Source organism: Nocardioidaceae bacterium SCSIO 66511 (assembly GCA_023100825.1).
GTDB lineage: Bacteria > Actinomycetota > Actinomycetes > Propionibacteriales > Nocardioidaceae > Solicola.
Window position 1 is genome coordinate 1,494,119 of the sequence record CP095846.1, and the last position, 56,160, is coordinate 1,550,278.

General features: G+C 67.3%; 57 protein-coding genes and 2 tRNA genes (2 of these 59 only partly in view). 40 read left to right on the forward strand and 19 right to left on the reverse strand.

The window, feature by feature from the left end; genetic code table 11:
* Window positions 1–344: the 3' end of an energy-dependent translational throttle protein EttA gene (gene ettA, locus MU582_06995; GenBank protein UPK76375.1), read on the forward strand. Its footprint begins 1,339 nt before the window's first position; the window shows 344 of its 1,683 coding nt (coding positions 1,340–1,683); its start codon lies beyond the left edge, outside the window; the stop codon is at window positions 342–344.
* A 29-nt stretch (window positions 345–373) separates the two neighbouring features.
* On the opposite strand, the gene MU582_07000 is transcribed toward ettA, so the two are convergent.
* On the reverse strand, window positions 374–856 hold the full coding sequence (locus tag MU582_07000; protein ID UPK76376.1) for a MarR family transcriptional regulator: 483 nt from the start codon (window positions 854–856) through the stop codon (window positions 374–376).
* A 95-nt stretch (window positions 857–951) separates the two neighbouring features.
* Between MU582_07000 and MU582_07005 the strand changes: the two genes are divergently transcribed.
* A complete protein-coding gene (locus MU582_07005; protein UPK76377.1) occupies window positions 952–1,485 on the forward strand; it encodes a YceI family protein in 534 nt (177 codons plus the stop codon).
* 1 nt (window position 1,486) lies between these two features.
* Here MU582_07005 and MU582_07010 read toward each other — a convergent pair whose 3' ends face one another.
* Window positions 1,487–2,071: a TetR/AcrR family transcriptional regulator gene (locus MU582_07010; GenBank protein ID UPK76378.1), complete on the reverse strand. Its 585-nt coding sequence runs from the start codon at window positions 2,069–2,071 to the stop codon at window positions 1,487–1,489.
* Between the two features lie 93 nt (window positions 2,072–2,164).
* Here MU582_07010 and MU582_07015 point away from each other — a divergent pair, with 93 nt between their 5' ends.
* From MU582_07015 to MU582_07035, 5 genes are all read left to right on the forward strand, one after another.
* Window positions 2,165–3,310 (forward strand): acyl-CoA dehydrogenase family protein, encoded by a 1,146-nt coding sequence (locus MU582_07015; GenBank protein UPK76379.1) that lies wholly within the window; start codon window positions 2,165–2,167, stop codon window positions 3,308–3,310.
* A 36-nt stretch (window positions 3,311–3,346) separates the two neighbouring features.
* Complete coding sequence (locus MU582_07020; protein UPK76380.1) at window positions 3,347–4,570, forward strand: acetyl-CoA C-acetyltransferase; 1,224 nt, start codon at window positions 3,347–3,349, stop codon at window positions 4,568–4,570.
* Window positions 4,567–5,340: an SDR family oxidoreductase gene (locus tag MU582_07025; GenBank protein UPK76381.1), complete on the forward strand. Its 774-nt coding sequence runs from the start codon at window positions 4,567–4,569 to the stop codon at window positions 5,338–5,340. The genes MU582_07020 and MU582_07025 overlap by 4 nt, the downstream gene beginning before the upstream one ends.
* A gap of 176 nt (window positions 5,341–5,516) precedes the next feature.
* The gene (locus MU582_07030; GenBank protein ID UPK76382.1) at window positions 5,517–6,116 is read left to right on the forward strand and encodes a GNAT family N-acetyltransferase; all 600 of its coding nucleotides are present in this window, start codon (window positions 5,517–5,519) and stop codon (window positions 6,114–6,116) included.
* Window positions 6,117–6,125: 9 nt separating this feature from the next.
* Entirely contained in the window at window positions 6,126–6,509 is a 384-nt protein-coding gene (locus MU582_07035; protein ID UPK76383.1) for a VOC family protein, read from the forward strand.
* 7 nt (window positions 6,510–6,516) lie between these two features.
* Here the strand turns inward: MU582_07035 and MU582_07040 are convergent, their stop codons facing one another.
* A complete protein-coding gene (locus MU582_07040; protein ID UPK76384.1) occupies window positions 6,517–7,332 on the reverse strand; it encodes a beta-lactamase family protein in 816 nt (271 codons plus the stop codon).
* An 83-nt stretch (window positions 7,333–7,415) separates the two neighbouring features.
* Between MU582_07040 and MU582_07045 the strand changes: the two genes are divergently transcribed.
* A complete protein-coding gene (locus MU582_07045) occupies window positions 7,416–7,847 on the forward strand; it encodes an acyl-CoA thioesterase (GenBank protein UPK76385.1) in 432 nt (143 codons plus the stop codon).
* The gene (locus MU582_07050; protein UPK76386.1) at window positions 7,840–8,253 is read left to right on the forward strand and encodes an acyl-CoA thioesterase; all 414 of its coding nucleotides are present in this window, start codon (window positions 7,840–7,842) and stop codon (window positions 8,251–8,253) included. Before MU582_07045 ends, MU582_07050 begins: the two co-directional genes overlap by 8 nt.
* On the opposite strand, the gene MU582_07055 is transcribed toward MU582_07050, so the two are convergent.
* From MU582_07055 to MU582_07080, 6 genes are all read right to left on the reverse strand, one after another.
* A complete protein-coding gene (locus MU582_07055; GenBank protein ID UPK76387.1) occupies window positions 8,228–8,632 on the reverse strand; it encodes a globin in 405 nt (134 codons plus the stop codon). The two genes, MU582_07050 and MU582_07055, sit on opposite strands and share 26 nt — an antisense overlap.
* 55 nt (window positions 8,633–8,687) lie before the next feature.
* On the reverse strand, window positions 8,688–9,548 hold the full coding sequence (locus MU582_07060) for a hypothetical protein (GenBank protein ID UPK76388.1): 861 nt from the start codon (window positions 9,546–9,548) through the stop codon (window positions 8,688–8,690).
* Window positions 9,549–9,664: 116 nt separating this feature from the next.
* A complete protein-coding gene (locus MU582_07065) occupies window positions 9,665–10,666 on the reverse strand; it encodes a hypothetical protein (GenBank protein UPK76389.1) in 1,002 nt (333 codons plus the stop codon).
* Between the two features lie 121 nt (window positions 10,667–10,787).
* Window positions 10,788–11,807, reverse strand: a complete 1,020-nt coding sequence (locus tag MU582_07070) for a mechanosensitive ion channel family protein (GenBank protein UPK76390.1) — start codon at window positions 11,805–11,807, stop codon at window positions 10,788–10,790.
* Between the two features lie 27 nt (window positions 11,808–11,834).
* Window positions 11,835–12,410, reverse strand: a complete 576-nt coding sequence (locus MU582_07075; protein ID UPK76391.1) for a GNAT family N-acetyltransferase — start codon at window positions 12,408–12,410, stop codon at window positions 11,835–11,837.
* The gene (locus MU582_07080) at window positions 12,407–13,846 is read right to left on the reverse strand and encodes an amidase (protein ID UPK76392.1); all 1,440 of its coding nucleotides are present in this window, start codon (window positions 13,844–13,846) and stop codon (window positions 12,407–12,409) included. Before MU582_07080 ends, MU582_07075 begins: the two co-directional genes overlap by 4 nt.
* Window positions 13,847–13,998: 152 nt before the next feature.
* Between MU582_07080 and MU582_07085 the strand changes: the two genes are divergently transcribed.
* The gene (locus tag MU582_07085) at window positions 13,999–14,313 is read left to right on the forward strand and encodes a hypothetical protein (GenBank protein UPK76393.1); all 315 of its coding nucleotides are present in this window, start codon (window positions 13,999–14,001) and stop codon (window positions 14,311–14,313) included.
* A 154-nt stretch (window positions 14,314–14,467) separates the two neighbouring features.
* Here MU582_07085 and pepN read toward each other — a convergent pair whose 3' ends face one another.
* Window positions 14,468–17,011 carry an aminopeptidase N gene (gene pepN, locus MU582_07090; protein UPK76394.1) on the reverse strand — a complete coding sequence of 848 codons (2,544 nt, stop codon included), beginning with the start codon at window positions 17,009–17,011 and terminating at the stop codon, window positions 14,468–14,470.
* Between the two features lie 85 nt (window positions 17,012–17,096).
* On the opposite strand from pepN, the gene MU582_07095 reads away from it, so the two are divergent.
* The 6 genes from MU582_07095 (at window position 17,097) to MU582_07120 (ending at window position 22,447) form a co-directional block, all read left to right on the forward strand.
* Window positions 17,097–18,254: a glutamate--cysteine ligase gene (locus MU582_07095; GenBank protein ID UPK76395.1), complete on the forward strand. Its 1,158-nt coding sequence runs from the start codon at window positions 17,097–17,099 to the stop codon at window positions 18,252–18,254.
* A 148-nt stretch (window positions 18,255–18,402) separates the two neighbouring features.
* A complete protein-coding gene (locus tag MU582_07100) occupies window positions 18,403–18,957 on the forward strand; it encodes a disulfide bond formation protein DsbA (GenBank protein UPK77127.1) in 555 nt (184 codons plus the stop codon).
* Between the two features lie 9 nt (window positions 18,958–18,966).
* Window positions 18,967–19,860: an alpha/beta hydrolase gene (locus MU582_07105; protein ID UPK76396.1), complete on the forward strand. Its 894-nt coding sequence runs from the start codon at window positions 18,967–18,969 to the stop codon at window positions 19,858–19,860.
* A gap of 67 nt (window positions 19,861–19,927) precedes the next feature.
* Window positions 19,928–20,377: a ribose-5-phosphate isomerase gene (locus tag MU582_07110; protein UPK77128.1), complete on the forward strand. Its 450-nt coding sequence runs from the start codon at window positions 19,928–19,930 to the stop codon at window positions 20,375–20,377.
* A gap of 3 nt (window positions 20,378–20,380) precedes the next feature.
* The gene (locus MU582_07115; protein UPK76397.1) at window positions 20,381–21,220 is read left to right on the forward strand and encodes an Fpg/Nei family DNA glycosylase; all 840 of its coding nucleotides are present in this window, start codon (window positions 20,381–20,383) and stop codon (window positions 21,218–21,220) included.
* 126 nt (window positions 21,221–21,346) lie between these two features.
* Window positions 21,347–22,447 (forward strand): serine/threonine-protein phosphatase, encoded by a 1,101-nt coding sequence (locus MU582_07120; protein UPK76398.1) that lies wholly within the window; start codon window positions 21,347–21,349, stop codon window positions 22,445–22,447.
* A 20-nt stretch (window positions 22,448–22,467) separates the two neighbouring features.
* On the opposite strand, the gene MU582_07125 is transcribed toward MU582_07120, so the two are convergent.
* A complete protein-coding gene (locus MU582_07125; GenBank protein ID UPK76399.1) occupies window positions 22,468–22,710 on the reverse strand; it encodes a hypothetical protein in 243 nt (80 codons plus the stop codon).
* Window positions 22,711–22,853: 143 nt separating this feature from the next.
* Between MU582_07125 and MU582_07130 the strand changes: the two genes are divergently transcribed.
* The 4 genes from MU582_07130 to MU582_07145 all read left to right on the forward strand — a co-directional run bounded on the left by MU582_07130 (window position 22,854) and on the right by MU582_07145 (window position 25,951).
* Window positions 22,854–23,294 carry a hypothetical protein gene (locus MU582_07130; protein ID UPK76400.1) on the forward strand — a complete coding sequence of 147 codons (441 nt, stop codon included), beginning with the start codon at window positions 22,854–22,856 and terminating at the stop codon, window positions 23,292–23,294.
* Between the two features lie 187 nt (window positions 23,295–23,481).
* Complete coding sequence (locus tag MU582_07135; GenBank protein UPK76401.1) at window positions 23,482–24,465, forward strand: TerC family protein; 984 nt, start codon at window positions 23,482–23,484, stop codon at window positions 24,463–24,465.
* 31 nt (window positions 24,466–24,496) lie between these two features.
* Window positions 24,497–25,057, forward strand: coding sequence for a TetR/AcrR family transcriptional regulator (locus MU582_07140; GenBank protein ID UPK76402.1), 561 nt, complete (start codon window positions 24,497–24,499; stop codon window positions 25,055–25,057).
* A 207-nt stretch (window positions 25,058–25,264) separates the two neighbouring features.
* Window positions 25,265–25,951 carry a hypothetical protein gene (locus MU582_07145; GenBank protein UPK76403.1) on the forward strand — a complete coding sequence of 229 codons (687 nt, stop codon included), beginning with the start codon at window positions 25,265–25,267 and terminating at the stop codon, window positions 25,949–25,951.
* Window positions 25,952–26,584: 633 nt separating this feature from the next.
* On the opposite strand, the gene MU582_07150 is transcribed toward MU582_07145, so the two are convergent.
* The 3 genes from MU582_07150 to MU582_07160 are packed head-to-tail and all read right to left on the reverse strand — an operon-like array spanning window position 26,585 to window position 28,766.
* Complete coding sequence (locus MU582_07150; protein ID UPK76404.1) at window positions 26,585–27,424, reverse strand: inositol monophosphatase; 840 nt, start codon at window positions 27,422–27,424, stop codon at window positions 26,585–26,587.
* Window positions 27,421–28,272 carry a DUF5919 domain-containing protein gene (locus tag MU582_07155; GenBank protein UPK76405.1) on the reverse strand — a complete coding sequence of 284 codons (852 nt, stop codon included), beginning with the start codon at window positions 28,270–28,272 and terminating at the stop codon, window positions 27,421–27,423. Before MU582_07155 ends, MU582_07150 begins: the two co-directional genes overlap by 4 nt.
* Window positions 28,269–28,766 (reverse strand): GntR family transcriptional regulator, encoded by a 498-nt coding sequence (locus tag MU582_07160; GenBank protein ID UPK76406.1) that lies wholly within the window; start codon window positions 28,764–28,766, stop codon window positions 28,269–28,271. Before MU582_07160 ends, MU582_07155 begins: the two co-directional genes overlap by 4 nt.
* A gap of 136 nt (window positions 28,767–28,902) precedes the next feature.
* Here MU582_07160 and MU582_07165 point away from each other — a divergent pair, with 136 nt between their 5' ends.
* The 7 genes from MU582_07165 to MU582_07195 all read left to right on the forward strand — a co-directional run bounded on the left by MU582_07165 (window position 28,903) and on the right by MU582_07195 (window position 34,678).
* A complete protein-coding gene (locus tag MU582_07165) occupies window positions 28,903–29,301 on the forward strand; it encodes a hypothetical protein (protein ID UPK76407.1) in 399 nt (132 codons plus the stop codon).
* Window positions 29,301–29,501, forward strand: coding sequence for a hypothetical protein (locus tag MU582_07170; protein ID UPK76408.1), 201 nt, complete (start codon window positions 29,301–29,303; stop codon window positions 29,499–29,501). The genes MU582_07165 and MU582_07170 overlap by 1 nt, the downstream gene beginning before the upstream one ends.
* Window positions 29,502–29,806: 305 nt before the next feature.
* Entirely contained in the window at window positions 29,807–31,333 is a 1,527-nt protein-coding gene (locus tag MU582_07175) for a hypothetical protein (GenBank protein ID UPK76409.1), read from the forward strand.
* Complete coding sequence (locus MU582_07180; GenBank protein UPK76410.1) at window positions 31,330–31,710, forward strand: WhiB family transcriptional regulator; 381 nt, start codon at window positions 31,330–31,332, stop codon at window positions 31,708–31,710. Before MU582_07175 ends, MU582_07180 begins: the two co-directional genes overlap by 4 nt.
* Window positions 31,707–33,284, forward strand: coding sequence for a replication initiation protein (locus tag MU582_07185; protein UPK76411.1), 1,578 nt, complete (start codon window positions 31,707–31,709; stop codon window positions 33,282–33,284). Before MU582_07180 ends, MU582_07185 begins: the two co-directional genes overlap by 4 nt.
* 15 nt (window positions 33,285–33,299) lie before the next feature.
* Window positions 33,300–33,509: an excisionase family DNA-binding protein gene (locus MU582_07190; GenBank protein ID UPK76412.1), complete on the forward strand. Its 210-nt coding sequence runs from the start codon at window positions 33,300–33,302 to the stop codon at window positions 33,507–33,509.
* Window positions 33,509–34,678, forward strand: coding sequence for a site-specific integrase (locus tag MU582_07195; GenBank protein ID UPK76413.1), 1,170 nt, complete (start codon window positions 33,509–33,511; stop codon window positions 34,676–34,678). The genes MU582_07190 and MU582_07195 overlap by 1 nt, the downstream gene beginning before the upstream one ends.
* A gap of 81 nt (window positions 34,679–34,759) precedes the next feature.
* Here the strand turns inward: MU582_07195 and MU582_07200 are convergent.
* Together MU582_07200 and MU582_07205 are read right to left on the reverse strand one after the other, a co-directional pair.
* A tRNA-Gly gene (locus MU582_07200) sits at window positions 34,760–34,833 on the reverse strand.
* Between the two features lie 63 nt (window positions 34,834–34,896).
* Window positions 34,897–35,700 carry a helix-turn-helix domain-containing protein gene (locus tag MU582_07205; protein ID UPK76414.1) on the reverse strand — a complete coding sequence of 268 codons (804 nt, stop codon included), beginning with the start codon at window positions 35,698–35,700 and terminating at the stop codon, window positions 34,897–34,899.
* A gap of 74 nt (window positions 35,701–35,774) precedes the next feature.
* Between MU582_07205 and MU582_07210 the strand changes: the two genes are divergently transcribed.
* Window positions 35,775–36,212: a DUF3224 domain-containing protein gene (locus MU582_07210; GenBank protein UPK76415.1), complete on the forward strand. Its 438-nt coding sequence runs from the start codon at window positions 35,775–35,777 to the stop codon at window positions 36,210–36,212.
* A gap of 10 nt (window positions 36,213–36,222) precedes the next feature.
* Here the strand turns inward: MU582_07210 and MU582_07215 are convergent, their stop codons facing one another.
* The gene (locus MU582_07215; GenBank protein UPK76416.1) at window positions 36,223–36,732 is read right to left on the reverse strand and encodes a hypothetical protein; all 510 of its coding nucleotides are present in this window, start codon (window positions 36,730–36,732) and stop codon (window positions 36,223–36,225) included.
* A gap of 85 nt (window positions 36,733–36,817) precedes the next feature.
* Between MU582_07215 and MU582_07220 the strand changes: the two genes are divergently transcribed.
* Window positions 36,818–37,384, forward strand: a complete 567-nt coding sequence (locus tag MU582_07220; protein UPK76417.1) for a TetR/AcrR family transcriptional regulator — start codon at window positions 36,818–36,820, stop codon at window positions 37,382–37,384.
* A gap of 1 nt (window position 37,385) precedes the next feature.
* Here MU582_07220 and MU582_07225 read toward each other — a convergent pair whose 3' ends face one another.
* Complete coding sequence (locus MU582_07225; GenBank protein UPK76418.1) at window positions 37,386–37,991, reverse strand: 4-amino-4-deoxy-L-arabinose transferase; 606 nt, start codon at window positions 37,989–37,991, stop codon at window positions 37,386–37,388.
* 186 nt (window positions 37,992–38,177) lie between these two features.
* On the opposite strand from MU582_07225, the gene MU582_07230 reads away from it, so the two are divergent.
* From MU582_07230 to MU582_07270, 9 genes are all read left to right on the forward strand, one after another.
* A tRNA-Pro gene (locus tag MU582_07230) sits at window positions 38,178–38,251 on the forward strand.
* Between the two features lie 36 nt (window positions 38,252–38,287).
* The gene (gene tig, locus MU582_07235; GenBank protein UPK76419.1) at window positions 38,288–39,682 is read left to right on the forward strand and encodes a trigger factor; all 1,395 of its coding nucleotides are present in this window, start codon (window positions 38,288–38,290) and stop codon (window positions 39,680–39,682) included.
* 170 nt (window positions 39,683–39,852) lie between these two features.
* On the forward strand, window positions 39,853–40,320 hold the full coding sequence (locus MU582_07240) for an SRPBCC family protein (protein UPK76420.1): 468 nt from the start codon (window positions 39,853–39,855) through the stop codon (window positions 40,318–40,320).
* Between the two features lie 67 nt (window positions 40,321–40,387).
* Window positions 40,388–42,139 (forward strand): pyruvate dehydrogenase, encoded by a 1,752-nt coding sequence (locus MU582_07245; protein ID UPK76421.1) that lies wholly within the window; start codon window positions 40,388–40,390, stop codon window positions 42,137–42,139.
* Window positions 42,140–42,259: 120 nt separating this feature from the next.
* Window positions 42,260–42,853, forward strand: coding sequence for an ATP-dependent Clp protease proteolytic subunit (locus MU582_07250; protein ID UPK77129.1), 594 nt, complete (start codon window positions 42,260–42,262; stop codon window positions 42,851–42,853).
* An 86-nt stretch (window positions 42,854–42,939) separates the two neighbouring features.
* Window positions 42,940–43,542, forward strand: coding sequence for an ATP-dependent Clp protease proteolytic subunit (locus MU582_07255; GenBank protein ID UPK77130.1), 603 nt, complete (start codon window positions 42,940–42,942; stop codon window positions 43,540–43,542).
* A 157-nt stretch (window positions 43,543–43,699) separates the two neighbouring features.
* A complete protein-coding gene (gene clpX / locus MU582_07260) occupies window positions 43,700–44,977 on the forward strand; it encodes an ATP-dependent Clp protease ATP-binding subunit ClpX (GenBank protein ID UPK76422.1) in 1,278 nt (425 codons plus the stop codon).
* A 36-nt stretch (window positions 44,978–45,013) separates the two neighbouring features.
* Complete coding sequence (locus MU582_07265) at window positions 45,014–46,153, forward strand: saccharopine dehydrogenase NADP-binding domain-containing protein (GenBank protein UPK76423.1); 1,140 nt, start codon at window positions 45,014–45,016, stop codon at window positions 46,151–46,153.
* Window positions 46,154–46,811: 658 nt separating this feature from the next.
* Window positions 46,812–49,778, forward strand: a complete 2,967-nt coding sequence (locus tag MU582_07270; GenBank protein UPK76424.1) for a S8 family serine peptidase — start codon at window positions 46,812–46,814, stop codon at window positions 49,776–49,778.
* A 103-nt stretch (window positions 49,779–49,881) separates the two neighbouring features.
* Here MU582_07270 and valS read toward each other — a convergent pair whose 3' ends face one another.
* Window positions 49,882–52,452: a valine--tRNA ligase gene (gene valS / locus MU582_07275; protein UPK76425.1), complete on the reverse strand. Its 2,571-nt coding sequence runs from the start codon at window positions 52,450–52,452 to the stop codon at window positions 49,882–49,884.
* Window positions 52,453–52,602: 150 nt separating this feature from the next.
* Between valS and MU582_07280 the strand changes: the two genes are divergently transcribed.
* Both MU582_07280 and MU582_07285 read left to right on the forward strand, forming a co-directional pair.
* Window positions 52,603–55,533, forward strand: coding sequence for an AAA family ATPase (locus tag MU582_07280; GenBank protein UPK76426.1), 2,931 nt, complete (start codon window positions 52,603–52,605; stop codon window positions 55,531–55,533).
* A gap of 59 nt (window positions 55,534–55,592) precedes the next feature.
* Window positions 55,593–56,160, forward strand: the 5' portion of a protein-coding gene (locus MU582_07285; GenBank protein UPK76427.1) for a bifunctional folylpolyglutamate synthase/dihydrofolate synthase. Its footprint extends 746 nt past the window's final position; only the first 568 of its 1,314 coding nucleotides appear in the window; its start codon is at window positions 55,593–55,595; the stop codon falls past the right edge of the window.

Below are 56,160 nucleotides of genomic sequence, written 5' to 3' on the forward strand. Positions count from 1 at the left end.
GCGGCGAGCGTAACCGGCTCAACCTCGCGTTGACCCTCAAGATGGGCGGCAACCTGCTGCTGCTCGATGAGCCGACCAACGACCTGGACGTCGAGACCCTGCAGTCGCTCGAGGATGCTCTGCTCGAGTTCCCGGGCTGTGCTGTGGTCGTCTCACACGACCGGTGGTTCCTCGATCGCGTAGCAACGCACATCCTCGCGTGGGAAGGCACCGACGAGGATCCTGCACAGTGGTTCTGGTACGAAGGCAACTTCGCCGACTACGAGCAGAACAAGGTCGAGCGCCTCGGCGCCGAGGCGGCGCGTCCGCACCGGGTCACCCACCGCCGACTCACCCGACCCTGATCAACCCACGGCCGCGAGCAGTCTCGCGGTCAGAACGGTTTGCCACCTAGCTCCCGGCGAACCGCGTCGAAGGCTTTGCCGATAGCGGTGAACTCGTCACCGGTGACGGCATCCAGCAGGTACGCCCGTACGCCGCGTACGTGCGTGTGTGCTGCCTCCTCGAGCCTCCTGAGCCCCGTGGCGGTGAGCAGCGCGAGCACACCGCGACCGTCGTCGGGGCTCGCCTCGCGGGCTACCAGTCCGGCGTTCTGCAGCCGGGCGATCGTGTGAGTCGTCCGGCTGCGCGACTGTGCCACCGACTGGGCGAGCTCGGCCATCCGCATCCGGCGGTCGGGTGCCTCGGACAGCCGGACCAGGATCTCGTACTCCGGCATCGACAGGTTGTGCTTCTCGCGCAAATCTCGATCGAGGCGCTCGAACAGGATCGTCGTACCTCCGAGGAAGGCACGCCAGTGGCGCTGCTGCTCGTCGTCGAGCCACTGCGTCTCGGAGTTACTCAATGCCTGTGTCATAGGACACAGCGTACCGCTAGTTGACGTCTCAACTAGTGGCCGCTACATTAGAAACTGTTGAAGCAACAACTAATCCGAGGCGAGGAGCCGACAGCATGGCTGAGTACACCGCAGGAACCTGGCAGATCGACACCACCCACTCGGAGGTGGGGTTCACGGTTCGTCACCTGATGAGCAAGGTGCGCGGCAAGTTCGAGAAGTTCGAGGGCGAGATCGTCACCGACAGCACTGGTCTCGGTTCGGTCGCCACCGCGACGATCGATCTCTCGTCGGTCAACACCGGCACGGAGGACCGCGACAACCACCTGCGCTCCAGCGACTTCTTCTCCGTCGAGGAGACCCCCGAGATGACCTTCCGGTCGACCGGTGTGCGCGACAAGGGTGACAAGTACGTCGCGTTGGGCGACCTGACGATTCGCGGCGTCACGAAGCCGGTCGAGCTCGATGTCGAGGTACTCGGCGAGGGCCCGGACCCGTGGGGCGGCACCCGTATCGGCCTCGAGGCCACCACCGAGATCAGCCGCAAGGAGTTCGGCATCGACTTCAACATCCCGGTGTCGGGCGACAAGCTGATGATCGGCGACAAGGTGACGATCCAGCTGACCGTCGAGGCCGTTCTGCAGGCCTGACCTACTCACGCGCTCCGGCAATACGGAGCGCGAGAGCGGCGTAGCGCTCGGCTATTTCGGGGGCCGAGCGTGATCCGTCGTCGCGGTACCAGCGCGACACATCGATTCCCAGGGACAGCAAGGCGATTGCCGTCCCTGGGATTTCGTCTTCGGTGAGGTCGAAGACCTGCTCACGTACGCCGTCGACGAGCACGGCGCGCAGCACGTCCTCGATCTCTCGACGCATTGCCACGACCACCTCGTAATGCGCGGGTGCGAGCGAGTCGAGCTCGTACTGCACGATCCTGGCGCGCGTGTGGTTCTCCGCATGCCACCACGTGAACGCGCGTACGTACGCGGCGAGCCGCTCGGCAGGCCTGTCGACCTCGGCGACGGCGTCGCGTACGGCAGCCAGGGTGCGCTCGTGACCGAGTTTGCTGACCTCGAAGAGCACGTCCTCCTTCGACGCGTGATGCACATACAGGGCCGCCGGGCTCATCCCGGCGCGGGCGGCGATGTCCCGGGTCGTGGTCGCATGGAACCCGCGCTCGGCGAATGCCTCGACCGCCGCGTCGATGAGTCGGTCGCGCGACGTGCTCCTCTTCATCTGCGCTCCACCCTGATCTCGCCGCGCGTTGACACGTACTGCTCGGACGTTAGATGCTGAGCAAGCGCTTAGTCAATGAATTGAGGGCAGGTCATGAAGCGGTACATCTACAACGACGATCACGAGGCCTTTCGAGCATCCTGCCGGGAGTTCCTCGACCGGCACGCCCGGCCGTACGTCGAGGAGCACCTGGAAGCGCGGGCGATCCCGCGCGAGTTCTGGCTGGAGGCCGGTAAGCAGGGCTTCCTCGGGCTCGAGGTCCCCGAGGAGTACGGCGGTTCGGGCGCCGAGGACTATCGCTTCAACGCCGTGTGGGCCGAGGAGCTCAGCAAGGTCAACGCGGCGCTGTCGTCCTGCGTCGGTATCCACGCCGACATCGTCGCGCCGTACCTCGTCGATCTCTGCACCGAGGAGCAGAAGCAGCGCTGGCTACCGGGAGTCTGCTCGGGCGAGATCCTCACCGCCATCGCGATGACCGAGCCGTCCGGCGGCTCCGACCTCGCCGCGCTGAAGACCACGGCGGTGCGCGACGGCGACGGCTGGCTCATCAACGGCTCCAAGACGTTCATCACCAACGGCTACTCCGCCGACCTGATCGTCGTCGCCGCGCGTACCAGCCCGGAGAAGAAGGCCAAGGGCATCACGTTGTTCGCGATCGAGGCCGGCATGAGCGGCTTCTCCCGCGGACGCAAGCTCGACAAGGTCGGCCAGACCGAGTCCGACACCGCAGAGCTGTTCTTCGAGGACGTACGCGTCGGCCCGGAACAGGTCGTCGGCGAGGTCGACCGCGGGTTCATCTACATGATGGAGCGCCTTCCGCAGGAGCGCCTCGGTGCCGGCGTCTCGAACATCGCGCACGCCGCGCAGATCCTCGACGAGACGATTGAGTACGCGAAGGACCGCAAGGCGTTCGGCCAGTCGATCGGCGCCTTCCAGCACAATAAGTTCCTCCTTGCCGAGCTCGTCACCAAGATCGAGGTGGCACAGGCGTTCATCGACCAGTGCGTCGAGGCGCATCGCCGCGGCGACCTGACCGCGACCGATGCGGCGAAGGCCAAGTGGTGGGCCGCCGAGGTGCAGAACGCCGTCCTCGACGACTGTGTGCAGCTGCACGGGGGCTACGGGTTCATGAACGAATATCGCGTGGCACGTGCCTGGCGAGATGCCCGCGTGACCAAGATCTGGGCCGGTTCGAACGAGATCATGAAGGAGCTCATCGGTCGCGAGATCGGCTTCTGAGCCGCCGACGAAGCCCCACGACGGAAGGAACCCCGCATGCCCGAAGCAGTCATCGTCTCCGCTGCTCGCTCGCCGATCGGTCGCGCGAACAAGGGATCACTGAAGGACCTGCGTCCCGACGACCTCGCCGCGGCGATGGTCAAGGCGGCGCTCGACAAGGTCCCACAACTCGATCCGCATGAGATCGAGGACCTCATGCTGGGCTGTGGGCTCCCAGGGGGCGAACAGGGCTTCAACATGGCGCGCATCGTCGCCGTGCTGCTCGGCCTCGACGACGTACCGGGCACGACGATCACCCGGTACTGCTCGTCGAGCCTGCAGACGACGCGGATGGCCTACCACGCGATCAAGGCGGGGGAGGGAGACGTGTTCATCTCCGCCGGAGTCGAGGCGGTGAGCCGATTCGCCAAGGGCAACAGCGACTACATCCCCGGCCAGGACATCAAGAACCCGTTGTTGGCCGACGCCATGGCGCGTACCGAACGCTTTGCTGCCGGCGGACAGACCTGGGTCGATCCGCGCGAGAACGCCGACCTTCCCGACGCGTACATCGCGATGGGGCAGACCGCAGAGAATCTCGCCCAGCTCGAGGGCATCACGCGTGCGGAGCAGGACGAGTTCGGCGTACGAAGCCAGAACCTCGCCGAGAAGGCGATCGCCGACGGGTTCTGGCAGCGCGACATCACACCGGTGACGACTCCCGACGGCACGGTCGTCACGGCAGACGACGGGCCGCGGGCCGGCGTCACGCTGGAGAAGGTCTCCGAGCTCAAGCCGGTGTTCCGTCCCGACGGCACCGTCACCGCGGGCAACTGCTGTCCGTTGAACGACGGTGCGGCGGCACTCGTCGTGATGAGCGATACGCGCGCTGCCGAGCTCGGGATCACCCCACTCGCCCGGATCGTGTCGACGGGTGTGACGGCATTGTCGCCGGAGATCATGGGTTTCGGCCCGGTCGAGGCGTCCAAGCAGGCTCTTGCCCGCGCGGGGATGACCATCGACGACATCGACCTGGTCGAGATCAACGAGGCGTTCGCGGCGCAGGTGATTCCCTCGGCCCGGGCCCTCGATATCGACCTGGACAAGCTCAACGTCAACGGCGGCGCGATCGCGGTCGGGCATCCGTTCGGGATGACCGGAGCCCGGATCACCAGCACGCTGATCAATTCGCTTGCGTTCCACGATAAGCAGTTCGGCCTCGAGACCATGTGCGTCGGCGGGGGCCAGGGGATGGCGATGGTGCTGGAGCGCCTGTCTTGAGCGAAGAGACACGTTCGGCAGCGCGCTTTGCGGGCCGAGTGGCGCTGGTGACGGGTGCGAGCCGGGGCATCGGGCTCGCGATCGCTCACCGTCTCGTCGACGAAGGCGCACGGGTGTGCATCACTGCGCGCAAACCTGGTCCGCTTGCGGAGGCGGTCGAGTCGCTCGGCGGCGCCGACCACGCGATGGGCATCGCCGGCAAGGCCGACGACCCGACGCATCAACAGCAGGTCGTCGAGGAGGTCGTCGCCACGTACGGGCGGCTCGACCACCTCGTCAACAACACGGGTATCAACCCTGCGTACGGTCCGATGATCGACGTCGATCTCGGCGCGGTCGCGAAGATCTTCCAGGTCAATGTCGTCGCGGCCCTCGCCTGGACGCAACGTGCGTACGCCGTCTGGATGCGCGAGCACGGCGGCTCCGTCGTCAACGTCGCATCGGTTGCGGGGATCAAGCCCGCACCGGGTATGGGTGCGTACGGTGCGTCCAAGCGTGCCTTGATGCACGTGACCGAGGAGCTTGGGTTGGAACTCGCCCCGCGCGTACGAGTCAACTCGGTCGCACCCGCGGTCGTGAAAACCGACTTCGCCAAGCTGTTGTACGAGGGCAAGGAAACCGACGTCGTCGACGGATACCCGATGGGTCGACTCGGTGCACCTACCGACATCGCGTCGGCCGTGGCCTTCCTGCTGTCCGACGAGGCGTCCTGGGTGACCGGTCAGAACATCGTCCTCGATGGCGGTATGACGCTGACGGGCGGCGTCTGAGCCTCCGCACCCGCGCTGAGCCGCACCCCACCCCGCTGGCCCGCACCCCCGGCCCCGCTGGGCCGCACGTTTCAGCCCCGATTCTCGCGATTCAGGGGCAGAAACGTGCGGGCCAGCGGGCCGGGTGGGCGGAAAATGGCTCGCGGAAGTGGTCCGGGTACGCCATCGTCACCCTCATGCCTCAACCGACCCTGCGCACCGAGCGACTGCTTCTCGTACCTCTCGCCGACCGCCACCTGGAGCTCGAGGTCGAGCTCGACTCCGACGCCGAGGTGCTTCGCTACCTCTTCGGACGTGCGCGTTCTCGCGACGAGGTGGTCACGTCGCATGCACGCCGGATGGCGCATGGGCGTGAAGCCGACGGGCTCGGGTTCTGGATCGCATACCGCGGCGACGATCGGGCACCCGCGAACGAAGGCCTGGGGGAGTTCATCGGCCTGATGATGCTGCCGCGTGCGCACGGGCCCGACCAGCCGGACGACCCGACTGTCGCGGATCTCGGCTACCGCATCGCCCGCAGGCACTGGCGTCAGGGATTCGCTCGCGAGGCGTCGACGGTGCTGCTGCGACACGCCTTCGAGACCGTCGGGATGAACCGCGTGATCGCGCAGACGATGGCCGTCAACGCCGGATCCCGAGGCGTCATGCGCAGTCTCGGCATGCGCTACGTGCGTACATACCACCCGACGTGGGACGAGCCACTGCCCGGCGCGGACCAGGGCGAGGTCGAGTACGAGCTGACGCGAGCTGATTGGCAGGCACTGAGATCGGCGTAACCTGAGGCCATGGGCACCGTGACGGTCCGCTACATCGTGCACGACGTCGACGAGGCGATCGCGTTCTACCGCGATCGGCTCGGGTTCGCGGAGGTCATGCATCCCGCACCGTCGTTCGCGATGCTCGCGTACGACGACCTGCGCCTCGCCTTGAGCTCGCCGAGCGGGCGTGGCGGCGGGGGCCAGGCGATGTCCGACGGCACGGTTCCCGAGCCCGGCGGCTGGAACAGATTCTCGCTTCCCGTGGACGATCTGGACCGGATGGTCTCGCAGTTGGACGCGGCGGGAGTACGCCGGCGCAGCGAGATCATCGAAGGTGTGGCCGGTAGGCAGGTGCTCGTGAACGACCCGAGCGGGAACCCGGTCGAGCTGTTCGAGGCGAACGAGTCCTGACCGCTGCTCAGCCGTGCAGCTCGGCGAGGATCGCGTCGGTCAGGACCGGCCAGGCTTCTGCGGCCCATGGTCCGAAGTCGCGGTCGGTGAGTACGACACAGGCCGCACCGGCACGGGGATCCACCCACAGGAAGGTTCCCGACTGGCCGAAGTGGCCGAAGGTCTCCGGTGAGCTCGATCCTCCCGTCCAGTGCGGGTTCTTGCCGTCGCGGAGCTCGAACCCGAGGCCCCAGTCGTTGGGGCGCTGTCGACCGAAGCCGGGGAGCACGCCGTCGAGCCCGGGGAACTCCACTCGGGTCGCGGCAGCGAGCGTACTGGGGTCGAGCAGTGTCGGCCGTTGCAGCTCGGCGGCGAATCGTGCGAGGTCGGCGAGGCTCGATCGAGCGCCCGCGCCCGCGGACCCCTCGAGCGCCGACGAGGTCATCCCCAACGGGGCGAGCACGGCCTCGTGCAGATAGTCCGCGAACTCGATCTCGGAGCGCCGGGTGAGCGTCCGAGCGAGCACAGCGAAGCCGGTGTTGGAGTAGATTCTGCGATCGCCCGGTGCCGCGCGTACCTCGTCGGAGTCGAAGTCGAGCCCGGACGCGTGCGCCAGCAGATGTCGTACCGTCGAACCGCTCGGACCGGCTGCGTCGTCCAGTTCGAAGGCGCCCTCCTCGATCGCGATGTGCACCGCGTACGCGGTGAGCAGCTTCGTCACCGAGGCCAACGGATACACCCGGCCGATATCGCCGTGGGTACCCAGCACCTCGCCGTCGCGAGCAACGATGGCCGCGGACGCGTTGTCGACGGGCCACTGGTCGATCTGCTGCAGGCTCTTCACAGGTTCAGCCTATTGCCCTGTCGTCGGACCGAATGTGGCGGCGCTCGCATCCACGAGGTCGATTGTCTGGAAGGATCGTCCTCGTGCGACATCTCTATCGCTGTCCGTTGCGTTGGGCCGACATGGATGCACTCGGACATGTCAACAACGTCCGTTACGTCGACTACCTGCAAGAGGCTCGCGTCGACCTGCTGCGGTTGCACGGCAGGTCCGCTCTCGGGGAAGAGCTTGCCGAGGGGATCGTCGTCGTGCAGCACGACATCGAGTTCCTTGCCCCGCTTTCGTACCGGCCCGAGCCGGTGTCCATCGAGTCGTGGGTGACGCGGATCAGCGCGGCGACCTTCACTCTCGCGTACGAGATCTTCGACGAGCACGACGGCGAGCGACGCGTGTATGCGAGAGCGACCACGCTCCTCTCGCCGTTCGTGTTCGCGGCCGAACGCCCACGCCGCCTGACGCCCGACGAGAAGCAGCTGCTCGGGCGGTTCCTGGAGGAGGAGGTCGCCGATGCCTGACGCACGACCTGAACCGCACCGCTACGAGTGCTGGGTGCGTTGGTCCGACGTCGATGCGTACGGACACGTGAACAACGTCATGTACTTCGAGTACTTCCAAGAGGCCCGGATCATGGCGATGGCCGAGGCAGCATCCGCCGACGAGGTGTTGGGTTTCGTGGTCGCCCGGACCGTCGTCGACTACCGGCGGCCGGTGATGTTCCGCGCGGAGCCGTACGTGATCGAGACCCGGGCGACCCGCATCGGTACGTCGTCGTTCGACCTCGAAGCCGTGATCACCGATGGCGCGGAATCACTTGCGCGCTCGCGGACGACCGTGGTCGCCTTCGACGCGGCCGCGCAGCGCTCGCGGCCGCTACGCGACGTCGAGCGCGCGGGGGTCACGAGGATTCTGGAGCAGCGTTGACCATGAACATCGCCGCGTGGTTCACGTACTCCCAGAACTGCGCGTCGAGGTCCGGTGGCAGCGCGACCTCGTCGAGGCCGGCGCGGAAGTGAACCAGCCAGCGGTCCTTCGCCTCGGGCGTCACCGCGAACGGCGCGTGGCGCATGCGCAGCCGCGGATGGCCGCGCTCCTGGGAGTACGTGGTCGGGCCGCCCCAGTACTGCTCGAGGAACATCCGGAACCGCCGGTTGGCGGGGCCGAGATCCTCTTCAGGATAGAGCGGGCGTAGGACCGGATCGGACTCGACGCCCTCGTAGAAGCGATCGACGATTCGCTTGATCGTCTCGTGCCCGCCGATCGCATCGTAGAACGTCTGCCCTGCTGCCTCGGTACTGCTCACCGGCCCATTCTCACGTACGCCTCAAGCGTGCCGGGTCAGGGGTTCGTACGCCCGGTCACTCCCAGGCCCACTCGTCGAACAGGTCGCTGAGGTAGCCCTCGTAGTCATCGGCGTCGTCGGTCTCGTACGACAGCGCGATCGTGTATGCCTTGTCGTCGACGAGGGCGAGGTACGCCTCCTGGGTGACGTCGATGTCGTTGGTGTTGGTGCCCTTGATCCGGACCCCGATCGCGTCCTCGCCGTCGATCGTCGTGTCGTCGAGTTGCGTCTTGTCAGCACCGGTGAGGCTGGCGGAGACGTTCGACTCCCACTGATCACGGATCGTGTCGAGCTCGACGTCGCCGGGGAGGTCATCGACCTCTACGAGAACGTTCGTCTCCGGCTTCTCGGCGTCGTTCTCCACTGCGACGAAAGTATCGATGCCGGCCGAGGTCTGCTCCGACTCGAGGTCATCGGACAGGTCGTACCAGTCTTCGGGCAGCGGGTACGTATAGCCGTCGCCCTTGATCGACTCCGACGAGGCGTTGAACCCGTCGTCGGAGTCTTCATCGTCGCCACCCAGCGCGAAGACGGCCACGAGACCGCCGCCGATCACGACGATCGCGGCGACGACGATGCCGATGATCAGGGGGAGCTTCGAACTCTTCGGCTGTTGACCGTACGGATCCTGCCCGTAGCCCTGCTGACCGTAGGGCGCCTGCGCGTACGGCTGCTGGCCATACTGCTGCTGGCCTGGCTGTTGGCCGTAGGGCTGCTGGCCCTGCTGACCGTACTGTGGCTGGCCCGGCTGTTGGCCGTAGGGCTGCTGGCCCTGCTGACCGTATTGAGGCTGCCCGGGCTGCTGACCGTAGGGCTGCTGTCCGTCCGGCTGCTCACCGTTGGGGGGCCATTCGCCGCCTGCGGGGGGCTGGCTCACGGGGCGACTCCTTTCGCGTCCCATCCGTACCCGTCGCCGGGCGCGATATCTGTCATTCGAACTGTATCGTTGCCGCGGTCGACACCGGTCCCCGACGTCGGTGGTTGTGCCCCACCTCACCTGCCGCAGCGGCGGCAGACCGGCCGCGTACGAAGGAAGTAGGCGGCCGCAGCGACGGCCATCCCGCACCCCCAGATGAAGTACGCGGGCACGGCGAACCAGAAGAACGTCTCCGGGAGATCCAGCCCGCCGGTCGGCGGGAACGGGTTGCGACCCTGTAACCGCTCGCCGACCATCACCACCAGCATGATGCCGAAGTAGACGACGATTCCCGCCGAGACGCCCGTGCCCGGCCCGAGCACCAGCCAGCGCGGAATGCGACGCGATGCCAGGAAGGGAACCCATCGCGGCCAGCGACGTCCCCAACCGTGCACGAGGGCGAGCGGAAGGAGGCTGCCCGCGAGCAGGAACCCGCCCTCGAACGCCATCGCCGCGACACCGCTCGACAACGGGTTCTCGCCGAAGCCCACGGCGGCCTGCGCGATGATCCGGACGACGCACCCACCGACCGCGACGTACGCAGCGATGTACGCCCACCTGGGCGTCGTGTCGAGGCGGCCGACGGATTTCTCGGTGCGGCCGCAGCGCCGGCAGGCGCGGCGTACGTCGTTGACGAAGGCGAGCGACGACAACAGCAGCAAGGTGCCCGAGCCCACGCACACCAGCCGGCTGAGCATCCCGGCGGGAAGGAACTCGAGGCCGATGCCGGGGAACATCATGGCCATCAGGTCGAGCAGGAAGAGCGCACCCGCGGCGACCAGGGCAAGACCGACCACTGGCCCTGCGATGAGCAGGGCTCTGCGGGCGCCGACGCCGCTCGGACGCCGGATGTGCCCGGCAGCAACGACAGCTCCGGACAACGGCAGGGCGACCCCCGCCCAGCCGGTGAAGCCGACCAGATCGGACTTGATGTCACCGGGCGCCATATCGCCGGGAAACCCCAGTACCTGCCAGCACGCGCGAACAACCGCGTACGCGGACAACAGGACGAAAGCAGCCGGGCCCGTACGGTCGAGCCATGAGCTCGTTGCGGCCGTCGGCGTGGTGGCGGTAGTCATATGGCCGAGCCTTCCGCGGACGCATGCGCCGAGGATCCCCCATGGGAGTGAGCGCGCTCGGGCCTACGAGCGAATCTCGGCTGCAGTTGCCGGTCAGCCCGGCATCTGCGTCATCCGGGCGCTAAGACTGGGCGTCAGTGTCGTCCGGTGTCTCAGCGGGGTCGTTCTGGACGTGGATGACGCGCTGGGGGAGCGGAATCTCGATGCCGAGTGCGTCGAAGCGGTCCTTGACCAGTTCGCGCATCTCGCGCGCAACGCCCCACTGCTTGAGGGGTGCGGTCTTGAGCACGACGCGAAGCACGATCGCATCGGGGTCCCAGCGTTCGACGCCCCAGACCTCCGGCTCCTCGAGCACGTAGCCGCCCCAGTCGGGGTCCTGCCAGAGCGCCTTCGCGACGTCGTGCAGCACCTCGCGTACCTGCCTGAGGTCTTCGGTGTACGAAACGCGTACGTCGAGCACGGTGCGGGCCCAGTTCTGGCTGGAGTTGCCGACCCGCATGATCTGGCCGTTGCGTACGTACCAAACGGTGCCGTTGACGTCGCGTACGCGGGTCATCCGCAGCGACACGGCTTCGACCGTGCCTACCGCGTCGCCGAGGTCGACCTCGTCGCCGACGCCGTACTGGTCCTCGATCATCATGAACGTGCCCGACACGAAGTCGGAGACGAGGTTCTGTGCACCGAAGGCGACGGCGAGGCCGACGATGCCTGCGCTCGCGAGCAGCGGTGCGATGTCGTAGCCGAGCTCGGCGATCACCATGAACGTGACCACCGCGAAGATGACACCCGTCACGATGCTCTTGAGCACCGAGCCGAGGGTGCGGGTGCGTTGCTCGCGGCGCGCGGAGCCGACCTGGTTCGCCGGCTTGGGCTCGCCGTTCTTGCGTTGCAGCATGCCCGGGGGCGCGCCCTTGGCGGCACGGTCGGTCAGTCGCTCGATCAGCCGGTGCAGCACCCACCGGGCGACGATCGCGACGATGATCAGGACCGCGATGGAAAGCGGCTTGGCGACGATCCAGTTCGCCACCTCGGCGGCCGTACCGTTGTGGCCGGTCCAGTCGTACACGACATTGCAGACCGTATTGCTGGAGTCATCCCAGCAGTTGGCGGTGTCGTCGGCAGTCAGAAGGTCGTCGGGCACGCTCCGACGGTACGAGAACCGTACGGATCACTCAATCCGAGACGGCGTGAGCATGCCCATGATCACCGAGTCGTACCGCTCGCCGCGCACGACCCGGGCATCGCGCAGTCGGCCCTCCTCGACCATGCCGAGCGATTTCGCGGTGCGGATCATCCGCTCGTTGCCCGACCAGGTGACGAGGTCGATGCGGTGGATGCCGTCGTCGCGGGCGAGCCAGCCGATCCACATCCGTAGCGCACTCGTACCGTGCCCGCGACCCCAGTAGTCGGGGTCGTAGATCACGATGCCGACGCGCACCCAGCCCGCGCCGGGATCTTCCCAATGCCACGAGACGCTGCCGACAGCGGTGCCTTCGACGCAGATCGCGAGCCGCTTCGGGAGGCCCGTGGAGGCATCGCGCTGCCACGGGTCTTCGGCGAGCTTGGTCGCCATCGCATCCCGCGCCGAGGGGGACGGCGCCGGAAAGTACGGGCCGTCCCACAGCTTCCACTCGGCATCCGGGCGGATCCACGGTGTGATCGCCTCGATGTGCTGGGTCTGCCACGACTCGATACTGAGTCGGCCGTCTGTGAGCAGGTCGGCGCGCGCGTGCCGTGCCATCATCGCGGGGCGACCGGTGGTCTGTTCCAGGGGCGCCCGTCGGTCGACAGTGCTGCTTCGATCTGAGCGGACAGGCCGAGGAGCACATGCTCGGCGCCCGGGCGTCCGGCGAGCATGGTCCCGATCGGGAGTCCGTCGGTCGACCACGCACTGGGCAGCGACACGGCCGGCATGCCGGTGACGTTCCACAGGGCGGTGAACGGTGTGAACGCCTTTTGTGCTTCGAAGTCCGCGGCGGGGTCGTCGTCGTTGCGGATGCCGCCGATCGGCGCGGGTAGCTGTGCAAGCGTCGGTGTGAGCACGGCGTCGTACGGCGCAAGTGCGCCGATCGCCTTGGCGCCGATCTGGTTCATGCGCACCAGCGCTTCGGCGAACTCGGGCCCGGAGGTCGTTGCACCGCGTTCGCGTAACCAGCGGCTGAGCGGGCGAAGGCGTTCCAGTCGCTCGTTCGGGACCGGGAACGTCGACGCGCTGACCGCCCAGATCGTCTCGAAGACCGGCACGACGGATCCGCTCACCGGCGGGTCGATGTCATCGACGCTGTGGCCGAGGTCCTCGAGCGTCTCACTGAGTTGGTCGTACGCGAACAATACCTGTGGGTCGACGTCGACGTCGGCTATGACGGGCGTCGCGAACCGGGCGATGCGGAGCCGGCCGGGGTCGTGGTCGCAGCGCGCGAGGTACGAGTCGTCAGGTGCGAGCCGCTCGGCCCAGGTGGCGTCGCTGTCGGCGGGCCCAGCCATGACGTCGAGTAGCGCCGCGGCGTCACGTACGGTCAATGCAAGCGGCCCGGGCGTCGACAGCCCGGTCACATCGCCGTACCTCGGGGCGGCGCTGATCCGCCCGCGGGTGGGCTTGATGCCGAAGAGGCCGCACACGCTGGCGGGGATGCGGATCGACCCGCCACCGTCGGAGCCCTGCGCGACCGGTACGAGCCCGGCAGCGACGGCCGCCGCCGCGCCGCCGGACGATCCGCCGGCACTTCGCTCACGGTCGTACGGAGTGCGCGCGGGCAGAGCGACGTCCGGCTCGGTGTAGCAGGGGGAGCCGAACTCCGGTGTGTTCGTCTTGCCGAGGCTGACCATGCCCGCGGACTCGATACGGGTGACGAACTCGTCGGACACCTCGGGTACGAAGTCCTCCATGGCTGCCGAGCCGAACGTCGTACGTACGCCGGCGGTCAGGCTGAGGTCCTTGATCGCCGTCGGTACGCCGGTGAGAGGCGTACGCCGGTCGTCGTCGTTGTCGGCGAGCACGGCCCTCGCCGCGCGAGCGCGCTCACGTGCCTGGTCGGCGGTGACGGTGACGAACGCGCCGTAGTCGTCCGAGTGTGCGTCGACGCGGGCCAGGAAGTGGTCGACCACCTCGACCGGATCGGTTTCACCCGCGGCGTACGCGGCGGCGATCTCCAGCGCGCTCAACTCGTGGATCTCGGACATGCGCCCCAGCGTACGGCCCATCGGCCCGGCGCCGCCCCCGTGAGCGTGACGTTCGAGTGCGAAACGCCCGCGTGTCTACGCGCGTACGTCATGCCCAGCGGGCGGGTATGGGTCATGGTGGGCTGGGCATGACGGCTCGGTAGAGTGTTGGCATGCAGACTGCCAAGCGTGTCGCGGCCGGATTGGCCGCCACGGCGATCGTGCCGGTGTTCCTCGTCCTCGCGTCGGCCGGTCAGGCGTCCGCCGAGATGCCGTCGACCTGGGAGAACAGCGAGTCGTACTCCACGATGGACGTGCTGCTGGTCTTCGTTGGCATCCCGCTGCTGCTGTTCGCGGCGATCGGCACCTTCGGCTGGCTGACGCACACGAAGAAGGCGCATACGTACCCCATCCGCCGTGAGACCGACGGTGGCGTGATCGCCGCCCGCGCGGCGAGTGAGAAGCGCGAAGAGCTCACCGGGCACTGAGCCGGTTCGAGCACTGAGCCGCTTCGGCCAAGGCATCGCGACCCGTTTGCGAACGCGAATGCCGCGGCTCCGTCGTTTTGTATCTATCACGCATAGCTCCAATAGGTTTGGAGCTATGCGTGATAGATAGCAAAAAACGGGCGCCCCTCGTACGTCAGCCGCGCGCGTCGCGCTGCTGAGCCCGCAGCGCCCGCGCCATATCGTCGCGGCCCTCGCCGACGAGCCGCTTCGCCGCCGGATTCGCCGAGGTCGACGCCATCCACTCGTCGATCCGCGCCAGTCGCTCGGGCGACGGAATGGCCCGCGGGAACAGGTAGATGAGCGCGATGCTCGCGAGCTGCACGCCCTTGGCTTCCCACACCGTTTCGGCCATGTCGAGGTAGCGCTCGACGTACGGATCGAGCACCGACTCCTGGCCGGCGACCTGGAACGACGCCGCAATGCTGCGCTGGGTCTCGTTCGGCACGTCATCGCGTACGACCGCGGCTTCCCATGCCGTTGCCTTCGCGTCGGCGTCGGGACGCTGCGCGCGTGCTCCGGCCGCATGCTCCTGGCCGGAGATGGTGTTGTCGCGGGTCAGCTCGGCCGCGATCTCGGCCTCGCCGAACTCGCCCATCCGCGCCAGTCCGCTCACCACGCTCCATCGCAGATCGGCGTCGACGGTGAGCCCGGCCGGTGTGACCGAGCCGTCGAGCAGGCCGCGGAGGTACGCGGCCGCCTCGTCCGAACGCGCAGCTGAGGCGTACGCCCGGGCGAACGCCAGCTGATGGTCGCTACCGGCGGCGGCTCCGTCGAGTAGCGCGCGGACGCCCTGCTCCCACCGCGACGCGAGTGCTTCGCGCTGGTCGGGGTCGCTGTACAGCGTCACAGCGGTCCGCGACTGGTTCAGCAGGGTGCCGACCGCGGTGAGGTCGGTCTCGGTCGCGATGCCGCCGAGCACCAGCGTGACGAAGTCGGATGCGCTCATCTCCGCGTCGCGGGTCATGTCCCACGCGGCGCCCCAGCACAGGGCGCGCGGCAGCGACTCGGTGAAGGTCGCGATGCCGCCGACCACCGTTGCGAGCGAGCGCTCGTCGAGGCGGATCTTCGCGTACGTCAGGTCGCCGTCGTTGAGCAGCACGAGGTCCGGGCGTTGTACGCCGACCAGCGCGTCGACCGGGGTCGTCCCGCCGGCGATGTCGATCTCGACACTGTCGCGCCGCTCCAACCCGCGTTCGGTGCGGTCGTACAGCCCGATGCCGATGCGATGCCGACGCAGCGTCGGGTAGTCGGGATGCGCGGACTGCTCGACCGCGAACGAGGTGAAGTTGCCGTCGTCGTCGGTGTCGAACGCCGCGCGCAGGGTGTTGACTCCGGAGGTCTGGAGCCACTCGGCGACCCATGGTCCGAGGTCGCGGCCCGACGACTCTTCGAGTGCGGTCAGCAGGTCGCTCAGTTCGGAGTTGGCGTACGCATGCCGGCTGAAGTACGTGCGTAGGCCCGCGACGAACTCCTTCTCGCCGACCCACGCGACGAGCTGGCGCAGCGCCGATGCGCCCTTCGCGTAGGTGATGCCGTCGAAGTTCACCTCGACGGCCTCGAGGTCGTAGTTGTCGGCCGCGATCGGATGCGTCGACGGCAGCTGGTCCTGGCGGTACGCCCAGGCCTTGCGGGCGTTCGCGAAGCCGGTCCACGCCTCGGTGAAGCGGGTCGCGTTGACGTTCGCATGATGCGACGCCCACTCGGCGAACGACTCGTTCAGCCACAGGTCGTCCCACCAGCGCATCGTGACGAGATCGCCGAACCACATGTGCGCCATCTCGTGCAGGATGGTGTTCGACCGCGACTCGTACGCGGACTCGGTCTGGCGGCTGCGGAAGATGTACTCGTCGCGGTACGTCACCGCGCCGGCGTTCTCCATCGCGCCCATGTTGTATTCCGGTACGAACGCCTGGTCGTACGTGCCGGCGAACGGGTAGCCCATCTGGAACTGCTGCTCGAAGAAGCCGAAGCCCTGTTTGGTGATGGTGAAGATCTCGTCGGTGTCGAAGTACTCGGCCAGCGACCGCCGTGCGAACAGCCGCAGCGGGATCTCGCCGTACGAACCGGTGTAGGTGTCGTGCCAGACGTCGTACTCGCCGGCGATCAGCGCGGTGATGTAGGTCGAGATCCGCTGTGTCGGCTCGAACCGCCAGATCGACACACCGTCGCGTACGGGCGCCGGTGCGGGGGTCGAGCTGTTGGACACCAGCTGCCAGTGGTCGGGAGCGGTGACGTGGAACTCGAAGGTCGCCTTCAGATCGGGTTGCTCGAAGGTCGTGAACACGCGGCGCGCGTCAGGAACCTCGAACTGCGTGTACAGGTAGACGCGGTCGTCGGCGGGGTCGACGAAGCGGTGCAGCCCCTCGCCCGTACGTGAGTACGGCAGCTTCGCGGTGACGACGAGCTCGTTCTCTGCGGCTAGGCCGGACAGCTCGATGCGGTTGTCGCGGTAGACGTCGGCAGGGTCCAACGGGGTGCCGTTGAGGACGATGTCGAGGTCCGACGCGCCGACCAGGTCGGCGAACGTCGAGTCGTCTCGTGAACGGAATCGCAGCGTGGTCGTCGACACGAACTCGGTGTCTGAGTACGTCAGGTCGAGCTCGACGCGGTAGGTGTCCACTGCGAGCGACGCTGCTCGGGTGCGGGCTTCTTCTCGGGTGAGGTTGGTTCCGGGCATGCCCGAATCCTGCCACGCTGCCGGTCACGGGATCGCCGGACCGGCTCCGCTGTCGCAATTCGCGTGGAGCAGGCAGGATCGACCCATGCGGTCGGTCCGGCAGATCCCGTTCGCGACGTCGCCGCGGTCGAGTATCGGCATCGAGTGGGAACTCGCCCTCGTCGACGCCGACAGCGGCGACCTGCGCCAGGTGGCGCAGACGGTGCTCGACGCCGTACGCCCCGCCGACGGTGAGGAGCATCCGCACATCCGCCAGGAGTTGCTGCTGAACACCGTCGAGGTGGTGACCTCTCCGTGCCAGACGGTCCGGGCGGCCGGCGACGACCTCTGCCGCAGCATCGAGGAGCTCCGTACCGTCACCGATCCGCTGCGGGTGGAGCTGATGTGTGCGGGCACCCACCCGTTCGCCCAGTGGGCGCGCCAGCGCGTTACCGACAAGGAGCGCTACGCGACGCTCATCGACCGAACCCAGTGGTGGGGCCGACAGATGCTGATCTACGGCGTGCATGTGCATGTCGGCATCGAGGATCGCGAGAAGGTGCTGCCGATCATGCGGGCGATGCTTACCTACTTCGGCCACCTGCAGTCCCTTTCGGCGTCGTCGCCGTTCTGGGGCGGAAGCGAGACCGGGTACGCGTCGAACCGGGCGCTGATGTTCCAGCAGCTGCCGACGGCCGGGCTGCCGTTCCAGTTTCGTGCCTGGGCGGAGTTCGAGCGCTACGTCGACGACATGCTGCACACCGGGGTCATCGACGACCTGACCGAGGTGCGCTGGGACGTACGTCCGTCGCCGCGCTTCGGCACGATCGAGGTACGGATCTGCGATGGCATTCCCACCCTTGCCGAGCTGCTCAGTCTTTCCGCGTTGACGCATTGCCTGGTGGAGCACTTCTCCCGTGAGCTCGACGCCGGTCGCGAGCTGCCGTCGATACCCCCGTGGTTCGCGCAGGAGAACAAATGGCGTGCGGCGCGGTACGGCATGGACGCAATCTTGATCCTCGACGACGCCGGCGACGAGGGGCTGGTCGTCGACGACCTGCAACACCTGCTGCGCGTACTCGAGCCGGTTGCCGAAGACCTCGGCTGCGCCGACGAGCTCGACGGTGTTCGAGACGTCATCGCGGGTGGCGCGTCGTACGAGCGTCAGCGTGCGGTCGCGCACGCCAATGGCGGCGCCCTTGACGCCGTCGTCGCGTCGTTGGTCGCGGAGATGCGTGCCGGGCGTCCGCTCGGCGGCCGCTGAACGATCGGCCACCGGTTGCCGTGGTGCGGAATAGGCTGCGTCCGCCTACGCGTTGTGCTTGAAGGTACAACCCGTGACGAGTGGAGGACGAAACGTGAGTACGAAGACCGTCGACCTGTGGTTCGACCCGGTGTGTCCGTGGGCGTGGATGTCCTCGCGCTGGCTGCTGGAGGCCGAGCAGGTCCGTCCGCTCGACGTGCGCTTCCATGTGATGAGCCTGTCGCTGCTCAACGAGGGCCGCGACGACATCGACGACTGGTACAAGGAGCAGCTGCCGAAGTGGTTGGGTCCCGTACGCGTCTGCATCGCGGCCGCGCAGATCCACGGTGAAGAAGTGCTCCGCGATCTCTACACCGCACTCGGCACGCGCAAGCACGTACAGGACCGCGAGCTCGACCGCGAGACGATCATCGAGGCGCTGACCGAGGTCGGCCTGCCCGCAGACCTCGCCGATGCGATGGACAGCACCGAGTACGACGAGGCGCTCTCCAAATCGCACCACGCCGGTATGGACCAGGTCGGCATGGATGTCGGCACGCCGGTCATCTCGACCGAGGGCGTCGCATTCTTCGGTCCGGTCGTGTCGCCGGCCCCGAAGGGGGAGGCCGCGGGACGCCTCTGGGACGGCGTGCTGCTCGTCGCGGGCACCGACGGGTTCTTCGAGCTCAAGCGCACGCGTACGCGCGACCCGATCTTCGACTGAGCGCCGTTCATGGTGCTCACACCGAAGGCGGCAGCGGAACTCGCCGAAGCGGAGGCCGGGCAGTCGGTATCGGCGCCCGGCGTCGACCTCGACGCGTTCCGACGTGAGATGGCGGCCAACGCGCTCGACGAACCCCGGCTGCCCACCGAGTACGTACGCGACGTCGACGCGAACGGCGTCGTCTGCCGGATCTACCGGCCTACGCCGGAGGCTCCGGTGATCTTCTACGTACACGGCGGCGGCTGGGTGTTGGGTGATCTCGACACCCACGACCGCATGAGTCGTGAGCTCGCGGCGCGTACGGGTTGGGCGGTCGTAGCGGTGCAGTATCGGCTGTCGCCGGAGCATCCGTACCCCGCACCGCTCGACGACGTCGAGACCGCTCTGGGATGGGTGCGTTCGCACGCGGGCGAGCATCAGCTCGACGCGAGCCGGATTGTCGGAGTAGGCGACTCGTCCGGCGCCAACCTGGTGGCCGGGATGTCGCTGCGAGACGCGGGCGCGTTCGCGTACCAGGTGCTTGTGTACCCGCCGCTCGACCCGGCCCGCGGGGCGGCGTCGTTCGGTACGCAAGACATCGCCATGCTGCCGTCCGACGAGATGCGGTGGTACTGGGATGCGTACCTCCCGGACGAGTCGTTGCGCACGCGTCCCGACGCCGCACCGGCGTACGCGACCGACCTGTCGAAGATGCCGCCGACCCTGCTGGTCACGGCGGAGCATGACGTGCTTCGCGACGAAGGAGAGGACCTCGCCGCTCGCCTGGCCGCGGCGGGCGTCGAGGTGACGGCGCAGCGCTACCTCGGTGTCGCGCACGGGTTCTGGCGACGGCCATGGGTCCACGCGGCCGCAGACGCGGCACTTGACCACCTGACCGCCCGCCTCGCCCGACTGCGTCCATGACCGCTTCCGCCGGCCTCCCACGGGGCCTGGCGGAGCTCGGACGGCCGTGACCTGGGAGACTCGCGCCATGCGCGTACACATCGCCTCCGACCATGCCGGCTTCGAGCTGAAGGCACGTCTCGTCGAGCATCTGACCGAAGCCGGGCACGATGTGACCGACCACGGCGCGCACACCTATGACGCCGACGACGACTACCCGCCGTTCTGCATCGCGGCGGGCGAAGCCGTCGTGGCCGACGCAGGCAGCCTCGGCATCGTGATCGGCGGATCCGGCAATGGCGAGCAGATCGCGGCCAACAAGGTACGCGGCGTACGCGCCGCCCTGGCGTGGAACGATGAGACCGCCGCCCTCGCCCGTGAGCACAACGATGCCAACGTCGTCTCGATCGGCGGCCGGATGCATGAGGTCGAGCAGTCGATCCGGCTGGTCGACACGTTCCTGGCGACACCGTTCTCGAACGAAGCGCGCCATCAGCGCCGCATCGAGCTGCTCGCCGAGTACGAGAGCGACCGGTAGCCGGTGCCCGAAGGCCATACGCTGCACCGACTCGCGAACGCCATAGGCGATGCGTTCGCCGGCGGCCCCGTACGCGTATCGAGTCCGCAGGGTCGTTTTGCCGAGTCGGCGGCGTTGCTCGACGGTGCCGAGCTAGTCGGTTGCGAGGCGTACGGCAAGCACTTGTTCATCGAGTTCACCGGCGAGCGCTTCATCCACATCCATCTCGGGCTGATCGGCAAGTTCGACATCGAGCCCGGTCCCGGCGGTCTGCCGCGCGGTGCCGTCCGGCTGCGGATCGCCTCGTCGCGCGCGTACGCCGATCTGCGCGGTGCGACGGTTTGCGAGCTGTGGACGAGCGACCAGGTCGAGGCGGCTGTTCGCAAGCTCGGACCGGACCCGTTACGCGACGACGCCGACCCCGACCGTGCGTGGGCTCGAATCTCCAGATCCCGGGTGTCGATCGCGGCTCTGTTGATGGATCAGAGTGTCGTCGCCGGCATCGGGAACGTCTACCGGGCCGAACTGTTGTTCCGGCATCGCATCGACCCGTTCTTGGAAGGCAGGCTGCTCAGGAAGGGCGAGTGGCGCGACCTGTGGGCCGACCTCCGCACGCTGATGACCGAAGGCGTCAAGACGGGCCGCATCGACACCGTCCGTCCGGAGCACGAACCCGAGGCGATGGGCCGAGACCCACGAGTGGACGATCACGGTGGCGAGGTGTACGTGTACCGCCGAACCGGCGAGCCCTGCTTCGTCTGCGGTACGTCCGTACGGCGCGAGCTGCATGCTGCGCGGAACCTGTTCTGGTGCCCGCGCTGCCAGCGTCGTTCCCGGCGTAAGGCCCCGCGCGCACGGTCGTGAACCAACGGTGTGACCACGCCGTGTAACGAACGCCGGCTGGTTGACGATTTCACTATCGGCCAGTACAGGGCACTAGTTCGTCAATTCACCCGAATCCGATACCGCGGCGACGATACGCTGTCGGCCATGGCCGCTTATCCTGCTCGCACTGTGCTGTGGGCAAGACCGTCGGCGGTTCGAACCACCATTCAGCGATCGGTTGCGGCGAGCGCCGGGCGCCAGTTGCTCGTGCTCGCGATCCTCTGCGCGGTCAACTTGGTCGTCACCGCCGGTGCGCTGTACAAGAGCGGGCTCTTCCCGCTGATCATCTTCGTCATTCCGATGCTGATCGCGAGCGTGACGCTGCAGTTCTGGCCGTTCGCCGCCTCCGTGGCGGTGCAGGCCTGTTGTGTCGGCGTACTGGTCTCCTCGGAGGGCACCTCGACGGAACGCAACGTCGTGGTTCTGGTTCTCGCCGTCATTGCCGGCATGCTCCTGACGATGTCCGCGCGGGCAGAGACCGGTCTGCCCGGATCGCTCGGTGAGTCGATGATCATCGACCTCCGCGACCGGCTCCTCGCTCAGGGTGAGCTCCCACCGCTGCCGGACAGCTGGTACGCGCAGTCGGCGCTGCGTTCCGCCGACGGAGCGCAGTTCGCGGGTGACTTCATGGTCTCGGCGCGTACTCCGGGCGCGGAGAAGCTCGAGGTGGTGATGGTCGATGTCTCGGGCAAAGGCCTCAGTGCGGGTACGCGCGCACTGCAGCTGTCCGGCGCGTTCGGCGGACTGCTGGGTGCGTTGCCGCCCGACGAGTTCATGCGCGCGGCCAATACCTACCTGCTGCGCCAGGAGTGGATCGAGGGCTTCGCAACAGCCGTTCACATCGTGATCGACCTCGAAAGCGGTGACTTCGAGGTACGTACCGCCGGCCATCCGCCGGTGCTGCAGTGGGTTGCCGGTACTCGATCGTGGCTGTCGCTACCGTCCGAAGGCCCGGCCCTCGGCCTGATCGACGATGCGCAGTTCGCGCCGGCGACCGGTTCGGTCTGCTCGGGCGACGCGGTTCTGCTCTACACCGACGGGCTCGTCGAGTCACCCTCACAGGACTACGTCAGGGGCATCGACAAGCTGGTCGCCGAGGCCGAGCACATGATCGACAGCGGCGTACACGATGGTGCGCGCCGGCTACTGTCTCGGATCGGCACCTCGCACGACGACCGCGCCCTGCTGGTGTTGCATCGCCGCTAGCGACGCAACCTCGCGCCCGGTCACGCGGATGCGCGAGGTGGACGCGACCATGCCGATGCGTAATCGGCCAGGAACGCGTCCACCCGTCGCCGCTCGGCGCATGCAGTGGTGATCTCGACCGAGGCGGCGAGCGCGTTACGCCGAGATCCCTCCACGAGGTCGAAGACGGCGAGGCCGTTCACGATCGAGGCGCCGATGCCTCGCACCAGGCGAGCGGGAAGGAACGCCGGCCCGTACCGCTCGCTCTTCGTACGTACGACCATCTGGCCTCGCCGCCTCCGGATTCGATGTGTCGAGTGGAGGACTCGACACCTGAGACGCTAAGCACTGCAGTCGACACGACCGTCACACCCACGTGACGTTCATGTGAACCTCGCATGGTCCAAGGGATGAGAGGCTGCGCGTCGTGGCGCGGTCGATCGGCATTCGACTGCTATATCTGGACGCCACCCGACAGAGCGCCCGGAGGCGAGCAGACGATGCAGTCATCGACGGAGCCGAGCCCGCGACGCAGACCTTGCGTCGACTGATCATCGCCGGCGCAGCCCTCGGCCTCGCAGCCGCGCTGATGAGCCGTTGCGCCGGAGAATCCGAGTTCTGCCCGCTCGCGGTCGATGACGGCCTCGCTGCCGACGGGGTCAAGGCGGGGCCGAAGCATCAGGCGGCGCGTACGGAGTATCGCGAGCGGCTCGAGAAGGCGTCGTCGGCGGCTCCCGGCACGCTCTCCGGTGACGTCGATCTCATCCGAGAGAAGGTCGGCGGCGCGCGCAACCCGGCACGGGTGTCTTCGCCGCAGGTCGACGACGCGTACGCCGCCGTCGACGAATGGGTGGCGGCCAACTGCTGAGGCGCCGATCACGTCCGCTCGATTGGATCCTGCGCGCCACCGGCTGCGATAATGAAGGCGGAGGGGAGTACTCCTTCGTCGCTTCGCCGTCATTACGACCGCGCCGACCGCGGTCCGGTGTTGCGGGCCGTTCAGACGGCGGACGAGACCTCCGGCAGCAGTAACTGCTCGACCGGAGGTTTGATCTGTGGACGTCACCACGACCGAATGGCTCATCACTGTCGGCGTGACCATCGCCGTACTCGCGTTCGACATCGTGATCGTCGCGCGCCGACCGCATGAGCCGACGATCAAGGAATGCGCGATCGCGCTGTCGATCTATGTCGGGCTCGCGTTGCTCTTCGGGCTCTGGGTTTTCGGCTTTCACGGCCCGTCGTACGGCGTCGAGTTCTACACGGGCTGGCTGGTCGAGTACAGCCTGTCGATCGACAACCTGTTCTTGTTCATCATCATCATGGCGTCGCTGAACGTGCCGCGGAAGTACCAACAGGAGGCGCTGCTGGTCGGCATCATCCTGGCGCTGATCTTTCGGGCCGTCTTCATCGCGCTCGGCAAGGTCGCCATCGACAACTTCTCCTGGGTCTTCTACCTCTTCGGCGCGTTCCTCGTCTACACCGCGTACACGATGGTTCGCAGCTACCGCCGCCACGACGACGGTGAGCGCGACGAGAACCGTCTCGTCACGTTCGCGCGTACGCGCCTGAACGCGACCGACGAGTACCACGGGCTCAAACTGTTCATCAAGCGCAACGGCAAGCGGATGATCACTCCGATGTTCATCGTCGTGCTCGCGCTCGGCTCGACCGACATCATGTTCGCGCTCGACTCGATCCCGGCGATCTACGGGATCACCCAGGAGGCCTATCTGGTCTTCACCGCGAACGTGTTCGCGCTGATGGGCCTGCGGCAGTTGTACTTCCTCCTCGGCGACCTGCTGCAACGTCTCGTCTACCTGTCGCTCGGGCTCTCGTTCATCCTCGCGTTCATCGGTGTGAAGCTCGTCCTGCATGCGCTGCACCAGAACGAGGTCCCGTTCATCAACGACGGCAACCACGTACCTGTGCCTGAGATCAACGCGTTGCTGAGCCTCGCTGTCGTGATCGCGACGCTGGTGGTCACTGCCGTTGCGAGCCTTGCGAAGTCTCGACGGACGCCGGAGGTACACCGGTGAGGTAGTCGCCGGCTGGCGTAGCGTTGGTTACATGAGTCCGACCGAGCGCCCGCGTGAGGTGATGCTCGGCAAGGTCGTTGAGTGGTTCACGGCCAATGGGGTGCTGGACACGAGTATGCGCACGCTGGCCGCGGGTATCGGCACCAGCAACCGGATGCTCAACTACCACTTCGGTTCGCGTGAGCAGTTGTTGGCGGCGGTCATCGAGCGGGTATGTGAGGCCGAACGCGATGCGCTGCAGGAGTTCATCGCGCTCAACCTCGACCCGGTCGATGCGGGCTATCTCTACTGGAGCCACGTAGCCGACACCGCGAGCGTCTTCGCACCCCTCTTCTACGAACTGTCGGCCCATGCGATGTACGGCAAGGAGTACGCCGACGGTCTTCGTACCGTCTTGACCAACGCCTGGGTTTCCGGGTTCGCCGAGGGCTTCGCGCGGGTGACCACTCGAGACCATGCCGAGCGGTTGGCCCGGCTGTGTCTCGCGGTGGGTCGGGGCGTCCTGTTCGAGATGGCCCTCACCGGAGATCGCGCGGCAGCAGACACGGCGATCGAGGAGTTCACTGCGATGGTCAGAGCGGCGGTGCGCTGATGGTACGAACGTGCGCCGTTGCTCGAGCAGCGCGGCGTCGCCATATCACCTGTCGTTGAGACCATCTCCGCCGAGTTCGGGGTACTCGCCGAGCGCTTCGCCCCCGTCGGCTGAATCCCGACCAATCCGGTTGTGCGCTTGCGTCGAAGCACTCTTGATGGGCGGTCAGCCCATCTTGAGTGCATTTCTGGGACGGAGGTCCTCTGTATGAAGCTCATCAACGTCAAGATTTCGGCCGGTGTGCTGTCCGTGCTTGCATCTGGAGCACTCGTCGGTGGTCTGCTCACGAGCGGCGGATCCGCTACGGCGGCCGGTGCCGACGAGTCGCGCGCGTCGAGCAGTGCGGCCGGGGCGAAGAAGAAGACACGCGCTCATCTGGCACCGATCAACAACTCCGGAGTGCGCGGCACCGCACGCGTACGGGTGCGTGGGCGGATGCTGCATGTCCGGGTGAATGCTCACGGGCTACTGCGAAAGATGCCGCACGCGATGCACATCCACTTCGCGAAGGGTGCCCGGCATACGTGCCCGACGGTGCGCGACGACAAGAACGCCGATCATCGGATCAACACGACCGAAGGCCAGCCCGCGTACGGGTCGGTTCGCGTCTCGCTGACCAAGCGCGGTGCAACGGGGCCCAAGAGTGCATTGGCCGTCAAGCGGTTCCCGACCGCACCGCGCGGCAAGGTCCACTACAAGCGCACGATCCGCACCAGCAAGGCGGTTGCGCGCGGCGTCCGTCGCGGCAACAGCGCCATCGTCATCCACGGCATCGACTACAACCAGAACCGCAAGTACGACTTCAAGGCCGGTAAGAGCGACCTCGACCGGAAGTTGCCGACCGAGGCGACCGATCCGGTCGCGTGCGGTGTACTTCGCGCCAAGCGTCGGTAACCGCCCGTGATAACGAATCGCCGTCAAGCCCGGTGAGCTACGAAACCCCAGGCCGAGGAACTGCCCTCTGGCCTGGGGTTTCGTGGTGTGGAGCGGGTGACCGGGATCGAACCGGCACCACCAGCTTGGAAGATGCCTCCTGGAACTGGATGCCCTTATATATAAGGGGCCTGAGCCTGACTCTGTTCGATCTGCCCTGCTCGTGACCGTGGTTGACCAGACGAACGGGCACGTAGCGGGCACGGGCTGGAGCTGAGGATTCGAAGCCGGGCACACCTGCCCCATCCCCTGATAGGTGCCGCTCGTAGGTCGGAGTGGAGCGGGTCAAGGGTCGAGCTTGCTCGATCACGGAGTGACGCGACGGAGGAGCGCTCTTGACGCGTGGAGCGGAGGCCGAAGAATGGACCGATCAGGGGACGGGGCTCTACGGCCAGGTCGACAAGCTCGGTCCGCCACGTTGATGCCCCATTGCTCCTGCGTTGTGCGCGCGCCGGTAGCGAAGCGTGTAGCTCCGAGCGCGAGCGGCCCGGAACGGGCCGAAGGCCCGCATGCCCGGACGCGCGGCGCGACGGAGCGGAGCGCGCCGCGTAGCGGCGCGCGCCTTGACCTGAGAGAGCCGGAACCGGCAATGGGCTAAGACAGGTGCGCACGAGTTCGGTTAGGCGCCGGGTTGGTGTCGTCCATGGCTTTGCGGACGAGGGCCACGGCTTCGTCGCTGACGCCTGCTGCGGTCGCTATGAGTCCGCGCGAGGTGAGCGAGTGTTCGGTTCCGTCGATGTCGCGGACACGTGCGCCTGCCTCGCGGGCGATTGCTACGCCTGCGGTGAAGTCCCAGGCACTGTTGGACAGGGCTAGCGCTGCGTCTGTCCGGCCTTCGGCGAGCCATGCCATATCTACCGCGGCTGAGCCGAGCATGCGTACGCGCTCGACGGTTCCGGCTAGGTGGGCGGTGAGGGAGAGGCGTCGGGTGTTCTTGTCCGGTGCGTTGTCGCCGACCGCGTAGTCGCCCATGGTGACGATGGCCTCGCTCAGATTGGGCGTGCTGCGGCAGCGGATCGGCCTGTCGTCCTTGAACGCTCCGAGGCCTGTCGCGCCGTAGTAGACGCTTCCCTGACCTGGTAGGGCGATGACGCCGACCTCAGGTCGGTTCTCGCGGACAAGTGCAAGGGATATGCCGTACAGCGGGATGCCGTGGATGAAATTGTTCGTGCCGTCAACCGGATCGAGTATCCACGTCTCGGCGTGCGGACTGCCGTCGCTGGTTCCTTCCTCTTCGCCGAGAAACCCGATGGTCGGCGTCCGGTCGGCCAGTCGCGCGCGGATGGCGCGCTCGATCGAGAGGTCGACATTGGACACCAGGTCGCGGTCTTGCTTGCTCTGCACGGCATCGAGCGGCGTTTGAGCGAGTAGGTCGCATGCGTAGCCGATCGTCTCGCGGGCGGTCACGAGAAGGTCCCCTAGGTGCGAGGTCATGACGTCCGCCGATCCCATAGGTGGTCGAGCATCTGTTGGAAGACGCCGAACATGCCGCCGGTAGCCCACTGTCGTTTGATCACGAAGGTAGGCGCGTCGACGCCGCGCGTGGCTGGTAGGTAGGGCTGTGCGATACAAAGCTCGTCGTCGACGATGATGAGGTTGAATCGGATGGTCTCGCTGTATGTCGCGATCTGCATGCGAGGCCGGGCGTCGTTGGAGAGTTGGTCGTAGACCCGCTGCTGGAGTATCTCCATGTTCATCGTGGTGAGCAGCGACAGCTTCCCCGGGTCGTGGTAGCCCTCCTCGAGTTCTCGTGCGCGCATAGCATCGCTCTCGGGCTCGAGGAAGAGTGCGCGGAGTCTGGTTCCGTTCTCCACGAGCTCGCGAATCTGATGGTCGGTGTACTGCTGGCAGATGAGGTTTAGCGACAGTCCGGCTATCGCGATGTCGGATGCACCGCTGAGGAATGAGTCGGGCGGCATCGCGTTGGCGAACTCGGCACGCGAGGGGTAGACAGCGGCAACGTCTGAGTATCGCTCTGTCATGAGCTGGCCTACGAGGTCATCGTCTCTGCTGTTCGTCGCACCGGCGGACGATGCCCCGCTAGTCAGTATTCCCGCCGCTACGAGCACATCGCCCGGGGGCGTAGCGCTCGACTCCCAGGATTCGATTACCTCAGCGGAGGGCGTCCATTTGATGACCGGGGCGAGCACCTTTGCGAACTCATCCGCCGAGAGATTCAGGGCTCGTCGCGCTGATGCGAGCTGGCGCCTTGCAAGCGACGCAACGTCGGGCTTGTAAGAGCCGTGATCGGTGATCCGGTGAACCTTCCCGTCGGTGGTCATGATGTACCCGTGGCGCGCTCTGCCGATTCCATCTCGTCGGCATGAACCTCGTCGTGTGGGTACGGCTGGCCCATCCGTCCGTAAAGGTCCATCAAGTGTGATCGCAGCACGGCGACCTGACGGCGTAGGTAGGTCAACTCGCCTCGTAGTTCCTCGATCACCGACAGGTCAGGCGAAGCACCGGCCTTCGGCGCGAGGCCTCGCACCTCGTCCTCAAGGCTCGTCAAGCGGGTGGCGAGTGAATCGACGTGCCGGGTCTCTTCTTCGACCTCACGTGGTGTCGCCTGGACGTACACGGCCTTGCCGGGTTGGCCGACGAGCAAACCTTCGCCGCGTAACTGGTCGACTGCCTTGCGAGTAACGCTTGTTGAGACCTCGTACCTCTCTGTGAGCTGCGCTTGCGAAGGAATCGGTGCGCCGACCTTGAGCCGCCCTTCGGCGATCTGCGCGCGCAAGTCCTCGGCGACCTTCTGGCTAAGTGTCTGCGGTGTCATGACGAACCTCGCGTACCTGGTATGCGATCCATGCCCCAAGTGTCGCACCCGACACGCTCGTCGGCTCCGACCGCTTGACAACTTGGTGTACTAGGTACAGCATGGTGTACTAGGCAATCAACCGAAGGAGAGAACGATGAACGTTGGTACTTCGCTTCCGGTAGAGACCACTGCTGACCGTTGGGCGGTCGTGGTCGGTGGTATGGGTGCTCCGGTCAAGCCGCGGGAGAAGGCGGCTCCGACGGGGGAGCAGACTCACAGCTCGGGCTGCATTCTGATGGTGCAGCGCAAGGACGGTTCGGTGCAGCCGGACAAGACCGCGAGTGTGCATGTGCTGAAGCCCGCGACGGTCTACGAGTTCGGGACGTTCTACGAGGCTCGCGGCAAGGTCTGGGTCCAGCCCTACGAGAGCAACGAGCGCATGGCGCTGTCGATCACGGTCGAGCAGCTCGTCCCGATCGGCACCGACGCCGGTTCGCCCTCGACGACGGCGGGCAAGTCGGCGCGTAGCGCGAGCAAGGAAGAGGCCGCGTAATGACCGCGCTTGATGTCCCGCCCGTGATCTCGACCGGTGCCGAACTCGGGTACCCGTGCGCGGTGTGCAACGACCTGACCGCGCAGGCTCCGGGCGATCTGTGCGGGTTCTGCTCGCTCACGGGCGTGGTGATGTGCACGCGCTGTGGCGGGGTGCAGGAGCAGTACGGGCCGTGCATTCACTGCGAGACCGGGCGGTGAGTTCCGATGTTCTCGCTGTTTCGTCGTGGTCGGGGTGGGTCGCTCGGGCGGCCTGCCCTGGCCGGTGAGGTCTGCACCTGCGGCGCACCCGCCGTGGTCGTGTTCGACGATCCCCGGCTGGGTGCGGCGTTCGGGTCCTGTCTGGCCGCTGAGGCGGCTTCGCATTCTCGGGTGGGCGAATGTCCGTTCTGCGGTGTCTCGGGGCCGCATCGAACGGGCGGCGTCTGCCCGTCGTATGTCCTGCGTCCGGCCTGGGCAACTGAGCCCGCCAGGCGTGCTCTCGCCACGAGTGGAGGCGACTTTCGATGAGTTCTGAGATTGTGCGGGTCCGGCCCGCGAAACTCCGTATCCCGCTGCTGCTGGTCGCGTCCGGCTGGGCACTCGCCCGCCTTGCCCGGTTGGGGTTCTGGCTGGTGTCACGACCCCGCCGCCTCGCCGCACTCGGCTTGGGTGGCCTGCTGGGGTGGTCGCTCAGCTCCCACGGGCTGCCACTGCTGGCCGGCCTGGTGTTGTTCGGCCTTGCGGGGCTGGGGTTGTGGGCGTGGCGTCGACCCGACGCCTTCCGGCAACGAGTCGTCTGGCGGCTGCGGGGCCGGCTAAACCGGTTCCGGCTGCGGCGTCGCTGGGATGGTGTGATCGCGGGCTGCGGGCTCACCGGGAAGGACCCTGACGGCACGGTGATCTTCCCGTCGGTGGGGCCGGTGGTCTCGTCGCCGTCGATGGACCGCTTCCTCACGCGGATTCCTGCGGGTCAGACGATCGGGGACTGGACCGCGAAAGCCGACGAGCTAGCGGTGGGTCTGAATGCCGAGTCGTGCCGTATTCGCACACCGGGCAGGCGTGCCGGGGTCATGCCGTGGACCCGCAAACGTGGGTTTGAACGTCGGGTGGTGCGGGTCGAGTTGATCCGTCACGACGTACTCGGTGAGCCGGTCGCACCGTTCCCGGTGGCTGAGTCGCCTTCGTTGAAACGGCTCCCGGTCGCGTTGACTGAGGACGGCACCGCGTATCGGCTGCGGCTCCTCGGCACGCATCTGTTGATCGTGGGCCAGACCGGCGCGGGCAAAGGGTCGGTGTTGTGGTCGATCGTCAACCACGTTGCACCGGGCATCAGCTCCGGCCTGGTCCGGTTGGTCGGGTTCGATCCGAAGTTCAACGAGCTCACGATGGGCGCGCCCCTGTTTCACCAGCTTTATGACGGGGACGGGTCGGTGATGGCCGACGGGCTAGAGCAGCTCGTCGACGTCAACGATCAACGGAAGAAGGCGATGCGCGGCAGGTCCCGTCTGCATATCCCGACGGTCGATGAGCCGTTCTACCTGGTGTTGGTCGACGAGCTGGCCGCACTCACCGCGTACATGACCGACAGGAACGCGAAGAAGCGGATCGAGGCGGCGTTGTCGACGCTGCTGACTCAGGGCCGCGCACAGGCGATCACCGTCGTCGGCGCGGTGCAGGACCCGCGCAAGGAGATTCTGTCCATGCGGGACCTGTTCCCGTCCCGCGTCGCGCTGTCGCTGCGCACATCGGAGCAGGTCGACATGGTGCTCGGCGACGGCGCACGCGAGCGCGGCGCACTGTGTGACCAGATCCCGCCATCGCTGCCCGGTACCGGCTATGCGGTGGTCGACGGGATACCCGACCCCGTACGGCTCCGGTTCCCCTACACGACCGATGAGCAGATTCGCGCTCTCGCGGCCGCGCATCCGGCACCGCGTGACGCGGAAGTGATCGAGCTGGACACGCGCCGCGACGGCAGCTCGTCGAGCGACACCGACCCCGAGCAGGACGTGGCCGACGACGCGCAGGCCGAGGAGGGGGAAGCGTCATGAGCGCGGACAAGCTCGACGGCCAGCTCACCTTGCCGCTACCCGAACCGACCCACGATGCCCAGCTCGCGCGCCGGATCACGCCGGGATGGCAGGCCCAGGCCGCGTGCGTCGACACACATGGCGACGTGTTCTATCCCGAACCCGACGAACGGGGCGCATCGGTGGAGGCTGCTGCGCTGGCTGTGTGCAACGGGTGCCGGGTCCGGTCCTCCTGCCGTGCCGCTGCGCTCCTCAACGCCGAACAAGGTGTGTGGGGCGGAACCACGGAGGCTGACCGCGACCGCATGGGTTCGGCACTCGCACGCGGGGTGTCCGTCGATGCCGTGTTGGTCGAAACGATCCGGCCACGCCTCGACGGTCAGGGGGTGGCGGCATGACTGGCCTTCCGGAGCTGGATAACGCGACCGTGCGGGAGTTGGCCGAGTACGCGGGCGTGTGTGTCCGTCCGATCGTGCGGAAACTGATCGACCTTTCGACGGGTGAGGAACGGGTGATCCCGATCCCGTGCGGGTCGACGAAATCGCGGGTCTGTCCACCGTGTGCGGAGAAGGCACGCCAGCTCCGCATTTCGCAGTGCCTCGAGGGCTGGCATCGGGTCGACGAACCCGAGAGCGACGAGCCCGATGACGATTCGCTCGACGACCGGCCCGACGACGACGGCCAGGACGACTTCGGCGACGACGCGAGAACGGTGGATGCTGAGCGGGCGTTGGCGCGGCGGGTGCGGTCGACGAAGCGTCGTGATGATGTGGGCGAGCTCCCGAAGCGTCCGACGGCGGATACGACCCTTGGGCGGACGTTCACGGCTCCGGACGGCACGGTCTATAGGCCGTCGATGTTCCTGACGTTCACGCTCCCGTCCTATGGGCGGGTCCGCCGCGATGGCACACCGTGCAACCCGTCGACGTATGACTACCGCAAGGCCGCGTTGGACGCCCTACATTTCCCGGCCCTGGTCGATCGCATCTGGCAGGCGTTGCGCCGGGGCGCGGGATACAACGCGCAGTATTTCGCGACCGTCGAACCCCAGAAACGCCTCGCGCTGCATCTCCACGCCGCGGTACGCGGAACGATCCCACGACAGACGGTGCGCCAAGTCGTCGACGGCGTCTACCACCAAGTGTGGTGGCCCCAACTCGACGAACCGGTCTACGTCGACCGGCTGCCGGTGTGGGACGAACGACAGGACGGCTACGTCGACCCCGACACAGGTGTGCTGCTGCCGACCTGGGATCAGGCACTCGACCGGATCGACCCCGCCACCGATGAGCCGGCGCACATGATCCGGCCCGGGAAACAGTTCGACTATCAGGGCATCATCGCCTCCAACGAACGCCAGATCGCCAAGTCGGTCGGGTATCTGACGAAGTACCTCACCAAGTCCATCGCGGAGGCGTACGACCCGGACACGATCACGAAACGTCAGCGTGCACATCGGGACCGGCTGCATGCCGAGCTGCTGTATCTGCCGTGTACCCCGCAGTGTGCGAACTGGCTGCGCTTCGGCGTTCAACCCAAGGCCGCGAAGTCGGGGATGCGTCCCGGCGAATGTGGCAAGAAGGCCCACGAGCTGGACAACCTCGGCCACGGCGGCAGACGGTGCCTCGCCTCCCGCCAGTGGTCGGGCAAGAAGCTGTCCGAACACAAGGCCGACCGCGCCGAAGTCGTGCGCCAGGTCCTCGACGAAGCAGGGATCGACGCACCCGACACCGACAGGTTCGCCGCCGACGCAACAGACGAGACCGGCCAGGCCCGCTACGTGTGGGAATCCCTCGACCCCACCAACGGCGAAACGTGCCCGGACTACCAACGCGTGATCAAAGCCGCTGTCACGGAGCGGAACCGCTGGCGCGCTGAATACGACCGCGCCCAAGCGATCATCGCGGCCCGTGATGGACCTCCCGACAACTGTTCGGCAACTCCACAACCCGCCGCACCCGACGCGGCATAACCCGAAGGAGAAACGATGAGTGACAAGCTGTTGACGGTCGCTGAGGCGGCGGAGCGGCTCGGTACAACGGAGCGATTCCCGCGCCGACTGGTCGCGGAGCGGCGGATTCGCTTCGTCAAGGTGGGGCGGCACGTTCGGTTTCCCGCTTCAGCGTTGGCTGAGTACATCGCGACGAACACGGTCGAGCCTCGCCCTGCACGTCGTGGTCTACGGGCGGTGGCGTGATGGGACGGCGACGATTCGGGCGTGTACGGCGTCTGCCGTCGGGTCGGTTCCAGGTTCGGTATCGCGGCCTTGATGGTGTCGACCGTCCCGCGCCGAGGACGTTCGGCAATAAGACGGACGCGAACAACTGGCTTACTGACAAGGAGTCTGAGCTGTTGCGGGGGGAGTGGTACGACCCGGACGCGGCGGCGATCCCGCTCGACGAGTACGCGCGTCGTTGGATCAGCGAGCGTCCGAACCTCGCGGCCCGGACGGTTGAGCTGTACACGTCGTTGTATCGCCTCCACCTGGCGCCCGACCTCGGACGGCTCGGGCTGATCGATATCACGGCGGCGCGGGTCCGCACCTGGCGGAAGACGCGACTCGATGCGGGTGCGCCTCACGTCCAGACAGCTAAGGCGTACCGACTCCTCAAAGCGATCATGAACACGGCCCTTGATGACGGGCTGATCCGTCGGAATCCGTGCCGGATCAAGGGCGGCGGTAGCGAGCGGTCACCGGAGCGTCCAAGTGTCGATGTGGCGGACGCGTTCGCGATCGCTGACAACATCGTGCCGAGATACCGGGCGTTGGTGCTGCTGGCGACGTTCGCGAGCTTGCGGTACGGCGAGCTGATGGGCCTTCAACGTGACGACCTCGACCTGGCGGCGCGGACGGTCAAGGTTCGCCGTGCGGTCAAGGAGGTCGGCGGCAGGCAGCTCGTCGACGAGCCCAAGACCTGGGCCGGTCGGCGCACGGTCACGATCCCGCGCGTGATCGTCCCGGACCTGGCCTGGCATCTGCGGGTGTTCGCCGAAGATGGTGACGACGGGCGGCTGTTCGTCGGCTCCCGTGGCGCCACGCCGCTGCGGTCGAACTTCCATAAGTACTGGCTGAGCGCGCTGGAGCTCGCGGGGGTCGGTGATGTGCGGTTGCACGATCTACGCCATACGGGCGCAACGGCTGCCGCGATGACGGGTGCGACGACGCGTGAGCTGATGCAGCGACTCGGCCATAGCTCGCCCCGCGCGGCGATGATCTATCAACACGCGACCGACGACCGGGACCGGGCGATCGCGGATGGTCTCGACGAGCTCATCGGACAGGCTCGCAAGGGTTCGCAGGCCGATCGGAGCCACGACGAAGACGATGACGATCCGCCGATGGTCGGCGTCCCAACGGGCACGTAGCGGGCACGAGTGAAAGTCACCGCGCTAGATGCAAAGCGCCCAGGTCACCGGGAAACCGGCTCTGACCTGGGCCTTTGCATGTGGAGCGGGTGACCGGGATCGAACCGGCACCACCAGCTTGGAAGGCTGGGGCTCTACCATTGAGCTACACCCGCGTGGTGCGGCGCGCCCATCATGCCATGCCGCACGGCGTCCGATCCATTCGACCCGCTGGCGCCTCAGCGCGTACGAGGATCGCTGGCGTAGGAGGCCGGCGGAGTGCCGACGACACGTGTGAAAAGTCGGGTCAGATGGGCCTGGTCGCTGAAGCCCGAAGCGGCCGCCAGCTCCGCCCAGTCGATCTCGACGCCCTCGTGGGCTGCCCGGGCCGCGTCGAGCAGCCGGAACCGCTGGATCACCCATTTGGGGCCGATCCCGACGTACTCGGTGAAGAGCCGCTGCAGTGTACGAAGGCTCATGCCTGCGTGGGCGGCGAGCACGTCGGCGCGGGTGAGTGACGTCGTGCTCTCGGCGTACGCGACCAGGGCGGCGACCTCGTCGGCCGTGGGATCGGCTCGGGTGTTGCGCGACTCGAGGTAGTCCTCGAACGCGGCTCGCATCACCTCGGTGTCGTTGGTCGCGAGGATCGCCCGCGCGACCGGACGGTCATCGACTCCGAACAGGTCGCCGGCCGGTACGACCGTGCCCGAGATGGCACCGACGCTCGAGCCGAGCATCGGCCGGAAGCCGCCCGCGTGGAATGCGGCGCCGAGCACGTGCCCGTCGCCGCAGAGCGTACGAAAGAACGGGTCGCGGTTGACGCCGTGCACGAGGAGTCGCCCGTCTTCGGCGGCGATGTGGATGCGCGGTTGTGTGACGACCTGCTGCCGATGTGACCCGTCGACGTGCCAGCGCACGAGCCACAGGTAGTCGACGAACGGTGCAAGAGATGCGCGTGGGCGGAGGCGCTCGACGTCGAGCACCGACTCCGCCGCCTTCGGCCGGACGATCGCCTGCGGCATTCCCCGGGGCTCGTTGCGCATAGAGCCGACAGTAGACGGACGCGGTGACGTGATTGTTCAAGACCGGCCGCCGTTCTGCTCATAGCGTCGTGGGCATGGCTTACACACACCGGGCAAAGACCAGATTCAACGTGACAGCGTGGTCGGAGGCGGCGTTCGTCGATATCGACGGCGAGGGCACGACCATGGGCGACGCGTACTACCCGACCCGCGGCCTCACCCGCGCCGATGTCACCTACACGTACTCGGGGGAGCTGGAGGGCACGAGCACTGTCGCCTACCTGATCTCCTACAAGGACGGCGCTGCACCGATCGTCGGGTTCGAGCGGTTCGAGGGCACCATCGGCGGCCACGACGGTTCCTGTGTGCTGCGACATGTGGGCTCGCACACGGGGGAAGGCGTCGAGGCAACCGTCGAGGTCGTACCCGGCATGGGCACAGGCGGTCTCACCGATCTGCAGGGCGAGGCAGAGCTACGCATCGCCGGCCACAGCGACGACGGCTACGAGCTCGTCTTCTCCTACGACCTGTGACGGCGCGTCCTCAGTACGCGCTTGCGATGGCGAGCGCGACGAACGCGACCTGATGCACGGTCCGGATGCCCAGCGGTGTCGCGACCCGATCGCCGATCGAGGTCGCGCGCCGGGCGGCCTGCACGTTCGCGGGGAACATCGCGACCAGCAGGGCAGCGAGACTCCAGCCGGCGACGGGCGCGGTCGCCGGGACGACGAGCGCGACGGCGCCGAGCGCCTCCAATGCACCGGTGATCGCGACGAGCAGTGCGGGCTTCGGCAGTACGCGGGGCACCATCGCGATCAGGCCGGCGCGGCGCGGACCGAGACGCGCGGACGCCGTCAGCAGGAACATCGCGGCGAGCGCCCATCGGGCGGGCATCGGCCAGGAGTCCCACGGTCCGACGCCGCCGAGTCCGAGCGCTCCGAAGGTCGCGAGCGCCGCGGTCAGCACGATGACCGGAGGTGAGAACCAGGCGGACAGCACGGAACGTCGGGCGGGCGCGGAACTGGGCGACGAGGTCATCGAGGGCATGGTCATGTTCGCTCCATCATCTAGGCAGTGACTAGATGATGGAGCCAGGCTAGCTATCTTGTCAATGTCTAAATTACGCTACGGTGGCGTGATGAGCGCGCGTTCGTACCACCACGGAGACCTTCGCAACGCCGTCCTGGAGGCGGCGGTCGCCGCGATCGGCGAGGTCGGGCCGGCCGCGCTGAGCCTGCGCGATCTGGCGAGGCGCGCGGGCGTCTCGCATGCGGCACCTGCGCATCACTTCGGTGACAAGGCGGGCGTGCTCGGCGCGGTCGCGGCGCAGGGGTTCGACCTGTTGGCAGAGGTGCTGAGCGCGTCGAGCGGTGATCTGCGTGCCGTCGGCGCCGCGTACGTCGGCTTCGCGGTCGACCACCGCGCGCATTTCGAGGTGATGTTCCGGCCCGAGCTGTACCGCGTCGACGACCCGGAGGTACGCGCCGCGCGCGACCGCGCATCGCAGGTGCTCTACGACGGCATCGGCGCCGAGCTCGAGGACTCGCCAGACGGTGACGCATCGAAGCGGGCGGCGATCGCGGCCTGGTCCTTCACGCACGGATTCGCAACGCTGTGGCTGACCGGCGCGTTGCCGGACTGGGTCGGGGACGACGCAACGAACGCGGCTCGCGACATCGGGTCTGCGTTCACCCTCGAGACCTGAGTCAGTCGGTCGAAACGAACTCGCGTGCGGCGTCGTGCGGCACCGACGAGTCTCCGTCGATGCATATGTCGGCGCGCTCGCGCGTGCGATCGGTCGCGAACATCTCCGCCTCCAGGGCCGCCCAGCGCTCCCAGTACGGGCGGTACGTCTCGCCGTCGCGTTCGATGCCGCGCGCCTTTCGTACCTCGCGGGGCGCGTCGATCCAGACCAGCATGGTGAGGAACGGTGCGCAGGCTAGTGCTCCGGAGCCCACACCCTCGACGATCAGGGTGTCGGCGGCGGGTACCGAATGGAGCCCTGCCCACTCGTCGCGTTCCCAGTTCCAGTGGCGATACGCCGCTGGTCGCCCTTCGGACAGAGGTCGAAGTACCCAGTCGACCAACAGGTCGGGCGTTTCGCGCAGGCCGTCCCATCCGGGGTAGATGTCCTCCAGGTGCACGATCGGGATCGGCTTGGCGGTGGGTACGCCCGTCTGCGCGAGCCGGCCGGCAAGGGTCGTCTTTCCCGATCCGCTCGGGCCGTCGATGGCGAGGACCCGGGTCTTCCCGGCGGTCGGCGTACGTGCGCGGAGCTCGCCGGTCAGCGCGTCGAGCGGGCGTACAGTCACGGGCAGAGTCTGTCCCATGCTCGCCGGAGTACGGATTGGTGCCTGGGTATCGAGCGCGGTCGGCCGGAATCCGTACCTCGGCGGGGTCTCGGGAACTGGCGGCGAGTCTCGGTGAGGGCGTACGTGCCGGTTCGCCCGCGAATTGGCCCGTCGACTAGACTCGGGCGGGCGCTAGAGTGCGTCGGCCGGGATGTGGCGCAGGTTGGTAGCGCGTCCGCTTTGGGAGCGGAAGGTCGCAGGTTCAAATCCTGTCATCCCGACGTTTTCGTCTACACAGTCAAGAGGAGTCACCCAGCGTGAAGAGCGCCACCGAGACCCTGGGCCCGACCCGGGTCAAGCTGACCGTCGAGGTGCCCTTCGAGGAGCTCAAGCCGAGCCTCGACGCGGCGTACAAGCAGATCGGTCAGCAGATCAACATCCCCGGTTTCCGCAAGGGCAAGGTGCCGCCGCAGATCGTCGATCAGCGAGTGGGCCGCGAAGCGGTGCTCAACGAGGCCGTCAACGAGGCGCTGCCGGGCCTTTACGGCAAGGCGCTCGACGAGCACGAGCTGCAGCCGCTCGGCCAGCCCGAGGTCGACCTCACCAAGCTGGAGTACGGCGAGACGCTGGAGTTCACCGCCGAGCTCGACGTGCGCCCCGAGATCGAGGTGCCGTCGTACGACGACCTCTCGGTGACCGTGGAGGACGCCACCGTCTCCGATGACGATGTGCAGGAGCAGATCGACGGGCTGCGCGAGCGGTTCGCGACCTACCAGACGGTCGAGCGTGCGGTCGCCGACGGTGACTTCGTGACGATGGACCTGTCGGCGTCGAAGGACGGCGAGAAGATCGAGGCCGCTCAGGCCGAGGGCATGTCGTACCAGGTCGGCTCCGAGGAGATGCTCGACGGTCTCGACGAGGCCCTGACCGGGCTGTCGGCCGATGAGTCGGCCACCTTCGACACCCAGCTGGTCGGCGGAGAGCTCAAGGGGCAGGACGTCCAGGTCGAGGTCAAGGTGACCGAGGTCAAGGAGCAGGAGCTCCCGGAGTTCGACGACGAGTTCGCCCAGGAGGCGTCGCAGTTCGACACCGCCGATGAGCTTCGCGCCGATCTGCATGAGCGTGTCGTACGCGGCAAGCGCATGGAGCAGGCGAGCGAGGCGCGCGACGTCGTGCTCGAGGAGCTGTTGGCGCGGGTCGAGATTCCGCTGCCGGAGCCGATCGTCGACGAGGAGATCACCGGCAGGCGCGAGCAGATCAACCAGCAGCTCGCGTACGCCGGCATCACCATGGACGACTATCTCGAGTCCGAGGAGCAGACCGCCGACGAGTTCGAGGCCGATCTGGAGAAGCGCGTACGCGACGCGCTCGCCGCGCAGTTCCTACTCGACGAGATCGCCAAGCAGCAGGAGATCGGCATCGAGGAGTCCGAGCTCACCGAGCACATCTTGCGCCGCGCGCAGCAGTCGGGCACCGACCCGCAGGAGTACGCGCAGCACATGATGGAGCACAACCACGTGCCGCAGCTGGTCAGCGAGGTCGTACGCGGCAAGGCGCTCGCGCAGATCGTCGAGGACGCGACCGTCACCGACAAGTCCGGCAACGTTGTCGACCTCAAGCATCTACAGGCCGATGGCACCCTGGCCGATGAAGACGACGCCGAGGAAGACAGCGACGAGGAGTCGCCGGTCGACGCGGCCGCCAGCATCTGAGCCGTTGCGCTGAAGAGTTCGCGGACTTTCCGTTGCTACGCACGCCTGCGTACAACGAAAAGTCCGCGAACTCTTTCGTTGGGGCACCGCTGCACTCAGATACCAGCAGTATGTGAAGATGCTCCTACGACGCCCCGAGCCGGGCGCTGTCACCGCGACCAGGGAGCCAGATGACCCAGCAGGCGTATACCGACGTGCTCGAGGCGAGCATCGACATCGACGCACCCGTTGATCGCGTGTGGGCGATCGTGTCCGACCTCAAGCGGATGGGCGAGTGGAGCCCCAACTGCCGCAAGATGGTGGTGTTCGGCGAGGTCCGCAAGGGCACCCGCACCCTCAACATCAACCGCAAGGGCGTGCTGCACTGGCCGACGAACGCGAAGGTCGTTGCGCTCGAGCCCAACGAGCGGCTCGTGTTCCGGATCACCGAGAACCGCAGCGTCTGGTCGTACGCCCTGGAGCCGACCGACAACGGTGGTACGCGCGTCATCGAACGCCGCGAGACGCCGAACGGCGTATCCGGGTTCGCACAGTTCTTTGCGAAGGTCTTCCTCGGTGGCAACAAGGTGCTCGAATCGGACCTGCGCGCCGGCATGGAGACGACTCTCGCGCGGATCAAGACCGAGGCCGAGCGCTGACTCGTCGGTCCCGCGCCGCTGAGTCGTCGATCGGTTTGAAGTCGGCAATGATGGCAGACTCGTGATCATGGCAAAGACGGTCGCAGAGCAACTGGTCCAGCAACTACAAGACGCCGGCGTCCGCAGGATCTACGGAATCGTCGGCGACAGCCTGAACCCGGTCGTCGACGCGGTACGACGTACCGGCGGATCGGCCAAGGGGGGCGTCGACTGGGTGCACACCCGCCACGAGGAGGCAGCGGCGTTCGCGGCCGCCGCGGAGGCACAGGTCACCGGTCGGCTCGCCGTCTGCGCGGGCTCGTGCGGGCCCGGCAACCTGCATCTGATCAACGGCCTGTACGACGCGCACCGCTCCGGAGCGCCGGTGCTGGCGATCGCCTCGCACATCCCGAGCGCCCAGATCGGCATGGGCTACTTCCAAGAGACCCATCCCGAGCGGTTGTTCTTCGAGTGCTCGCACTACACCGAGCTGATCGGCCGGGCCGAGCAGGCGCCGCGGATCACCCAGGCCGCGATGCAGCATGCCATCACCCGTCGCGGCGTAGCGGTTGCCGTACTGCCCGGCGACGTCGCACAGCTCGCCCCGAGCAGTGACGCACCGGCGCTGACCGTTCCGCGTACCCCGTCGCTCGCGCCGCACCCGGACGACGTCGCCGACCTGGCCGCGGCGATCAACCGCGCCTCATCGGTCGCGATCTTCGCGGGTGCGGGCGTGGAAGGTGCCCATGACGAGGTGGTCGAGCTCGCCGGCAAGATCGGCGCACCGATCGGCCACTCGCTTCGGGGCAAGGAGTGGATCCAGTACGACAACCCGTACGACGTCGGCATGACCGGGCTGCTCGGGTACGGCGCGGCGCATGCGGGTATGCATGGCGCCGACCTGCTGCTCCTGCTGGGCACCGACTTCCCGTACGACCAGTTCCTCCCGCACGACGTCGCAACCGCACAGGTCGACCGCGCGCCCGAGCATCTCGGCCGGCGTACGAGCCTCGACCTGGCAGTGCACGCCGATGTGCTCCCGACGGTGCAGGCGCTACTGGCGCAGGTCGAGGAGAAGCCGAAACGCGGGTTCCTCGACAAGATGCTGCGCAAGCACGACGACCTGATGCACAAGGTCGTCGGTGCGTACACCAGAGACGTCGAGGAGAAGACGCCGATCCACCCCGAGTACGCGGCGTCGATCCTCGACCAGGTCGCCGCCGACGACGCGGTGTTCACCGCTGACACGGGCATGTGCAACGTGTGGTCGGCGCGCTACCTCAACCCCAATGGCAAACGACGGTTCCTCAGCTCTGCCCTGCACGGGTCGATGGCCAACGCGTTGCCGCATGCGATCGGCGCCGCGATGGCGCTGCCCGGACGCCAGGTGGTGTCGGTCTCCGGTGACGGCGGTCTGTCCATGCTGCTCGGCGAGCTGGTGACGCTTGCGATGTACGACCTGCCGGTCAAGGTCGTGTTGTTCAACAACTCGACGCTCGGGATGGTAAAGCTCGAGATGCTCGTCGACGGCCTGCCCGACTACGGGGTCGACGTACCCGAAACCGACTACGCGGCGGTCGCCGAGGCCCTCGGCATCTGGTCGCGGCGGGTCGTACAACCGACCGATATCGAGCCGGCGCTCACCGAGGCGTTCGCACACGAGGGGCCGGCGCTCGTCGATCTCGTCACGAACCCGCATGCGCTTTCGATCCCGCCGACGATCAAGGGCGAGCAGATCACGGGGTTCGCGCTGGCGGTGTCGAAGATGGTCATGAACGGCGGTGTCGGCGAGGCCGTTGCGATGGCGCGTACGAACATCCGCAACATCCCGCGCCCGTAAACGGGTGCCGCGCGTGCGCCCTGAGCGAACAACCCCCGGTCCCGCGTGGTTCCGTCCGTCCCCTTCGCTAGGGTCAACCGTGTGAACACGACGCAGAACGAATCGCAAGCGAGCCCCAGCATGGCAGGCGAGGCGGCGAACCAGCTCGGACTCGACGACCACATCTATCAGCGCCTGCTCAAGGAGCGCATCGTCTTCCTCGGCGCCGAGGTACGCGACCAGAACGCCAACGCGATCTGCGCGCAGATGCTGCTGCTCAACGCAGAGGATCCGAAGGGCGATATCCGGCTCTACATCAACTCGCCCGGCGGCTCCGTCGACTCCGGCATGGCGATCTACGACACCATGCAGTTCATCTCCAACGATGTCGTCACCGTCGGCATGGGCCTGGCTGCCTCGATGGGCCAGTTCCTGCTCGCGGCCGGCACCAAGGGCAAGCGGTACGCGCTCCCGCACGCGCGGATCATGATGCACCAGCCGTCGGGCGGCCTGGGCGGCTCGGCCTCCGACATCAAGATCCAGGCGGAGCAGAGCCTGTTGCTCAAGCAGCAGCTGAACCAGCTGCAGTCGGTCCACACCGGCCAGTCCGTCGAGCAGATCGAGCTCGACTCCGACCGTGACCGGTGGTTCACCGCCGAGCAGGCGCGCGACTACGGCTTCATCGATCACGTCGTGCAGCGCGAGGGCGACGTGGCCGGCAGGAGCGACTCATGACCGCCACGGACCTCCGAGCACTCACGGCTTCTACCTCAGGACCAGCGATGAACGATATTCCGCTGCACCAGCAGACCGCTCCGAACATGAACTACTACATCCCACAGTGGGAGGAGCGTACGTCGTACGGCTTCCGCCGGATCGACCCGTACGCGAAGCTGTTCGAGGATCGCATCGTCTTCCTCGGCACTCCCATCAGCGACGAGGTCTCCAACGCCGTCATGGCGCAGCTGCTGTGCCTGCAGTCGATGGACCCCGACCGCGACATCCAGATCTACATCAACTCTCCGGGCGGCTCCTTCACGGCGCTGACGGCGATCTACGACACGATGCGCTACCTGAAGCCCGACATCCAGACGGTGTGCCTCGGGCAGGCGGCGTCGGCGGCGGCGATCCTGCTCGCGGCCGGCACGCCCGGCAAGCGGATGGCGCTGCCGAACAGCCGGATCCTGATCCATCAGCCCTACACCGAGGGCACGTACGGCCAGAGCTCCGATCTGGAGATCCAGGCCAACGAGATCATCCGGATGCGCGAGCTGCTGGAGCAGATGATCGCCGACAACTCCGGTAAGCCGGTCGAGGAGGTCAGCCGCGACGTCGAGCGCGACAAGATCCTCACCGCGGAGCAGGCGGTCGAGTACGGCCTCGTCGACCAGGTGCTCGGCACCTTGAAGACGCCCGAGGTCTGATCTCACGGCGTTGCTGTCCGCGGCGTTCGTAACGCTCACGTACGCTGCGGGCAACACGCCCCAGAAACCTGACGTGTGACCCGGCAACGGGTAACGTCGAGCCAAGAAGGTCCGCGCGCTTCTCGTGCGCGGGAATCGATCGGAAGGACCAGGCGACGTGGCACGCATCGGTGACGGCGGAGACCTGCTGAAGTGCTCGTTCTGTGGCAAGAGCCAGAAGCAGGTCAAGAAGCTGATCGCCGGGCCAGGCGTCTATATCTGCGACGAGTGCATCGACCTCTGCAACGAGATCATCGAGGAAGAGCTCTCGGAGGGCGCGGAGGTCGGCCTCGAGGAGCTGCCCAAGCCGCGCGAGATCTATGAGTTCCTGAACGGCTATGTGATCGGCCAGGACGCCGCGAAGAAGTCGCTGTCGGTGGCCGTCTACAACCACTACAAGCGCGTACAGGCAGGCGTCGCCGCAGGTCGGCACACCCGCGACGAGGGTGTCGAGCTGCAGAAGTCGAACATCTTGCTGATCGGCCCGACGGGCTGCGGTAAGACCTACCTCGCGCAGACGCTCGCCCGGATGCTCAACGTGCCCTTCGCGATCGCCGATGCGACCGCGCTGACCGAGGCCGGCTATGTCGGCGAGGACGTCGAGAACATCCTGCTCAAGCTCATCCAGGCCGCCGACTACGACGTCAAGAAGGCCGAGAAGGGCATCATCTACATCGACGAGGTCGACAAGATCGCCCGCAAGAGCGAGAACCCGTCGATCACCCGCGACGTCTCCGGAGAGGGCGTGCAGCAGGCCCTGCTCAAGATCCTGGAGGGTACGACCGCGTCGGTGCCGCCTCAGGGCGGACGCAAGCATCCGCATCAGGAGTTCATCCAGATCGACACGACGAACGTGCTGTTCATCGTGGGCGGCGCGTTCGCCGGCCTCGAGCAGCTGATCGAGGCGCGCAGCGGCAAGATGTCGCTCGGCTTCAACGTCGACGTCAAGGAGCTCGTCAAGAGCGAGCCGGAGAAGATCTTCTCGCAGGTGATGCCCGAGGACCTCCTCAAGTTCGGCCTGATCCCCGAGTTCATCGGGCGGCTGCCGGTCATCGCGACCGTCGACCAGCTCGACCGTGAGGCACTCGTGGAGATCATCACCAAACCACGCAACGCGCTGACCAAGCAGTACAGCAAGCTGTTCGAGATCGACAACGTCGAGCTGGAGTTCACCGACGACGCCGTCGAGGCGATGGCCGACCTCGCATTGTTGCGAGGCACCGGCGCTCGCGGGCTACGGGCGATCATCGAAGAAGTGCTGCTCAACGTCATGTACGAAGTGCCGAGTCGCGACGACGTCGCGAAGGTCGTCGTGACCCGCGAGACCGTCGAAGACAACGTCAACCCGACGCTCGTACCCCACGAGACCGACGAGCGGCGCGAGAAGGCCTCCTGACTCCGTACCGTCGCCGCCCGATGAGGAGACAGAGCTGTGTCTTATGACGTCACGCTATTGGGTGCGACGGGTTTCGCCGGGAGGCTGACGGCGAAGTACCTCGCCGAACACCTGCCCGAGGGCGCGACCTGGGCGATCGCGGGGCGAAACACCGCAGCGCTCGAGGACCTCCAGGACCAGCTCGCCACGGCCGGCACCGCGCCGGAGGTCGTACGCGTCGACATCGATGACGCCGCAACGTTGCGCGCTGCCGCCGAGCAGACGACGGTGCTCGCTACCACGGTCGGCCCGTACATCGAGTACGGCGAGCCGGTCGTGGCCGCCTGTGCGCAGGCGGGCACGGCGTACTGCGATCTGACGGGAGAGCCGGAGTTCGTCGACCGGATGTGGCTGCGCTACGACGCGCTCGCGAGGCGCACCGGTGCGCGCATCGTGCATGCCTGTGGCTACGACTCCGTCCCGCACGACCTCGGGGTGTTCTACACGGTCTCGCAGCTTCCCGATGACGTGCCGATCACCGTGCGCGGCTATGTCACCGCATCGGCCGGGTTCTCGGGCGGCACCTACCACTCGGCGATCCACGGCATCTCGCGCGTACGCCAGGCCGATGCTGTCGGTAAGCAGCGCCGCGAACGCGAAGCGCGCCCGGCAGACCGGCGCGTACGCGCGCTGCCGTCGCGACCCGAACGCGGCCCAGGCGGCCACGGCTGGGCGCTGCCGATGCCCACGATCGACCCGGCGATGGTGCGTCGGTCCGCTCGCAACCTCGACCGGTACGGCCCGGACTTCCGGTACGGCCAGTACGCGCTGTTCAAGCGACTCGCGATGGCCGCGGGCACGACCGCCGGACTCGGCGGGGTGCTCGCCGCCGCGCAGCTTCCGCCGCTGCGTAACGCGTTGCTGCGACTCAAGCAGCCCGGTGACGGCCCGAGCGAGCAGCAACGGGCTCGGTCGTGGTTCCGGATCCAGTTCGTTGCCGAGGCCGACGGCGAGACCATCGAGACGCAGGTCTCGGGCGGCGACCCGGGCTATGACGAGACCGCACGCATCCTCGGCGAGTCGGCGCTGTGTCTTGCCTTCGACGGTCTTCCCGACCGCGGCGGCCAGCTGACCACCGCGGTCGCGATGGGCGAGCACCTGCTGCAGCGTCTCGACTTCGCCGAAACCCTCGGCTGACGGAGCGATTGCCGCTCCTCGAAGCTTTCGGCGTCGCCGCTTCTCGCCACGCGACTACCTGCCTGCCGGATTCCGCTCGCTGTCGGCTTTCCGGCATCCTTCGACGACATCCCGCCGCTTCACCTCTCGCCGCTGTCGGCTCTCCCTGCTCCTTCGGCTGGGTGAAGGACGCGGCGACGCGGGAGACGCAGCTACGGGGCTGAGTTGGTTGCCGGCTTTCCCGAGTCGGTTGGCTTTTGCGGGGTCGGTCGGTGGTGGTTTACCAAGTAGACATGGTGAAGCACCACTTCCTCCGCGCTTTGCACGGCAACCTGTCACTGTGCACGGCGCGTACGCCATGCACAGTGACACGTTGCCATGCCCGTTGGTACGCACGCGGCCACCGAGACTGATGTGACGCCAAGGTCCAACCTTGCCCCGATCCCATATCAAGGTGGCGGGAAAGCCGCCAAGCAACCGAATCGCAGTGGCGGGCCGTCGTACCGACAAGCGCGTCAGGTACGTACGTGGCGAGCCTAGGACTGCGTGGCACCCGACGCATGTATATTGCCGTGGGGCGCATCCGATGGACGGGGCACGTCAACCACGGATGCGACGGGGTAGTGACCGTTTCGCATGCCGGCAACCGTCCGGCCTGACGCCGAAGAGGGGCACCAACGTGTCATTTGGCCGCGCCGGTTCTCGTACGACCCGACCCGCCATCGCCGTCGCTTCAGCGGCGGTTCTGATCGCAGGTCTTGCGGCCTCAGCGCCGTTGACCGCATCCGCATCCGCCCCCGACTTCGAAGAGGTCCAGGGATTCCACGATGGCAAGTACGTCGTGATCATGGCGGGGGAGCCCGCAGCGGCGTACTCCGGCGGCAAAGACGCGTTCGCGCGCACCGCACCACGGGGCCAGCAGACGTACGACTCCTCGACCCGGGCCGCCGAGCGCTACACGGCGCACCTGCGCGATCGCCAGGAGGCCGCCGCGGAGTCCGTCGACGCCGAGACGTTCTACCACTACACGACCGCCCTCAACGGCTTCGCAGCAAAGCTGAGCGCCGACCAGGCCGCCGGTCTGTCGCATCGCTCGGACGTCCTCGCGGTCGTCGAGGACGAGATGCGCGAGCTCGACACCTGGCATACCCCCGAGATGCTGAACCTGACCGGGTCGGCGGGCGTATGGCGCCGGCTCGGCGGGCCGAGCCCGAAAGACGGAGCCGGTAAGGGCACCGTGATCGGCATCGTCGACAGCGGTGTCGACTCCGACAGCGCTTCGTTCGCCGCCACCGGCGGCAAGGTGCCGGCGAAGTGGAACGGCGTCTGCACCGAGAGCGAGGACGACGATCCCGCCGCCGACTTCGAATGCAACGACAAGCTCATCGGGGGCCGCTTCTTCCACGAGGGCTACGGCGAGGTGTACGACGGCGAGTTCCTCTCCCCGGAAGACTTCGGCGGTCACGGCAGCCACACGGCTTCGACGTCTGCGGGCAACAGCGGCGTCGAGGCGAGCACCGGCGGCATCGACTTCGGCGAGATCTCGGGCATGGCGCCCGCGGCGAAAGTCGCGTCGTACAAGGTGTGCTGGGAAGAGGAGGCCGCTGACGCGGGCGGCTGCTCGGGCAGCGACTCCGTGGCCGCGATCGACTCCGCGGTCAAGGACGGCGTCGACGCCATCAACTACTCGATCTCGGGCGCATTGGACAACCCGATCGACCCGGTCGAGCTCGCCTTCATGTACGCCGCGGACGCCGGTGTCTTCGTCGCCACCTCTGCCGGTAACAGCGGTCCCGACATCTCGACCGTCGCGCATCCGAGCCCATGGGTCACGACCGTGGCGAATGCCACGCACTACCTGTACGAGGGCACCCTCGAGCTCGACAACGGCAACAAGTACGTCGGAGCGTCGGTGAGCACCCAAGACGTACCCGAGGCTCCGCTGGTCACCTCCGTTGCCGCCAAGGCGTCCGACGCGAGCGACGAGGACGCCGCGTTGTGCCTGCCCGACACGCTGGATCCCGCTGCCGTCGACGGCAACATCGTGATCTGCGACCGTGGCGACAACGCGCGCGTGGAGAAGAGCCAGGTCGTCGCCGATGCAGGCGGCGTCGGCGCGGTCATCACGAACGTGCCCGGTGGCGCCGACGACACGGTCGCCGATATGCACAGCATCCCGACCGTTCACCTGCGGGCGGAGTTCCGCGACGACGTGTATTCCGACGCAGATCGTGACGGTGCCGCGGCAGCGATCCACGCTCGGACCAACAAGGGCACGACCACGACACCGCCGCCCGCGATCAACAGCGGGTCCAGCCGTGGTCCGTCGCTGGCGGCCGACGGCGACCTGCTCAAGCCCGATATCGCCGCGCCGGGCACAGACGTGCTCGCCGCCGTCGCGCCCGAACGCAACAACGACGAAGACTTCGCGCTCTACACCGGCACCTCGATGTCGTCGCCGCACATTGCCGGCCTCGGGCTGCTGTTCAAGCAGAAGCATCCGGATTGGTCGCCGATGCAGATCAAGTCCGCGATGATGACGACCGCGCAGAACCTCAACGGCGACCACAGCCCGTTCAGCCAGGGCGCCGGGTTCGTGACGCCGCGTCGCTTCTTCGACCCGGGTCTGGTCTTCGACAGCGACTTCGACGACTGGACCGCGTACCTCGCCGGCCAGGGCGTCACGTACGCCGATGGCACGCCGATCTCTGACACCAAACGAAAGGCGTCCAACACCAACACGCCGTCGATCGCGGTCAACAACTTCGCCGGGCGAGAGTCGGTGACCCGAACCGTCACCAACGTCGACAACACCGCGTCGACGTACCGCGTGAGCACTCGTGGGCTGAAGGGCGTCAAGGTGACGGCATCGCCCGCGTCGTTCACGATCGCACCGGGTGCGACGCAGCGCGTACGCTTGACGTTCGAGCGTACGAAGGCCGCGATGCGTTCGTACGTCAGCGGCAACGTCGTGTTCGAAGACGGATCTCACCGGGTGCGCATCCCAGCCGTGGCGAAGCCAACGCCCCTGCAGGCGCCGGAGTCGGTCAAGGTCGCGAAGTCCAAGCAGATCAGCACTGTCGCCGGCGTACGCGCAACTCTGGCGCCGCGCGTACGCGGTCTGGCGCCCGCTCGCGACACCGCCGCCGAGGCGGAGAACACCGAGCGCGGTGACTTCGACCCGAACGACTCGCGCAACTACCTGCAGCGGGTGAAGGCCACGCAGAAGACGAAGGCACTTCGGCTCGAGCTGGTCGCGGATTACCCGGCCGACGACCTCGATCTGTACGTGTTCGACCCGGAGGGCAACTTCGTCGCGCAGTCAGCGACCGGCGGCTCGGAGGAGGCGGTGACGGTCGAAAAGCCCGTCGCCGGTAAGTACTACGTCTTCGTCCAAGCCTGGTCGACGCACGGCAACGAGGCGAAGACCTCCTTCAAGGTTCGTTCGTACACCGTGGGCTCGAAGGCGAACGGCACGTTGTCGGTCAAACCCAAGAAGCAGAAGGTCGCCATCGCCAAGTCGAGCAACTGGCGGCTGAAGACGGCCAAGTTGAAGAAGGGCACTTCCTACTTCGGTCTGATCGACTGGCAGAAGGCGGGCGGCAAGAAGGTTCTCGCCAAGACGTACGTCTCCGCCAAACGCTGACACGCGAGAAGTCCTCCACTGACCCGTGAGTTCTGCACGTCGGAACTCACGGGTCAGCGCGACAGTTCTCGCGTGTCAGCGAGGGACTTCTCGCGTGTCAGCGTTACTCGGCGAGGGTGGCTTCGACGGTCAGCGTCTCGGCTGAGTCGTCCTCTTCGGTGCTGAGCGTTCCGGTGACCCGGCCGGCCGAGCGGACGTCGTCGAGCGTGCGGCTGAGCAGCTCGAGGCGCTCCTTCGAGCCGCGTACGACCACCGCGGTGACCTCGGTCTTCATGCCGACCTTCGCACTCGACTTGGCACCGCGTAGGCCCGCCAGCACCTCGCCGGCGGCGGCCAGCGCGTCGGGATTGTGCGGCACGACTGCGATGTCGTCCTCGGGGTGCGGCCAACGGGCGCGGTGGATCGAGCCCTCCTGCCACCAGGCCCACACCTCTTCGGTGACGTACGGGAGGAATGGCGCGAGCAGACGCAGCTGCACCGACAGCGCGATCGCCAACGCCGCCTTGGCCGAGGCGGTCTCCGCCTCGTCGCCGCGGCCGTACGCGCGCTCCTTGACCAGCTCGAGGTAGTCGTCGCAGAAGGTCCAGAAGAACTTCTCCGCCGCCTCGAGCGCCGAGGTGTAGTCGTACGTCTCGAACGCCTCCGTCGCCTCCTCGACGACCTGTCGGAGCCGTCGCAGCATCGCCAGGTCGATCGGCTGGACCACCCGGCGCGGATCGGCGTCGTCGACGGTCGCGCCGATGCCGAACTTGTCGGTGGCGAGTACGAATCGGCTCGCGTTCAGGACCTTCATCGCCAGCCGTCGGCCGACCTTCATCTGCCGCTCGTCGAACGGTGAGTCGGCACCCGGCCGCGCCATCGCGGCACGCCAGCGCACGGCGTCGGCACCGAACTTCTCGAGGATCTCGGTGGGTACGACGACGTTGCCCTTGGACTTGCTCATCTTCTTGCGGTCGGGATCGACGACGAACCCGGAGATGGCGGCGTACGCCCACGGCGCCGTGTCGTGCTCGAGGTGGGAGCGGACGACCGTCGAGAACAGCCAGGTACGGATGATGTCGTGCGCCTGTGGGCGAAGATCCATCGGGTACGTACGCGCGAACAGGTCTTCGTCGTGCACCCAGCCGCATGCGATCTGCGGTGTCAGCGAGGACGTCGCCCAGGTGTCGAAGATGTCGGGGTCGGCGACGAAGCCGTTCGGCTCGCCGCGTTGTGACTCGTCGAAGCCGTTCGGGGCCTGCGATGCGGGGTCGACCGGGAGCTCGGACTCCGCGGGCACGATCGGGTTGTCGTAGTCGATCTCGCCGGAGCTATCGAGCCGGTACCAGACCGGGATCGCGACACCGTAGAACCGCTGCCGGGAGACGAGCCAGTCGCTGTTCAGCCCGTCGATCCAGTTCGTGTAGCGGTGCTTCATGTACTCGGGCACCCAGCCGATGTCCGAGCCCCGCGCCACGAGCTGGCCACGCAGCTCGGGGTCGCGACCGCCGTTGCGGATGTACCACTGGCGGGTCGAGACGATCTCGAGCGGCTTCTCGCCACGCTCGTAGAAGTTCGCCATCCGCTCGGTGGCCTTCGGCTCGCCGTCGAGGTCACCGCTCTCCCGCAGCGCCGCGACCATCGCCTCGCGCGCCGAGAAGACGGTTTTACCGGCGAGCTCGGCGTACCGCTTGCGGCCCTCCTCGGTCTCGATCCAGTCCGGGGAGTCTCGCAGCAGGCGGCCGTCGCGGCCGATGATCGTACGGTTCGGGAGGTCGAGCTCGCGCCACCATTGGACGTCGGTGAGATCACCGAACGTGCAGCACATGGCGATGCCTGCTCCCTTGTCCATCTCGGCCGCCGGATGCGCCACCACCGGCACCTCGACGTCGAAGATCGGCGAGCGGACGGTGGTACCGAACAGGTCTCGGTAACGGTCGTCCTCGGGGTGTGCGATCAGTGCGACGCAGGCCGCGACGAGCTCGGGGCGCGTCGTCTCCACGTACACGGGTCCGTCTGCGCCGTGGTACGCGATGCGATGGAACGCGCCCGGGTACTGACGAGCCTCGACCTCGGCCTGTGCAACGGCCGTCTGGAAGGTGACGTCCCAGAGCGTCGGTGCGTCCTGCTGGTACGCCTCGCCCCGGTCGAGGTTGCGCAAGAACGCACGCTGTGAGGTCGCGCGTGCCGTGTCGCCGATGGTCGTGTACGTCTGCGACCAGTCGACGGACAGGCCGAGCGTGCGCCAGAGGTCCTCGAAGATCTTCTCGTCCTCGATCACCAGACGGTTGCACAGCTCGATGAAGTTGCGTCGGCTGATCGGCACCTGACGCTTCGGGTCGGGCTTCTCCGGCGGCGTGAAGTCGGCGTCGTACGGTAGCGAGGGGTCGCAGCGCACGCCGAAGTAGTTCTGCACGCGACGCTCGGTGGGCAGGCCGTTGTCGTCCCAGCCCATCGGGTAGAACACCTCTCGACCGCGCATCCGCTGGAAGCGGGCGATCGTGTCGGTGTGGGTGTAGGAGAACACGTGCCCGACATGCAGCGATCCCGATACCGTCGGCGGCGGGGTGTCGATCGAGTAGATCTCGGCACGCTGTTTGCTGCGATCGAACGCATACGTGCCCTGCTCGGCCCAGGTCTTGGACCACTTGGTCTCGAGACCTTCGAGCGCGGGCTTGTCGGGAACATACGTCATAGCCCACCATCCTATGGTTTGGCGCATCGCGCGCGCAGTCCGGTTCTTCGTACGCCGCGGACCCGGCACGAAGACCGCCTGGCAGCTGCGAGTGTTCGCCCGCGGCGATAAGAGAGTGTCATTGTCGGCGGAACCCGCAATGATGGGGGCGTGACCGATACTTCCGTGGGGGTACGCCCGCTCGTCGGCCGAGATGCCGAGCTCGCCCGGCTCACGGCACTCACCGGCATCTCCGGCGACGAAGCGAGCGGTGGGTCGGTGCTGCTGTCCGGCGATGCAGGTGTCGGCAAGAGCCGTCTGCTCGGCGAGCTGGTCCGACTCGCCGGCGCCGCCGATCGGCGAGTCCTCCTCGGCCACTGCCTCGACTTCGGCGACAGCGCGCTTCCGTACCTCCCGTTCACCGAGGTCTTCGGCGCGCTCGCCGCATCCGAGCCCGATGTCGCCGCCGAGCTGGCCGATGCTCTCCCGGCGGTTCGCCGGCTGCTGCCGCATCAGCGGGTGATGTCCGGCGAACAGGAGGACGTCGCGCGGCTCGATCGCAGCGAGCTGTTCGAGGCGGTGTATCGCAGCCTCGACCGGCTTGCAGCGCAGCGACCGCTGCTCCTGGTGCTCGAAGACGTGCACTGGGCAGACTCGTCGACGCGTGAGCTGTTGACGTACCTGTTCACACGCCGGTTCAGCGCACCTGTTGCGATCGTGGCGTCGTACCGCAGTGACGACCTGCACCGTCGCCATCCGTTACGCAAGCTGGTGGCCGAGTGGTCGCGGCTCGCGGGCGTCACCCGGGTCAATCTCTCGGGCCTCGACGATGCCGACGTACGTTCGCTCATCGCCACGTTGCACCCGGCACCGATGACCGAGGCCGACGCCAACGCGATCATCTCCCGGGCCGAGGGCAACGCGTTCTTCACCGAAGAGCTCGTCGGCGCCGCCGAGCTCGGTCGCGGCAGATTGCCCGACGATCTCGCGGATCTGATGTTGATCCGCCTCGATCGGCTCGACGACGATGCGCGCTTCGCCGTACGCGCCGCCGCGGCTGCGGGCCGCCGCGTCACCTACGCGCTGCTCTCGCGGGTCGTGTATCTCGATGTCGCACAGCTCGACCTCGCGCTCCGCCAGGCCGTCGAGCAGAACATCCTCGTGCAGGCCGGCGACGGTTATGCGTTCCGGCACGCACTTCTCGGCGAGGCCGTCTACGAAGACCTGCTCCCCGGCGAGCGCGTACGCATGCACGCGGGGTACGCCGAGGCGTTGCGCAGCCGTGAGGTGGGCGGCACGGCGGCCGACCTCGCCCGCCACGCACTTGCGGCGCACGATCTAGACACGGCGCTGAGCGCGAGCATCGAGGCGGGCGATGACGCGATGTCGGTCGGCGGGCCGGAGGAGGCGGCGCGGCACTACGAGGCGGCACTCGAGCTGCTCGCCCAGGTCGACGAGGCGGCCTCGGGCGTCGATCCCGTCGACCTGACCGTCAAGGCCGGCGACGCCGTCACGGCGGCGGGCAGTCCGCACCGCGCCGTCGGGGTCGTCCGGGAGCAGCTGCTCCAGCGTGACGAGTCACTTGCCGACACCGAGCGCGTACGCCTGCTCGTCGCGCTCGTCCGGGCGGCGTTCGTCAGCGAGTCCGACGTCGACGCCTTGCCCCTGACGACGGAGGCATTGTCCCTGGTGTCGGCGGAACCCACACCGACCCGTGCGGAGGTGCTGAGCGTGCACGCGCTCGCCAACACCGAACGCCAGCGAGACGACGAGGCGGTCCGGTGGGCCGAAGAGGCGATCCAGCTGGGCAACGACCTCGGGTTGCCCCAGATCGTGGCCGAGGCGCGTACGACGATCGGGCGGCTCGACGCCCGCACCGGTGACCCCGAGAGCTCCAAACGCACGCTGCGCAGCGTCATCGAGCATGCCCGTGAGACCGACGACCTGGCCGGCGAGATGAAGGGCCTGCATCAGCTGGGCGCCGTCCAGCACGAGGCCGGCGAGTTCGACGACGCGATCGCCAGTTATCTCGCCGCGTACGAGAAGGCGCGTCAGGCCGGACGCCCCTGGGCACCATACGGGTTCGACGGCCGGGTGTTGGCGGCGCTCACGGCGTACTTCGCAGGTGACTGGGACGGTGTCGCCGAGCTGACCGATGTCAGCGGCGAGTCACCGCCGCCGATCGCCGAGGCCAACCTCGCCGCGCTCGACATGCTTGTTGCGGCGGGCCGCGGCCAGGCCAAGGCGATCCAGCTGTCCCCGATGCTGCGACCATGGTGGGTCCGCGACGGGATGGTTGCCGTCCAAGGCGGCGGTGCCGAGATCGATCTGCAGGGCGACAGCGGTGAGATCGATGCGATGCTGCAGACCTACGACGACATCGTCGCGGCGGTCGAGAGGCTGCAGTGGGCTTGGTTCCCGGCCAGGATCCGCCTCGGCGCGCTGGTCCTCGGGCAGCTCGCGAACCACGCTGCGCAGTCGTCCGAGTCCGAGCGCCGATCGCTCGTCGAGCGCGCCGACGGGTTCGTTGCCGCTGCCGACGGGGTGGTGCGGGAGTCGGAGCAGAGACGTCGGCCGATGGGTCCGGAGGGCATCGCGTGGCACCGGCGAATCAACGCTGAGGCACTGCGTCTGCGTTGGCGGCTCGGCGTCGACGCCCCCGACGAGGCCGAGCTCGTATCGGCCTGGGAGGACACCGTCGCCGCGTTCGAGCGGCTCGGCCACGCGTTCGAGCTCGCCCGTTCGCGCACGCGGTTCGCATCGGTGCTCAACGCCTTCGGCAGACGTTCGGACGCCCGAGAGCACGCCGACCGAGCGCGCGCGGTCGCGACGGAGCTCCGCGCGAAGCCGCTGCTCGAAGAGCTCGGCACCGCCGGTCCCGCTCCGAGGCGCACCGCGGCGACCGACGCTTCGCTGACCCCGCGTGAGGAGGAGATTCTCGCGCTCGTGGCCCTCGGCCGGAGCAACGGCGAGATCGGGCGCCAGCTCTACATCAGCGCGAAGACAGTCAGCGTGCACGTCTCCAACATCCTCGCGAAGCTCGGTGCGGGCAGCCGTACCGAAGCGGCAGCGCTCGCGCGGAGCAAGGGCCTACTGAGCTGACGTCGGGCCAGCGGGCACATGCGGCGGACGGCCGCGCGGCGCCTGCGATACTTACCGCGATGAGACCCACGTACGCCGAGGTCGAGCATGCCTTGCTCGGCCGGTGGCCAGAGACCAAGCTCGAGCCATCGCTGACCCGGATCAAAGCGCTGTGCGATCTGCTCGGTGATCCGCAGAACTCGTATCCGATCGTTTCCCTGACCGGCACCAACGGCAAGACGTCGACGAGCCGGATGATCGACAACCTGCTGCGCGCGCTCGACCTTCGTACCGGTCGCTTCACCAGCCCGCATCTGGAGTCGATGCGCGAGCGGATCTGCATCGACGGCGAACCCCTCAGCGAGGAGCTGTTCGTCGACGCGTTCGCCGACGTCGCCGCGTACGCGCAGGTCGTCGATGACTCATCGGAGCATCCGCTGTCGTTCTTCGAGCTGATCGTGGCAATGGCGTACGCCGCGTTCGCGGACGCACCGGTCGAGGCGGGCATCGTCGAGGTGGGTATGGGCGGCACCTGGGACGCCACCAACGTCGCCGATGCACAGGTTGCCGTCGTGACGCCGATCGACGTCGACCACAGCAGGTACCTCGGCGGCACTCCGGAGGAGATCGCCGTCGAGAAGGCCGGCA

Bases quoted from the DNA above. Each gene is read 5' to 3' on its own strand.
- MU582_07000 (UPK76376.1), bottom strand. From the start codon at position 856: ATGACACAGGCATTGAGTAACTCCGAGACGCAGTGGCTCGACGACGAG.
- MU582_07005 (UPK76377.1), top strand. From the start codon at position 952: ATGGCTGAGTACACCGCAGGAACCTGGCAGATCGACACCACCCACTCG.
- MU582_07010 (UPK76378.1), bottom strand. From the start codon at position 2,071: ATGAAGAGGAGCACGTCGCGCGACCGACTCATCGACGCGGCGGTCGAG.
- MU582_07015 (UPK76379.1), top strand. From the start codon at position 2,165: ATGAAGCGGTACATCTACAACGACGATCACGAGGCCTTTCGAGCATCC.
- MU582_07020 (UPK76380.1), top strand. From the start codon at position 3,347: ATGCCCGAAGCAGTCATCGTCTCCGCTGCTCGCTCGCCGATCGGTCGC.
- MU582_07030 (UPK76382.1), top strand. From the start codon at position 5,517: ATGCCTCAACCGACCCTGCGCACCGAGCGACTGCTTCTCGTACCTCTC.
- MU582_07035 (UPK76383.1), top strand. From the start codon at position 6,126: ATGGGCACCGTGACGGTCCGCTACATCGTGCACGACGTCGACGAGGCG.
- MU582_07050 (UPK76386.1), top strand. From the start codon at position 7,840: ATGCCTGACGCACGACCTGAACCGCACCGCTACGAGTGCTGGGTGCGT.
- MU582_07065 (UPK76389.1), bottom strand. From the start codon at position 10,666: ATGACTACCGCCACCACGCCGACGGCCGCAACGAGCTCATGGCTCGAC.
- MU582_07075 (UPK76391.1), bottom strand. From the start codon at position 12,410: ATGATGGCACGGCACGCGCGCGCCGACCTGCTCACAGACGGCCGACTC.
- MU582_07080 (UPK76392.1), bottom strand. From the start codon at position 13,846: ATGTCCGAGATCCACGAGTTGAGCGCGCTGGAGATCGCCGCCGCGTAC.
- MU582_07085 (UPK76393.1), top strand. From the start codon at position 13,999: ATGCAGACTGCCAAGCGTGTCGCGGCCGGATTGGCCGCCACGGCGATC.
- pepN (UPK76394.1), bottom strand. From the start codon at position 17,011: ATGCCCGGAACCAACCTCACCCGAGAAGAAGCCCGCACCCGAGCAGCG.
- MU582_07095 (UPK76395.1), top strand. From the start codon at position 17,097: ATGCGGTCGGTCCGGCAGATCCCGTTCGCGACGTCGCCGCGGTCGAGT.
- MU582_07100 (UPK77127.1), top strand. From the start codon at position 18,403: ATGTCCTCGCGCTGGCTGCTGGAGGCCGAGCAGGTCCGTCCGCTCGAC.
- MU582_07105 (UPK76396.1), top strand. From the start codon at position 18,967: ATGGTGCTCACACCGAAGGCGGCAGCGGAACTCGCCGAAGCGGAGGCC.
- MU582_07110 (UPK77128.1), top strand. From the start codon at position 19,928: ATGCGCGTACACATCGCCTCCGACCATGCCGGCTTCGAGCTGAAGGCA.
- MU582_07120 (UPK76398.1), top strand. From the start codon at position 21,347: ATGGCCGCTTATCCTGCTCGCACTGTGCTGTGGGCAAGACCGTCGGCG.
- MU582_07125 (UPK76399.1), bottom strand. From the start codon at position 22,710: ATGGTCGTACGTACGAAGAGCGAGCGGTACGGGCCGGCGTTCCTTCCC.
- MU582_07140 (UPK76402.1), top strand. From the start codon at position 24,497: ATGAGTCCGACCGAGCGCCCGCGTGAGGTGATGCTCGGCAAGGTCGTT.
- MU582_07145 (UPK76403.1), top strand. From the start codon at position 25,265: ATGAAGCTCATCAACGTCAAGATTTCGGCCGGTGTGCTGTCCGTGCTT.
- MU582_07150 (UPK76404.1), bottom strand. From the start codon at position 27,424: ATGACCTCGCACCTAGGGGACCTTCTCGTGACCGCCCGCGAGACGATC.
- MU582_07155 (UPK76405.1), bottom strand. From the start codon at position 28,272: ATGACCACCGACGGGAAGGTTCACCGGATCACCGATCACGGCTCTTAC.
- MU582_07160 (UPK76406.1), bottom strand. From the start codon at position 28,766: ATGACACCGCAGACACTTAGCCAGAAGGTCGCCGAGGACTTGCGCGCG.
- MU582_07165 (UPK76407.1), top strand. From the start codon at position 28,903: ATGAACGTTGGTACTTCGCTTCCGGTAGAGACCACTGCTGACCGTTGG.
- MU582_07170 (UPK76408.1), top strand. From the start codon at position 29,301: ATGACCGCGCTTGATGTCCCGCCCGTGATCTCGACCGGTGCCGAACTC.
- MU582_07175 (UPK76409.1), top strand. From the start codon at position 29,807: ATGAGTTCTGAGATTGTGCGGGTCCGGCCCGCGAAACTCCGTATCCCG.
- MU582_07180 (UPK76410.1), top strand. From the start codon at position 31,330: ATGAGCGCGGACAAGCTCGACGGCCAGCTCACCTTGCCGCTACCCGAA.
- MU582_07185 (UPK76411.1), top strand. From the start codon at position 31,707: ATGACTGGCCTTCCGGAGCTGGATAACGCGACCGTGCGGGAGTTGGCC.
- MU582_07190 (UPK76412.1), top strand. From the start codon at position 33,300: ATGAGTGACAAGCTGTTGACGGTCGCTGAGGCGGCGGAGCGGCTCGGT.
- MU582_07195 (UPK76413.1), top strand. From the start codon at position 33,509: ATGGGACGGCGACGATTCGGGCGTGTACGGCGTCTGCCGTCGGGTCGG.
- MU582_07205 (UPK76414.1), bottom strand. From the start codon at position 35,700: ATGCGCAACGAGCCCCGGGGAATGCCGCAGGCGATCGTCCGGCCGAAG.
- MU582_07210 (UPK76415.1), top strand. From the start codon at position 35,775: ATGGCTTACACACACCGGGCAAAGACCAGATTCAACGTGACAGCGTGG.
- MU582_07215 (UPK76416.1), bottom strand. From the start codon at position 36,732: ATGACCATGCCCTCGATGACCTCGTCGCCCAGTTCCGCGCCCGCCCGA.
- MU582_07220 (UPK76417.1), top strand. From the start codon at position 36,818: ATGAGCGCGCGTTCGTACCACCACGGAGACCTTCGCAACGCCGTCCTG.
- MU582_07240 (UPK76420.1), top strand. From the start codon at position 39,853: ATGACCCAGCAGGCGTATACCGACGTGCTCGAGGCGAGCATCGACATC.
- MU582_07245 (UPK76421.1), top strand. From the start codon at position 40,388: ATGGCAAAGACGGTCGCAGAGCAACTGGTCCAGCAACTACAAGACGCC.
- MU582_07250 (UPK77129.1), top strand. From the start codon at position 42,260: ATGGCAGGCGAGGCGGCGAACCAGCTCGGACTCGACGACCACATCTAT.
- MU582_07255 (UPK77130.1), top strand. From the start codon at position 42,940: ATGAACTACTACATCCCACAGTGGGAGGAGCGTACGTCGTACGGCTTC.
- valS (UPK76425.1), bottom strand. From the start codon at position 52,452: ATGACGTATGTTCCCGACAAGCCCGCGCTCGAAGGTCTCGAGACCAAG.